This is a genomic window from Spirochaetota bacterium, from assembly GCA_038043445.1.
Taxonomy (GTDB): domain Bacteria; phylum Spirochaetota; class Brachyspiria; order Brachyspirales; family JACRPF01; genus JBBTBY01.
In genome coordinates this window covers 115,343-169,780 of record JBBTBY010000027.1, presented here as the reverse complement: position 1 = coordinate 169,780, position 54,438 = coordinate 115,343, and the positions used below count along the sequence as shown (strand labels likewise).

The window sequence follows — 54,438 nt, the reverse complement described above, 5'->3', positions numbered from 1 at the left end:
TTTTACTGCGGAGCATCTCCTGCTTCAGTATCACATCCTCGCCGGTGATGAGCGGGAGTATGCTCGAGCTTTTCTGTTCAAGACATCCGTAGGGATAATGCACGAGATAGTCGACGCTCCCGGTCAATTCGCTGAACGCCGAAGGCGAGAGCGCAACGGAGAGACGGCTCAATCCCGGGCGTACATTATCGGAAAGCGCTATCGTGTGCTCTGCCTTGTCCCCGGTCTTTTCATAGATGGCCACCGTTTCCGGGATATCCGGCTCGCGGAGCGGTATCTTCTCAAGCAGACCGTCCGTATTGTCGCCTGCCTTGACCTTGATCGTGACCGGCAACTCCTCGCGGCGGCTTTGCGATACCGATGCATCGAACAGCACCTCGGCGGAAGCACCCTGTGCTATTTTCACCGTCTTCGTCTTCGGTCCCGTAATGCCCATTGCTTCGTCCGCTTCGATGACAACGGTCACCGGCGCATCCTTGCCCGTGTAATTATGCACGGTCGCACCGAGGGACATGCGGTCGCCTGCCCGCACGAAACGCGGGAGCGATGAAAGTATCATGAGCGGCTGCCCCACGGTGAACGATGCCTCCCCGTAGCCGAACTCGGAGCGTTTGGTATGCGCCACCGCCATGACGGTGAACGTGGTGAGATTGTCCGGCAGCGTGAACGTTACGCTCCCTTCGCCCTTCTCAAGACGCATCGTGTGCTTATAGAACACGGTCGACTTGAAGTCAGAGCGCGGGGTTATCATGCCGAAGCCCGCGCCGCCGTCACCGCCGATGACCTCGCCTTTTTCCGCGAGATAGCGCTGCCCGAGAATGAGCTTTGCCACTTCACTCGTTGATACCGCGAGCCGCCGCGATGCATAGAAATGTTCGAGCGGATCGGGCATGCGGTAATTGACGAGATTGAGCACGCCTTTATCCACTGCGGCGATGGTTATCTCCGACAGTACGGCCCCCGACCTTGCGCTTACGCGTATCGCAACGCTTACCTCATCGCGCGGGCGGAAATTCTCCCGCGATGGCGTGAGCGTAACGGTGAGCTTCTTCTCGCGCGGCACCACCGGGAGATTGATGTATCCCATGCGATAGCGCGGCTTTTCGGGGTCTACGCCATCCTCCTTGACCATGTTGGTCCCGGTACGTCCGGTGAAGAGCATGGCCGAGACATAGACGTTCGGTATATGCTCAGCGGTGATCGGCACCGTAAGCACGATCATGCTGTCGCGCGATGTGAACTCACGGGCATCGAATATCTTTTCCCGTTCCGTGCTGGTAAGGACAAGCGCCTCTTTGTACGGGTTCTTCACGAGAATGCGCGCCGTATCGCCGACCTGATATTCTTTTTTATCGGATTCGAGATCGATGGAATAGCCGTCCTCGATGCGCCAGCCGTAATCGCCCTTGCCGAGAACATAGAACCATCGCGCGGCGCTGTGTTCATGGCCGCGCACCGAATAGCGCGCACGTACGCGGTAGAAGCCCGGCTCGCGTATGGGAATGGATAGCATTTCATTGCCGACCTTCACATCCTTCTTATATGCGGAGGTGACCACTTCGCGCCATTGCCAGCCGAAGAGGCCGTTCACGCCCGCCTGCTGGAACGATTTCCATTCATGCCGGTCGATGGACAGGTTCACATTCTGCCCCTGCACGATGCGTTCGTCGTCGCCGAGCGCGATAAGGCCTATCTCCGCGTTCTTCCCTGCGTCGATGAAATAGGAAGATGTCTTCAGCCCCACATGCACGGGGTTACGCACAAGTATGCCGCTCTTTGCGCCGTACACCGTGCTCTTGTCCTCGAGCGTCGTCGATGCGCGCAGCGTTATCGATGCATCGCCTTTGAAATCGGACTTCACGATCTCTTTTTTGATACGTATCTTTCCGTCTGCGGGCGGCGTGACCGTTTCGTCAGCGAGCGTGAACGAATAATCGCGCTGTGAGCGGTATCCGCCGTAGTCGTCATCATAGTAGTAGCCCTCGCCGAAGGAATACTCCGGGTACCGTGAACTTTCGTACGGCTCGGACTCGACCTCGATGGAATACTTTATCGGCTTGATGATCGGCGCGCCGAAGAGATACCAGCCGAGCACGTCGGCGCTGAACGTATCCCCCCAGACATAGGAGAATTTCCCGGGGATGATCTTCATCTCCGCGGTAGCGGGTTTGAAATCCTCAACGCGGAATGAGATGCTCGTTATCTTGTAGCCATCCCAGTCATGCCGGGAGAACGTACGGAAGACGGGGTACTGTATCTTGTAGTAACCCGTCGGCGCGTCCGCGGGGATCGGGATCGAGAACGCGAGCGAACCCCAGTCGTCATAGCGGAGGCGGTAATTCGTTATCTCTTCATCGCGGGAATTGAATATCGTGAACCCGACCTCATTCGTCGCTGCACTCGTCTGCCAGGCATCATTGACGCGGTGACGCACGATGCCTTTCACCTCGACCGTATCGCCGGGGCGGTAGAGATAGCGTTCTGTGAAGATGAAAGGGAGTATCTCGGATATTGCGCGGCGGTCGCCGTGATTGACGACGCCGACCTTTGCGCGGCCGTACATATCCTTGCCGTACGAGTACTCGCTGTCGTTATCGTAGTAACCGCCGTAGCTGTCGTCGAACAGCTGACCGAAATTGAGGGCTATATCCTTTTCCGTGGTGACAGAGACCACCGGATCGGCATCGATCGATCCGCGGATGCGGGCGATGCCGTCGGTGCCGGTTCTTCCGCGGTTCACGCCGCCGACAAAGACAGCGGCGCCGGTGATAGGACGATTGTCCTTGAGGCTGCGTGCGAATACGAGGACTTCATCGGTCGAGAATTTCGCCGTAAGCGCTATGTCGGTGACGAACACACGCCCGGTGCTGTATGTCCATGATGAGGTTCCGCGTGCGCGGGCGCGCACCGAGTAGAGGAGGAGTCCCGACGCACCGCCGCTTACGCTCGCGATGTTGAAATTGTATGTGTACGGCTGACCGCGCTTCCACTCGCCGGCGATGGGCTTTGTCTTTTCGTATGCAATATCCTTGTTCGTGAGATTTGCATGGATACCCTCAATGCCCGGAAGAAAGGTGTAGTCTATGGCGAGTTCTTCCATATTACAGACCTTGATCGGCAAGAGCTGCGGGAGCGAGCGCTCCATGATCATGACGCCGCGCGGTGTGGAATGCCAGGGGGCGATGCCGTGTGTCGTAAGCGAGAGCTCATATTTCTCAAGCGTTTGCCCGAATACGTCCTTAAGGCCGCGAAGCGTTACCGTGTAACTCCTGTCACCTTCGAATTCGGCGCGCAGGGAGAGTGCGTGGGGCTCCTGCACAACATCGAGGACCTTCACATTCGGTTCAATGCGTACCGCTGCGCGGAGGTCCTGCGGTGCCAGATCATTATTGAATCTGATGGCGAGTGCGTCATCGGGCGCCATGCTTCTGCGGCCGGCAAAGAATCCGCCGTGATCGTCCGCGACCTTGAGCGGCTGATAGGTAGTGAACTCGTATTTGTAGTCGTTCTTCATCCCGAGATTCCCGTTCACCGGGAGTATGTCCTTCCCCACGGAAAGCGTGTACTTCGTCGCCTTGGAAAGCCCTTTCGGCTGAATGAGATATCCGCTTTCGCTCGTAACGATATTCGTCACTTCTTTCTCGTTCACGATCTCGATATTGGTGACGATGAGCGGCGCGATATCATACTGCACGGTATAAAGCCCGAAGAGCGTTTTAATGGAGAGACGCTCCTTGACCGCTTTCACCGTTACGGGCATAGTGAACTCAACGATGATCGGCGCAGTAAGATGTTCACCGGTAGAACGCACGTTCACTGCGATGCGCGGTGTTTCAAAGAAGAACTCTTTCCCGGGAAGCGCCATCCCGTTCACGGCGGCGGAGATCTTTTCGCCTTTCACCGATCTCATTTCGGCGGCATTCACCGTCACCGTATACGATGTTGAACGCCGCGGCGCTTCCGTGAAGCGGAACGACGCCTGCCGGTTGTCAAGCGCGGTCAATTCACCTGCGAGCGGAGGGGCGAACGATATACGGAGCTTTTTGCGATATGCAGCCGTCATCGCGTCGATGTCGGAGAGCGGTATGACCGCCTTGTCAAAACCGATGGTGATCTCGCCGTAATAGCCCGGGCGCGTCTGCTCGGGGGTATAGGTATACTGAACGGTCGGGCCTTTTGCCCCGAATGTGGGGAAAAAGCCGCCATTGAGCGCCGCCGCGGCCATGGCAATGATGATAATATGCTTCATAGTAAACTCCCTCTGTCTCTTACAGGTATGACTATATACCGCGCGATCGATTATTTCAATGAAACTCTTACCCGGCCGCAACAGCATACCCCCCACATACACCGATGATGTCAGTATATTTGACTTATATTTGTATATATCGAAGTTCTCCTGTACTGTCACCAGAATACAATAGTATATAGCGAACTCAGCATTGTCCTTGTTGGACATATCCTTGGACAAGCTGAACTTAACCTAGTCCTTGCTGGACATATCCTTGGTCAAGTTGAACTTATCCTATGTCCTTGTTGCGCATATCCTCGGACAAGCTGAGCATATCCTGGTCCTTGTTGAGCATATCCTTGGACAAGCTGAACTTAACCTTGTCCTTGTTGAGCATAGCCAAGGACAGGTCTAACTCAGTCCAGTTCTTGCTGGCCGTATCCAAGGACACGCTGAGCATTGCCCTTATCTATCGGTGTTTATCGAGTGAGCGATGCCGCCGACCGTACATAGCGCGGCGATGCGTGCGGTGGAATTCACCACAAAAGGAAGTCGTACACTCCAGCATATATATTTTTGACTTTTCCGTTGATCCGCGTTACTATTCGTTCCATGGATGGCCGGGATGATCATGGATATCGGGATTTCTGCTTATTAATTGTTAGGCATGCAAGGGATATATGAATATAATATTTGATTTGGATGGAACAATATCAGATTCAAGTAGCGGTATAATTAATAGTATAAATTATGCATTAAATAAAATGAAATATAAATGTATTTCATTTAATCAAGGTAGAAGTTATATTGGTCCAAGTCTAAAAGTTATATTCAGTCAAATATTAAATACGAATGATGAATCGTTGATTAATAATGCTATTACATTATATCGTGAAAGATATTTTTCAATTGGATATAAGGAAAATAAACTATATAAAGATGTTGATAAGTTAATAATATATATGCATAAACAAAAGCATCGTTTATATATAGCAACAAATAAGCAAAAAGAAATAGCGGATAAAATATTGATTATGTTTAACATGAAAAAGTATTTTATAAATATATATGGTGCTGATTTGAACAATACAAAGTCCAATATAATAAAGGAATTATTATTCGATTATAAAATAGATAAAAACATTACAATAATGATTGGTGATAGAGAAGAAGATATTATTAGTGCTCATAATAATGAGATAAGAGCAATATTAGTAAAATGGGGTTATGCTACAGAATCAGAAATAATTAATTCAAAATATGATTATATAGTTAATGATCCTGATGGAATATATGAAATCATTAAATAAATTAAAAAGCATGCCTAACAAGCGGGTGGAGCGAATTCGTGAGTACACGAATCGCTCACCCTTCCGTTGGGCCGATATAAAAATGAATAAAATATATCCAATAATAATATTCATTGTATTTTACTCAATTAATACATATCCAAAAGATGAAATATCAAATATATTTTTAATAGAATATAAATCCGAATATAATAATATGCTAGACAATAACATGAAAATATGTAAAATGACATCTGGCAACTATGGGTATGGAGTTGCGATAGGTAACAATATTGTAACGTATAAACATTATAATGATTGGTGGAAAATGCATGAAAATGATAATATCAGTTATTATGGAGGCGTATATTTGCCTTACATGATGACTTGGAGCCCTTTTCGGAATTGTATTTCTATCTACAATGAAGGTAATGCGATTGGAATAGCTGCAACAGCAATATTAAATAATATATATTTAAAGATTGATTTGCCTATAATTTCATCATTTTACTACATATATCAATACTTATTATATTCATTAAATTCCGAAGATACAATAATAAAAAGACTATCATTAAGTATTAGTGATAAACTTAGAAATAATATATTAAGTATTACATATTTTACAGAAGTTAATATTTATTATTTATCCTTTATTAAGAATATATTTTGTGATCTATATTTTGTATGTGATTATACTTATGATTATATATATTTCGGAGTAATAATAAAATCGGCCCAACAAGCGGGTGGAGCGGACAAGTGATCGGCCATTCACCGTTCCCTCGGGGCCGCATGAAAAAACATCCGACGATCGGCTGCTGCGGGATACAGTGCGGTCTCTGCCCCCGATATCACACCAAAGGTCCCTCGCGCTGTCCGGGCTGCTTCGGCAAGAGCTTCCATCTGAAACATCCGTCATGTTCGATCGTAACGTGCTGCGTAAAGAGCAACGGCTATGAGACTTGCGGGGACTGCAGCGACCTCCCCTGTAAGAAGCTCGCGTCCTGGGATACGGCCGACTCATTCGTGACCCATCAGAATACGCTGACGAATTTAAAATCGATCGCAAAGAACGGCGTCAAAAGCCATGTCCATGAACTGCGCAAGCGGATGCGTATCCTCGAAGAGCTCCTGCATCGATATGATGACGGCCGGTCGAAAAGCTTCTATTGCCTGGCGGCGAATCTCCTCCCGCTCGAAGCGCTCCGAAATGTCATGGCCGGATGCGCTGCATATGTGAAGTCGGAAAAGACAAAGAACAAAAAAGATGCCGCGGCCGCGGCACGAAGATTATTTCAAGAACGTGCGCTCGAGGACAATATAGTATTACGATATCGAACAGGCAAGTGACGTACGCCGACCGGCAGTAAGACGAAGGAGTGGCGATGTATCCAGTACGCAATTCAGCGAAGGCTATCATCATTGAGAACAATAGGCTGCTGTGTATCCGGAAGACCGGCGCGGGCGGACACTACTGCATACTTCCCGGCGGCGGTCAGGAAAAGAACGAAACGTTCATCGATGCGGTCAAGCGCGAATGCCGCGAAGAGATCGGCGCAGAAGTCGCCGTACAGGGACTGACTTACATACGGGAATACATCGCGCGTAACCACGAGTTCAAGGAAGCGGATGATCTGCATCAGGTGGAATTCATGTTCGAATGCGAGCTTCTTACACGCCCGAACATGGAGAATGCATCGCATCTTGACGGCGGCCAGGACGGTATTGTCTGGGTCGACATAGCCGCGCCGGAATATGCGGTATATCCGAAGGTGCTGTTGGATCGGATACGCATGCATGACAGGAATATCTACTGGGGAGATGTGAACTGATGATACCGGCGAATGAACGTTTCATGAAACAGCTTGCATTCATTATCGAAATCGACGAGATGTTCGGGAAATAGCGGTTTACATTTTCATCCGCCGCTGATACAATCGTCGCCGTTCTGAAAAACGAGGTAGTTATGCGCGTAAGCAGACTGTTCGCCCCCACATTGAAGGAAGCCCCTGCCGAGGCGCAGATACCGAGCCATGCCCTCATGCTCCGCGCGGCGATAATGCGCATGCTCGCAAGCGGCCTCTATACGTATCTTCCCCTCGGCGTCAAAGCGCTGCGTAAAGTAACGAATATCATACGCGAAGAGATGGACCGCGCGGGCGCCCAGGAATTCGTCTTCCCGATACTGCTCCCCCGGGAGCTCCTTACCCCGAGCGGACGCTGGGATATTTTCCGCCAGGAGCTTTTCCGTCTCAAGGACAGGCACGGCGTGGATACGGCGCTCGGCGCGACGCATGAAGAGGCGTTCACCGATATCGTCAAACGCGAGATACAGTCATACCGCCAGCTCCCGCTCAATCTCTATCAGATACACACGAAATTCCGCGACGAGATACGCCCGCGCTTCGGCGTCATTCGCTCGCGCGAATTCGTCATGAAGGACGCCTACTCCTTCCATACCGACGACGCATCGCTCGATGTCACCTATGCTCAGATGAGCGACACCTACAAGCGCATCTTCTCGCGCATGGGCATCGATGTCGTTTCGGTAAAGGCGGATTCCGGCGCCATGGGCGGCAGCGGCAGCGAGGAGTTCATGGTGCTCTCCGATGTCGGTGAAGAGGAGATAATATTCTGCACCGATTGCGATTATCGCGCCAATGTCGAGAAGGCCGAATGCAAGAACGAATACATCGCCGATTGCGCACAGAAGGAGAAGGCCGTTGTCGATACGCCGAACGTAGCGACGATAAAGGACCTCGAAGCGTTCTTCAAGATCGAGGCATCGCAGTTCATCAAAACGCTCATTTACAAGCGGGAGGATGGCAGCCCCGTCGTCGTTCTCATACGCGGCGATCTCGATGTGAACGAAACAAAACTGGCGAATTATTTCGGGGGTGAAGAGATCGTCCTTGCCGATGATGCGCTCGTGCGTACGGTCACCGGTGCGCGCGTCGGTTTCGCCGGGCCGGTCGGTCTGAAAATGGACGTCCCGGTCATCGCCGATCATTCGATCAAGACCGTCATCAATGGCGTTACCGGCGCGAATGCCGATGACAAGCATATCATCAATGTGAACCACGGCCGCGATTTTACCGTGAAGGAATTTGCCGACTTTCGCCGCGTGAAAGCGGGTGACAACTGCATTCAGTGCGGCGGGAAGCTCCTCTCCAAGCGCGGTCTTGAGCTCGGACATATCTTCAAGCTCGGAAAAAAATACACCGAAGCGTTCAATGTCACCGTGCTCGATGAGACGAACAAGCCGCTCATGCCCACCATGGGCTGCTACGGCATCGGCGTGAACCGCACGCTTGCCGCCGTCATCGAACAGCATCATGACGAGAAGGGGATAATATTCCCGATATCGGTGGCACCGTATGAAATGATCATCTGCGCGCTCGACAAGGACAGATCGATCATGGACGAAGCGGAGCGCGTGTATAATGAACTTTCCCGAGCCGGAGCGGATGTACTTCTCGATGACCGCGATGAACGCCCCGGTGTCAAGTTCAATGACGCGGACCTTATCGGCATACCCATCCGCATCACGATAGGCAAACGCGGAGTGGCCGCCGGCACCGCCGAGTTCAAACTGCGGCGGGACAAGGATAAAGCGGACGTGCCGCTTGCCGCCATCGTAGAGCATGCGCTTACAGCACGCAGCAAGCTCTTCTCGGAATTGAACGGATAATAAAAAAACGGCGACCGGTCAGAAGACCAGCCGCCGCTGTTATTCCTAACGAGAAACTATTTCGCGTTCATCTCTTCAACGATACGCTTCACAAGCGACTTCACGCTCGCCGCGATCGCCTTGTTGTATGAAACGACGCATTTCGCGTCATCGCCGGTAAAATTGACCCTGCCGGACTCGAGCATCGGCACATCCTCCGCCGCATCCTCAATGCTTGCGGGCATCCATACCGCCGCTCTCCCTTCTTTCGTGATGACCGCAATAGCCGTTCCGACCATCGGCGTTCCAAGGGACTTCACGCCCGTGCGGTCGCCCCCGCCCGCAGGCCGAAGGACCGCCGGTCTATAGGCAAGCTCCTGGCGAATGACCATGACCGCATCCATACCGAGACCGTTGCAGAGAACGGTCAGATTGCTCCGTGATATCGCCGCATATCGCTTATCCTTGCGGAACGGGTCGAAATACCTGGTATCGGGAATGACCATGCTCGGATCCTGACCAGGGCCCTCAATAGGCTCGCCCGGCGCGGCCTTGTACGCTGCCATGTCCTTCGCCAGCTCGATGGGCACGAGCCGCCAGTGCGGCAGCGCCTGGAACTCCTCCTTGACAATGGCCGAGAAATTCACGAGAATGATGCCGAGCGATGACCGTGTTGTATCTGCCGGGCTCGGGGAAGCGCTCATCGCCGCCGACCGACCGTCGACGGCTTTCTGCATCGCGCCGTTCACATTGAACGGTTCCGCGTTGATGCTCATGCTGACGATGGCGATCGTACGTATCGCGCACACATCGTCCCTGTTCGAAATGGTCGCACAGCCGACGGACATGAACATCATCAGTATGAATATAGGAACGCGCGCGATCAGGGTACTCATTGCATGCTCCTTGCTGCATGTTGGGCGAAAAAAAAACGACGGCCGTCATCAGACAAGCCGCCGTTGTTTTCAGTGTGTGAGACGATTACTTCGCGTTCATCTCTTCGACGACCGTGCTCATGATGCTCTTGACGCTTGCTTTGACCGCTTTGTTGTACGAGGCCATGACTGCGGGTTCATCCTTGGTGAAATTTACTTTTCCGCTCAGCATCATTTTCACTTCTTCACCGTTGAACTTAAGACCGGTCCTTGCCCAGATGGCGGTATTGGTCTCGCGGGTAATGACATTGATCGACATGCCGACCACCGGCTGACCCATCGACTTTACGAACCCGAAATTGAGACCGAAGCCCATGCCGGTCGGCTTGTACGCAAGTGATGTGTACACGACCATGACCGCATCGACATCGAGCGCCCTTGCAAGATCGGCCATGCGGTGCCAGGAGGGGCGTGCCGTCTCAGAATCCGCATTGAACGCATCGAAGAACTTCGTCCCGGGCAGTGTTGCGCTGGGGATGTAGTATTGTACATTGGTCAGATCGCCGACAGCGGCCTTATAGGCGGCGTTGTCCTTAATGGCTTCAACAGGGATGATCTGCCAGTGAGGTATCGCTTTGAACTCTTCCCTGACCGTATCATAGGCTGCAGCGAGTATCTGGTTAATGCAGTCCGGGGTAGAATCCGTTCCGAAGCCTGATTCTTTTCTCCGCTCCGCGACCCGTGCATCTTCTTTCTCCGGAGCATTGTAGGTGCCTGTTTCTGCGTGGAAAATGAGGGAGTTCGCCCCGACGCTTATCACGGCGACCTTTTTCACCTTTTTCACCTCTTCCCTGTACGCCATGGGGGCCGCACAACTCATGATCATGAGAAGGACGACACTGAGAGATGAGAGAACAGCGATTCGTTTCATTGAACACTCCTTTTACTTTGATCGATACCGGCAACAGTATACGCGAGAACAATGGATTTGTCCATCATACAAAAGTATGATTTTTCTGAATTCAGGCGATATCATACGGAAGTATGAGTAGTATACCGTTCGTGGCAAAGTGTCCTTTTTACGGGAGTTTCTATAGTCACGCCCCGTACGCATCGAGTACGGCATCGATACGTGCGTTCATCTTCTCATTCACCACACACCGTGTTGCATCCGCATCGAACCACGATACCGCCTTTTGTATGCCGTCACAGAACTTGACTTGCGCCCTGTATGAAGGGACAAAACGTTTTATCTTCGCATTATCGAATACGATGCTTACCGCTTTATCACCGTGAAGGCGTGCGCCGAATTCAGCGTCGACGGAAGCGATGAAGTCGGAAGGGATATGGACGGCGGAAAGCGCTGTGCCTGCGGCCTCTGCGATCATCCGGTAGATATCGTTCCACGTGAGCACCTCGCCGGAGGTGATATGGAACGCCTCGCCGACGGCCTTCGCATTGCCGAGCAGCCCCGTGAATCCAGAGGCGAAGTCGGTATTATGCGTCATTTCCCAAAGCGATGTCCCGTCGCCATGAATGATGATGTCCCTGCCCGTTCGAAGACGATCGATGATGGTATAATCGGTGCCGCCGAGCGCTGCTGGTATCCAGCCGTCCCCATAGGTGAGCGACGGGCGGAGTATCGTGACGGGAAAATGTTCGTCCCGGTACGCGCGCATGAGCAGCTCTTCGCAGGCTATCTTCTTCTGCGAATACGTCCAGTAAGGGTTCCTGAGCGGTGTATCCTCGGTGATGATATAATGCCTGGGCGCTCGCTCGTAGCATGATGCTGAGCTTATGAACACGTACTGCCCCGTCCGTCCGCGAAAGAGCCGAATATCACGCTCTATTTCTTCCGGCGTATACGCTATCCAGTCCACGACCACATCGAAGGAATGCTTGGCCAACTCGGCATGTGTCTCCGCCCTGGTAATATCGCCGATGATCGAATGTGCCGCCGACGGAAGCGGGACATCCCTCGTGCCTCTATTGAGGACCCAAACGTCATATCCCGCGGCTGCGGCATGCGCCGTACATGCCCGCGATATGTTTCCCGTACCGCCGATGAACAATATTTTCATATCTTTACCTGCATACAAGTATATCCTATGATCGGGAAAATGACATTCTGCCACGAACGTGCCGTTTTCCTTGACAATTCATGGAACGGCGCTATACTTACATCGATTTGAGCGAATATAACGGCGTAGCGAACGTCTGTTATAGAAAAAATATTGAATAAGGAGGATCGTATGGCACGAAAGATCATCACGATGCTGTGCGCGCTCGCGGTCACGGGAATGCTTTTTCCGGCGGCAACGGACAAGGCGAAAGCGGAGGCTATCGTAAAGAAAGCCGTCGCATTCTATCAGGCGAACGGTGAGGCGAAAGCGGTGGCTGCGTTCCACGACAAGAAGGGACAGTTCGTCGACGGCGATTACTACGTTTTCATGTACAATTTCACCGGTGTATGCCTCGCGCACGGCATGCTCAACGAGAAAGTGGGCAAGAACTGGATCGAGCAGAAGGATATCGACGGGAAGCTCTATATCCTCGACATCGTGAAGACAGCGAAATCGGACAAAGGCGGCGGGCTCTGGACGCCGACCTACAAGAACCGCGTACCGACAACGAAGGCCATACAGACAAAGACTTCGTTCGTCATGAAGGTTCCCGGCAAGGATGTGCTCATCGGTTGCGGTATTTTTCTCGCAGACGCGAAATAGACACGTTCGCATATCCCGGCGTTCCCCATGCGGGGACGCCGGGATTTTCTGTCTTAAGGGCGCGGAGGCTCCATGCATCGATTATCGGTAAAGATCAAGATACTGTTCCTCATCATCGTATCATACGCAACGGTCATGGTGATACTCGGCATCGTATCGTACACGGCTATGAATCGGCTCGCGTTCACGCTTCAGCACGAGGATTTCAGCGGCGATATCGACATCATTATGGACATGCTCAAGCAGAAGCATGACGATCTTGCTGCGACCGGCATGGCCGATGACTACCAAAGCGCCTTCCAAAGTTCGCTTATCGATCAGCTTTCAAAGCTGTACTTCGCCGGCAAAACGAATGCGGCGTATTATCCGTACATCATCGACGAAAGCGGCATTATTGTCATGCACCCGTCGCTCCCACGAGGCAGTACGGATGTGACCAACGAACCATTCATTGCGCAGATGCTGCAACAGCGCTCCGGGTCAATACGCTATACCTATAAGGGTGAAAAGAAATGGTCGCTCTTCCGCAATTTCGATCCGTGGAAGTGGACAGTCGTCGAGGCGGTCAGGGAAAGCGAACTGACCAAGCTTTTCCACGGCACCATTATCCTCATACAGGTCGTGATGATCATGCTCACCGTCGTGACCATCGCCGTCATGTATCTTTTTCTTTCGGCGATCATGCGCCCGATGAACCATGTGAACAGAATGCTCCGCGATATCGCGAGCGGCGAAGCCGATCTCACCAAACGCCTCGATATACGAACGCACGACGAGTTCGGCGTTCTTGCCGCGAGCTTCAACACGTTCGCGGAAAAGATACGCTCGCTGCTTTCCGCGGTCCGGGACAACGTGGACCGTTCGCGCGAGCAAAGCGAGCTCCTCTCTTCCGGCATGACACAGAGCGCGGCGGCGATCAATGAAATGACGGCGAACCTCAAGTCCATCGAGGGTACGGTGAGCGCACAATTCTCCCTCGTTGAGCGCACGGAAACGGCAAGCGCGGGGCTCAGGTCGAACGCGGCGAATATCAGCATGAGCATACAGCAGCTCCTCGGGCGGACCGATGAGCTCACCGGCATCATTCAGAACAATGCGACCTCGGTGGAGCAGATGGCGTCGTCCGTCGAGGAAATGAACGCCACCATCGAGAGCGTGAACAATGTCGCCGACAAGGCGAACGTGACCGCAACAGAGCTCTCCACGGTCTCCGAGAGCAGCAAACATCTCATGGAGAAGACCACACAGAACATGAGCGGCGTACTCACCGCGGTGGGCATCATAAACGAATTCGTCGGCATGATATCCAATGTCGCTGCACAGACGAATCTCCTCGCCATGAACGCGGCGATAGAAGCGGCGCATGCGGGAGAGCAGGGCAAGGGCTTTGCGGTGGTCGCAGAAGAGATACGCAAGCTCTCGGACATATCGAACAAGCAGGCCGATGAGGCGAAGAAATCGCTTAAGGCCATCGAGCAGAACATAAAGACGACCGCACGCGACCTTGAGGAGACCGGCAGGAATTTCAGCATCGTATCCGCCGAATCGCAGAACCTCTCGGGCATCGTCGCACAGGTCAAACATGCCGCGGACGAGCAGTCCTCCGGCGCCTCCGAGATGCTCTCTGCCATCGCATCGATCTCCTCGATCACCGGTACGGTGAAAAAATCGTATGAGGAAATAACCCGCGCGCTCTCCGCCATGAAGAGCGAGTTCGGCTCCTTCGAATCGTTCGCCAAGACCACGACGGACTCGGTGGGTGAACTTAAGCATCTGTCCGGGGAGATCCAGACGAGCATGAACGAGATGGGCTCGGGTGCGGTCGAGGTCAACACCGCCATTCAGGAGATACTGAAGCTCACTTCTAAGACGACAGAATCGATAGCGAAGCTTGAGGACGAGATACGCCGATACACGATCGATGCCGAACCGGTGAAAAAGCTCTCGGGCGTATGAGATCGAAAGCGCTCTGGAAACCGGGAACGCTCCTCTATCCGCTTCCCGCCGTCATGGTGAGCGTCGGCGCGCGGCGTGAAGAGTATAATATCATAACCGTTGCATGGGCGGGGACGATCTGTTCTGACCCGCCGATGTGCTCCATCTCCATCCGTCCCGAACGCCACTCCTACGGCATCATCAGTGCGCATAAGGCGTTCGTCATCAATCTGACAACGCGCGCCCTGGCCTTCGCCGCCGACTGGTGCGGGGTGAAAAGCGGCCGCGACGTCGATAAATTCAAGGAAATGAAACTGACGCCGCGCACAGCCTCCGCCGTGACCGCGCCGATCATCGAAGAATCGCCGGTGAACATCGAATGCACGGTCACCGATATGATGAAGCTCGGAACGCATCATATGTTCATCGCGAAGGTGGCCGCCGTGCAGGTAGACAGCGCATGCATCAATCCAAAGACCGGCGTGTTCCGCTTTCATGACACAGCACCTATCTGCTTTTCGCATGGGCGGTATTACGAGGTGGGAAAATTGATCGGACAATTCGGGTTCTCGGTGCGAAAGAAGGGAAAGACAGAGCGCCGCAGAAAGGGTTAGGACCGCATCCCCATGCGTTCACGATCCCCCTTAATTTTATCCGCATAATTCTTAATTTTTACCTAGAGATTTTTACCGTTTTGACATATCCTTATCAACGGTCCGATGTATCCCCTGCACCCAAGGAGCTGTTTTAATGAGGAAAATCATCCTGTCAGTGTCTCTATTCGCCGCGATATATGCCATCGCTGCCCCGGAGCCGAAATCGGGCGATAGTGTGCTTTCCATGAGCTTCAATAACGATGCCGAGCGGTCAAAATGGAGCGAAGCATCGTTCGCGACATGGGTGCCGGAAGGTCCCGACGGCAGCATGTGCCTCAAGGTGGAAACGCCGGCGGGAGAAGCACCAGGACACCATAAGATCATGATGCCCATCGATCTTACGCCCTATCGCGGTTTGAAAATATTGCTCTATTGCAAGGCAAAAGCGAACAATGTCACCAAGCCCCCCCAGTCGTATAACGGTATAAAATGGATGCTCCACTTCAAGACACCCGGCCGTGAATCCTATCAGAATCAAGGCGATGTATTCGGCACATTCGACTGGAAAGAGCTTTCGTTCACACAGGCCATTGATGAAGATATTGAAAGTGCCGAGGTCTATCTCGGCTTGGAATCGTGCACGGGCGCGGTGTGGTTCGACGATATCAGGATCGTCGTGCTCAAAGGCCGTCCGCCCGTCCGCCCGGCACCGATGGCCGATCCGCCGCCGATGTACAAGGGTCATGACATCCCGCGTCTGCGCGGCGCCATGTCGCCGAACACCGTAAAGGACGAGGATTTCCGCGTCTTCGGCAGCGAATGGAAGGCGAATCTCGTGCGATATCAGATGACAAGGAAATGGGGCGCGGCGAACACCGATCTTGAACTCGCCGAATATGACACCTGGATAGAGGAAGAAATGACCGATCTCGACCGTCTGCTCAATGCGGCGCTCACCTGGGGATTCAAGGTCGTCGTCGATCTCCATTCGCCCCCCGGCGGGAGACTGGATGACAGAAGCATGCGCATGTTCTATGAGCAGCGATATAACGATCATTTCGTGAAAGTGTGGGAGCGTTTCGCGAAACGCTTCAAGGGCCACCCCGCGATATGGGGATATGACCTTGTGAACGAGCCGGTGGAAACGAAACCGGCCCCCGCCGGCATGGATTATCACGCAACACAGACGCGCGCGGCAAAAGCGATACGGGCCATCGATGCGAACATGCCCATCATCGTCGAGGTGCTCGAGTGGGACTCACCGCGCGGCTTTGTCGAAATGATGCCTGTCAATGTACCGAACATCGTCTATCAGGTGCATATGTACGAGCCGGGGGAATTCACACATCAGGGCATATACAACACCACTACCGGGATCGTCTACCCCGGGATGATAAACAAAAAAATGTTCGATAAGGAAGTGCTCCGGGAAATATTGAAGCCGGTGCGCGATTTCCAGCTCGCCTATAATGCGCACATCTATGTGGGCGAATTCAGCGCGGTGCGCTGGGCGCCGGGGGCCGCGCAGTATCTCTCGGACGTTATCGACATTTTCGAAGGGTACGGCTGGGATTGGACATATCACGCCTTCCGCGAGTGGCCCGGCTGGAGCGTGGAGCATGCCGATGCGCCGGTCAATAAAGATGTGCATCACCCCGCAGCGACGACCGCACGGAAGGAAGCACTCCTCTCATGGTTCGCGAAGAACGAGAAGCCGAAGTACCCGGACGCGGCGAAATGGATGAAGAACGTACCGCCGCCTGCAGACGCGAAGACCGAGACAAAAGCGGAGCCGCCGAAGACCGTCGCGCCGAAAACCCTCCCCGCGGGCGTGTTCATCGACGAGGATTTTGATAACGGCGCCCCGAAAGCGTTCGCGCAGAAGATCTATTCGCTTGAACAGGGCGTGTCGGGCATGGCACTCGCCATCGACAACAATGATGCATCAAAAAGCAAAAGCACCGTCGCCCTGCTGCCTGTTGATGCGATGAAAGGGAAAAAGACCGTCTGTACCGCGAAGGTCAAGGCGGAGAATGTGAGCGAGCCCCCGAAATCCCATAACGGCATCAAATACATGCTCGTCGTTTCCAAGTCCGACGGCAAGAAGGATTATCTCCAGCAGAACCTCCCCGGCGGAAGTTTCGGGTGGAAGGACGTCTCGTTCACGGTGGCCGTCCCTGAGAACACAACGAAGCTCGAACTCACGCTCGGGCTTGAGCTTGTGAGCGGTAAAGCGTGGTTCGATAATGTTAAGGTCGCGGTAACAGAATAGACCCCTATCCCCCGTGCGGCTATGCCGCCAGCTGCGCCAAAGGCGCACGTCTGAGAAGGGAAAGGGGAGCGGAGTAAGACAATGCTCAGAAGTATTTTCATTTCAATAATACTCGCAGGTTTCTGTATGGCACAGACAACGCTTTTTACCGAGGATTTCGAGAATGCTGCTTCCGTTGCAGAGCGCTGGAAGGACGGAACGTATACGCTTGAAAAGTCCGACCGCGGCACAGTGATGCGCGTAATGACGCAGGCAGGCGATAATAAGCTGACCTATACGCTCGATGCGGAAAAGTATAAAGGCAGGAAGATCGTCATTACTGCGCAGGTCAAAGCAGAGAACGTGAGCGCAAAGCCGAAATCGTATAACGGCATCAAGGTGCTGCTTTATTGGCAGACCGCGGACAAAAAGGACTGGCCGCAGGCGACTATCGGTACCGAGAGCTTTGACTGGCAGCGCGTACAGTTCATCGTGAACGTACCGCATGAGACGATGAAGGCATCGCTCATGCTGGGGCTCGAATCGGTCACCGGCACGGTATGGTTCGATGACCTCTCCGTACGTGTCGAAGGCAAAGCCCCCGAGAAAAGCTTTATGATAACGCCGAAGCGGGAGGATCTCTCCGGCAGCATTGTGATAGAGGCCGACAAGGCACGCGGTTCGGTTAACCCGTTCATCTTTGGGCATAATCTTGAAGCGGCTGACGGCAAGGATATTTTTTCGACCAAACCGAGTCCGAAATCGGACGCGGACGGCATCTGGAATATTGCGGAAAGAAAACCGACCCCCGAGATCGTGCAATTCTCGAAAGATATCGGCATGAAGATGATGCGCTACCCCGGCGGATGTCTTGTCCATAATTTTGACTGGAAAAAAGCCGTGGGCCCGTACGATGAACGCCCGAATTTCGCATTCGGCATCGATGAGCTCGTGGAATACTGCCGTGCCGTCGGTGCCGAGCCGCTTATGACGGTAGCCGTCTATGTCGGGACGCCCGAGGACAAGGCAGAGCTCGTTGAATACTGCAATGCCCCGGCAACGCCCGAACACCCCTGGGCGATGAAGCGTGCCCAGTGGGGGCATAAGGAACCGTACGGCATCAAATACTTTGAGATAGGCAATGAGGAAGACCACGGCAATCATAATGTGAAACCGTTCCAGAAATTCACGGCTGAGAAGTATGCCGATTATTTTCTCCGCTGCGTCCGATCGATGAAAGCGATCGATCCTTCCATTAAGATGAGCGTGCATGCAGGCACGGGCACACCGCCGTCAGATCCGTGGAACGCAAAAGTGTTCTCCATCGTCAAAGACAAGGCGGACCTCATTGCGATACATACCTATCTGCCGCCCGTGGATATGTTCATGCGGTCGCCCGACATCGGCGCTGAACGGCTCACCGAATACCGCGAGGTCATCAGGAAGAACGCGGGGAAGGACATACCGATGGCGATAACCGAGTACAATGGCGGGAATCACGAACTCCGCTTCTCATACGGAGCCGCCCTCTTCTGTGCCGATTATGTCCGGTACATGCTTGAGCCGAAGAACAACATCTTCATGGCCGAATACTGGCATTTCATCGGCGGTTTTTGGGGTTTTGTCCGCAAGTCCGCTTCCGGATGGACGACGCTCCCTGCATACTACACGTTCCGGCTCTGGGGCGAACATTTCGGGTCCGAGCTTCTTGGCCTTACTGTTGAATCACCGCGCTATTCACCGGCGATCGCGAATGCCATCGACGATCCGGATATCGTTCTTACGGACCAGACCGCTGAAACATGCGCATTCCGTGTCACCGGAAAAGACTCGATCACCATGCAGATAAAGAACGCAAAAAGCGATGATTATCCGTTATTCGCCTCCGCTGCCCTCTCTCCTGCTTCGACGTACGTGCTCACGTTCAAGGCGCGCACCGTCGGAAGCTCGGGCGATTTCATACTCGGCGTGGGGATCATGGACAGCCGGGGATGGGGCGCTACGAAATCCGCCAAAGCCATTGAAGGCATCGAATCGGCGGGCGAATGGAATGCGTTCAGCATCGAATACAATACGCTGCCGGATGCATCCGGCGTTGTATTGACCGGCCGCATACGCGGAAAGTCGGACACAGGCGTTTCTGCGAACGTCGAGATCAAGGACCTGCGCATTGCGCGTAAGCGGGAACAGCCCTACCGCCTCCTCACGGCGAGCGCAAGCCGTTCCGCGGACGGGAAGACGCTCTGCCTCATGGTATTCAACAAAAGCATGGTAAGCGATATAACGACGCGTATCAGCGTGAAGGGTGCGGGGATCTCGCGGGGAAAGATGTGGCAGGTGAACGCGGAGTCGCTTGACAACAAAGATCCCAAAAAGGAAACGACAAAAGAGATCGTGAGCGGCGCTCCGGTGGAAGGCATTGCAGGCGGGGCGTTCACCGTCGTGCTTCCCGCCCATTCGATGACAGCGTTCAATTTCCGGTAAAGCACGAAATGAGAATGCCTCACGACGATATATCCCGAGATCAATGAAGAAGCGAAGGAGACATCATGAATCGGTTCATTTCAGCAGCGCTCGTGCCATGCTTCGCACTGTGTGTGGCCTATGGTGACGATATGCCGCACGGCGTCATAACCGTCGACGCGGGGAAAGTCATCGGCGCGGTCAATCCGCTCGTATTCGGTCATAATGTGGAAGCCGCTGAAGGCCAATTCGTTTTCGGCCCGCATTCGAATTCCCAGGGGCGAACCGGGAGCGGGCTCTGGGATAAAAAGAACAAAGTGCCGGTACCCGATGCAGTACGGTTCTCAAAGGAGATCGGGATGAAGATCATGCGCTATCCCGGCGGCTGTCTCGTGCACAATTTCGACTGGAAAAGAACGGTCGGCCCCCTCGATGAACGCCCCGACTACACCTTCGGCATCGACGAATTCATGACGTACTGCCGCGCCGTCGGATGCGAGCCGCTCATGAACGTCGCCGTGTATGTCGGCACACCGGAGGATAAGGCCGAACTTGTGGAATATCTCAATGCCCCGGCAACGCCCGATCACCCATGGGCCATGAAGCGCGCGCAGTGGGGACACAAGGAACCGTATCGGGTGAGATACTTTGAGATCGGCAACGAAGAAGATCACGGCAATCACGATGTAAAGCCGTTCAAGAAATTTACCGTACAGCAGTATGCCGACTATTATCTCGCGTGCGAGAGCCTTATGAAGAAGGTCGATCCGTCGATAAAAATGGGGCCGCATCTTGGCACCGGCACCGGTCCGTACGACAAATGGAACGCCGAGATATGCCGCCTCGCGGGAAGCAGATCGGATTTCCTCGCACTGCACACGTATCAGGTGGGATATCACAGCGATACGGGCGTCATCTCGTCCGACAAGCTCATGCGCGCATGCATGGCCGGGGTCGACGATCTCAATGATATGCTCTCCGAATATCGACGCATCATTCGGGAGAATGCCGGCCGTGACATACCGTTAGCGATAACCGAATTCAACGGCATGTTCGTTCAGAACAAGCCCATACCCTATCGCTACGCCTACGGCACCGCTCTCTTCTGCGCAGATTATGTGCGATCGCTCCTGCAGCCGGAACAGAACATACTCATGGCGAATTACTGGCAGTTCATCAACGGGTACTGGGGGTTCGTGCGCGGACCCGGTGATGTGTCGACAATACCCGAAGGCAAGGCCGCGGAGTGGAAATTTCTCCCCGCCTATTACCTGTTCCGTCTCTGGGGGCAGCATTTCGGCACAACACTCCTTGCAACCGAGGTGGGATCGCCAAAGATCGATTTTGAAGGAGTACTGCGCGTAAAACCGCGTCGCATACGAACGAATGAGATAATAAAAGAGCCGAAGATAACGCTCGCCGATGGGAGCGAGGGGAATGCCTCGTGGAAGGCGGATGGCACAACGCTTACCCTCAGCCTGAAGGATTATACCGGTGAACGATATCCCACCGTTACGACATTTTCGGTCTCACCATCAGCGACATACCAGATCAGCTTCAAAGCACGCTGCATCGGTTCGACGGAGAAGTACCGCATCGGTATCGGGCTCATGGACGGCCGGGGATGGGATGCGACAAAGTCCGCCATCGGCGTTGAAAAGCTCAATGAGGCGGCCGACTGGACGGATTTCACCGGCTCCATGACGGTACTCCCCGACTGCACAAAGCTCATCCTGCTCTGGCGCATCATCGGCAAGGATACGACACCGGTCAATGCGGCCATCGAGGTCAAGGACATCGCGGTCGTTGCAGATGAGAACGAAAAGCCTCCGTTCGATGCGCTCACGGCAACCGCGAGCTTCTCGGCGAATAAAAAGACCGTGTATGTGATGGTGTTCAATAAACACCATATCCTTGATATACCGTCTCGCATCACGGTCAACGGGGCGAACATCGCATCGGGAAAAATATGGCAGGTGACCGGTCCGCTTGAGTCGGTCAATCAGAAAGGCGAAGTGGCCGAAACGATATCCGCCGCCGCCGTGTCGGTGACGAAGAACACGATCGACGGTGTGTTCCCTGCCCATTCTATGACGGCGTATGAATTTGCGGTGCGGTAGCCCCGCAAATTCATGAGGGGGGAGAACGATGAAAAAACAAAACCGGCGGATTGCTGCCGAAAAGCATCGTCGCGCTCTACACGGTGAAGAATGTCGATAAATAATCCGCTACGGGGGTATTGCATGAGACCACACATCATTGCTCTGGCACTTTCTTTCGTTACGATACTGTGCGCGGCGGAACCGCCCGTGCTTCGTCTCACCTTCGATGAGGGAAGCGGCACACAGGTGAGTGACGCGAACGGCACGTTCACCGGTATAACGGCCAATACGAAATGGGTAGGCGGCGTAGCCGGGAGTGCACTGTCGTTCAATGCCGCGGATAAGCCGTCGGTAACGATAAAGGACTCGCCGCTCCTCACCCCCGCATCGATCAGCGTATCGCTCTGGTTCAAACCGTCGGGGCCGCAGAAGGACGGACAACTGTTAGTGAAAATGTCCGGCTCCGGGAAACAGGGGTATCGCTTCAATATCAACGGCGAGATACTGCAATGGCAGGTCCCCAATGAATCCAAGGCATGGGGCTTCGGCGCCTATGCCTCCGAACCGATCAAGAGCGGCTCATGGAATTATGCCGTCGGCACGTATGACGGGGCAACGGTGCGCGTGTACCTCAACGGAAAGTCGAGCGGAACAATGCAGCGCGGCGGACCGATACTCGCTTCAGGCACCGAGCTGGTCATCGGGGCGTTCACACCAGCGGGCGGCAATGCTTTTAGCGGCGACATCGACGAAGTGCGCATCTATGCGAGAGAGCTTACCGGCGAGGAGATCATGAAAACATACGAGAACGGCATGAAAAAAATATCGGCCGCGAGCATCGTGCCCGCGGCGACAGGAAAGATCGCCGGGGTAAAAAAGCTTCTCGTCATCGGCGACAGCATCACCAAACACGGTCCCGCTGAAAAACTCGGCTGGCTCACCGATTGGGGAATGGCGGCGTCCGCGGAAGAAAAAGACTATGTGCATCTGGTGCACGCGGCAATAGCAGCAGCGCAGGGGGCATCGCCTGAGCTCAGCATCAGCGCTGTCGGCGGCGGAACGATCGCAGGAAAGCTTTCTGCCATCGATTCGATCACCGCTGTCGGAGCGGACCTCGTCATCATTCAGCTCGGGGAGAATGACCGCGAAGCGACGGAAGAGAAATTCGAAAGACCGTATGAATCGCTCGTGAGCGCGATAAAGAAAGCGAAGTCGTCGGTGCGCATATACTGCACCGGCACATGGAGAAGCGGTGCTGCTAAGGATGAGATGATACGCACGGTCTGCAGGCGTCAGGGCGTCGTGTTCGTCGATATTACGAAGGTACACGCAGATCCTGAGGCGTCGGCGGGTGCTGAAAAGCGCTTCACCAATGGCGGCGTCAACTGGCATCCCGGCGACAAGGGTATGCAGGGCTATGCTGACGCGATAATAAAAGCGATGACCGAATCCCCGAATATGCCCGCGCCTCAAGCCGACGCACGAACGGCCGCAAAAGCAGAGAACACCGTGTCGACCGTTCTTCTCGAAGAGAACTTCGACGGTGACACGTCGAAATGGATAGGAGCGCATACGATAGTTCCCTCGGCGAACGGCAAGGCGCTCTCCATCGTGTCCGACGATCCGTCGGCGACGAAAAGCGCTGTGCTCTCGCTCCCGGTAGAGAAGCTCCGCGGAAAGAAGATACGCGTCGAGGCGCAGGTAAAAGCCGTCGGCGTGAGCGAGAAGCCGAAATCATACAACGGCATCAAATGCATGCTCGTCGTGACCGACGCCGAGAGCAGGAAGGATTATCCGCAGGCAGCGGTCGGCATCGGGACGTTCGAGCAGAAAGTCTCCTTCTCATACACGGTGCATGAAATGGCGGTGAAAGTGGAGCTCCTCCTCGGCCTTGAAGTGGTAAGCGGAACGGTCATGTTTGACAATGTGCGTATCGTGACCGAATAAGCTGCCGCATGCGGGCGGTAAGATATGGTAAATACTAGATAAAAATCCATAAATACTTCCCGGGGTTAAGGAAGTACATTCCCTGTATTCATAGACAAAAGGATCATCCATGAATTACCGGGAACGTTTCAGCGCCACGCTCAACCATGCCCCCGTCGACCGGGTACCCTTCGATCTTGGCGGCACATCGCTGTCATCGGCGAATGAACACGTACAGACGCGTCTTCGCGAGGCGCTGGGGGTCGAGGGTGCGAGCCCCGGTGTGTACACCAAATTCGATGAACGCATACTTACGCATCTTGATATCGATATACGCCGCGTCGGTACTGTCATACAGCCTGCGAGCGATCTAACGCGCCGCGTTTCCGATACCGAAACGGTCGATTGCTGGGGCATACGCCGACGATACACCGGTTTGTACGCTGATATCGTCGGTCCGCCGCTTCAGGGAGCATCCATCGACGATCTTGAACGCTATCCATGGCCGAAACCGGAGAATATCGACAAGGCCCTCATAGAACGATCCCGCATCGAAGCAAAGCGGCTCTCCGAGGAAACACCGTATGTCGTGTGCGGAGAGCATCCTGTGTACGGTGTACTCGAACTCGGATGCTGGATGTGCGGCTATGATGATTTCCTCCTCAAGATGGCCATCGACGAGCCCTTCGTGCGGCGTTTCTTCGATATCATCCTTGCCTATCAGAAGCGCGTCATCGAGATCTACTACGGTGCCGTCGGCAGATACATTCACTTCACCACGAGCGGCGACGATTTCGGTACGCAGCAGGGGCCGCTTATCTCGCCGGACATGTTCGAATCGCTCATCAAGCCGTATTTCGCCGAGCGCATACGATACACGAAACAATTCACTGACGCGGCGTACTTTCATCACTCCTGCGGTTCGATATTCCCGATAATACCGCATCTTATCGACGCGGGTGTGGACATTCTCAATCCGATACAGCCGGGCGTACGGGACATGGAGCCGGCAAAGCTCAAGACCGCATACGGTGAAAAGCTCGTCTTTCACGGCGGCATCGATACGCAGCATCTGCTCCGCAATGGAACGCCCGAAAGCGTAAGCCGAGGGGTTGTCGACGTGCTTGGAGCGATGCGTGACTCAGGATACATGCTCGCGCCGGCGCACAATATCCAGGATGATGTCCCTGCGGAGAACATCATCGCAATGTTCACTGCCGCGCAATGCCGCTGCGCCGCGGGGAAGACCGCATGACGCCCCGTGAACGGATGCTGCGGGCATTCGAATTCGACAGCCCCGACCGCATACCGCTCGTCTATCACCCGTCGCCTGCCGGATTGCACGTGCACGGCGAAAAGCTCCTCGATCTTTTCCGTGCGCATCCCGGCGATTCCCCCGATGTTTTCTCAAGCATCCCTGCCCCGCCCCCCGGCAGTATACGCCCTGACGGCTCATATTTCGAATCCCGTGTCGACGCATGGGGCACTACGATGGAATACTCGCTCTTCGGGATACAAGGCCATGCAAAAAAGTATCCGCTTGCCGACTGGTCGGCGCTTGACAGCTATACCTTCCCTCCGCCGCCATCGCTGAATTCCGAGAACGCCGGACTTGAGCGCGAACGCAACGATGCGCTCAAGGCGACGCATCTTCTCTTCCGCGGAGGGCTTTCGCTCTTTGAACGCATGTGCGCATTGCGCCCGATGGACGACGTACTTGTCGACCTCTATACCCGCGACGAACGGTTCTTCATTCTCCTCGACCGCCTCGTTGATTATATGACCGCATTCTGCGATCATCAGATCGCCGTCGGTGCGGATGTCATCATGTTCGGGGACGACTGGGGATTTCAGAACGGGCCTGTCATATCGCCGGAGATATTCCGCGACGTATACCGTCCGCGATATGAAAAGCTTTTCGCCCGTATAAAAGAGGCGAAGCGCCGTGTGTTCTTCCATTCCTGCGGGGCACTCGGCCCCATCATGGATGAGCTCATCGACATGGGCGTCGACGGCGTGTGGCATCAGGTGAATCGTTATGACGAGAACGACTTCGCGGAAAAATGCCGCAAGCACAAAGTAACGGCATACCTGCATCCGGACCGTCAGCATCTGGTGCCGCTCGGGACTCCGGATGAGATACGTGCGCAGGTGAAGCGCTATGCGGACATCTATCACCGCATGGGCGGCGGCGGGATATTCTATATCGAGATAGAGAACGATGCGCCGTTCCAGAACGTGAAGGCGCTCATCGAAGCGGTGGAAGCCCTACGATAGGGAAGGGCTCGATTCGTTTAGCCGCCTGTCGTTCAGCCGCCTTGACGCGGAATTTATTCAAGGCTATAGTGAAATGTACGGACAAGATCGAGGAGAAAAAACAAATGACAAGTTCCTTCAGGAGCAGTATAGTCTATCGATCGATTCCTGTTGCGGTATGCATTTTCCTGGGCATTGCCGCGTCCCCTGCAGCGCCACAGCCGGAGCGGATACCGCTTCAGCGAATGGTCGACGAGGCAATAGCGGCTAAAAAAGCAACGGTCGTTCTGCCGGCAGGCCGTTTTTTCATCGACGGTTCGCGGGTGACTGTTTCCCGGGCGAATAACCTTGTGATCGAAGGGGCCGGATCGAATACGGTACTTCTCAATGCCGCACCGGACGCGGTCTTCGCAGTGATCGACTCGTCGAACGTAACGCTCAGGAATTTCACGATAGACTATGACCCTTTGCCTTTCACTCAAGCGACGGTCGTCTCGATCAGCGACGATCAGCACCGGATCGGTTATGAGATACATGACGGCTATCCATCGGTGGGAAGTAATTTCGCGCCGACGACAGCATGGTTCTTTGATAACAAGACGCGCAGGTGGAAAGAAGGACTGCATGATGCCTATTTCGAGAAAAATGAGATCGCGAGTCCTCGCAGCGGCACATTGATATCCCGAAGTCCCGCTGAGCTCGATCTTGCGGAATTGTCGGTCGGCGATCATCTTGTACTGAGCAAGCGGCGACCAGCTATGGCGGTCTATTTTCGGACATCTGATACTGTCTCCCTGGTGAATGTACATATCCTGTCATCACCTGACCTTGGCGTTTGCTGCCGCTGGCTTACCGGAAGCAATTATTTCAGCTACAAGATATACCCGGGACCGACACCGGCGGGCGCTGTCGACCCTCGCCTTCTCTCCACCTGCGCCGACGGATTCAACTACGCCATCGCGAACCGCGGTCCGGTACTTGAAAATTGCGATTTCTCGTTCATGGGAGATGATTCGGTCAACATCCATGGTATCGCTATGATGGTGATTTCAAACCCCTCGCCGACGCGGCTGTTGCTAACGGATATATCCCCATTTTCCCATCGGAACATGTCGCTGCTTAAGCGCGGAGATACGGTGCGCCTGCTCAAGTTCGGGAATTTTGAGATCGCTGACGAGGTCGCGCTCTCTTCATACGCTACGAATCACCCCGATCTGACGTGGGCCGCCATTTCGTCGGATATCAGAAGGCAGTGGAATTTCCCAAAAAGCGGTCGATTCCAGGTTTGTGAGATCGGCGTAGAGAGACCGATCTCGCGTCCGCTCAGTCCGGGAGACGGGGTGTGTTTCCCTTCGATCGACGCTCCCGGCTATATTATCCGGAGCAATTACTTTCACGATCATCGGGCTATGGGACTGCGGCTCATGGCTTCGCATGGACGTGTGGAGGGGAATACGATAGAGCGGGTGAAATACGCCGCGATACGGCTTGGGCATAGTTATCCTTATTGGTCCGAATCCGGGTGGGTATCCGACGTTACGATAGTCGGTAATGTTATCCGCAGCATCGGCCAGAGCAAGGCGATGCTGTCGCCGACGCTGGGAACTATTCCCGGGGCTATTTCGATCTGTGCCGCCTCTTCGCCCGGTACATGGGAAAATCCCTTCCCCAGGCAAAACACATCGATCGCAATAATCGGAAATGTGATAGAAGGATCGAGCGTCGACGGTGTACATGTATACGGTGCGAAGGACATACTGGTCCAAAGCAATGTTATTCGCGAAGCGAACATGAAGAATAGCGCACGCGCCGGCGAAATGTTTGGTCTTCCATCGGGATACGGCATCACCGTGTGGGAGTCCGATGAGGTTCGAATTGTCGATAATCGCATTGAACATCCGGGGCCGTTCTCAAAAGGGGATGTCAAGATCTTTGCGAAATGATACCGGTGCTGCGGCTGTTTTAAGCCAGTGTAATCCCCTTCGTCGACGCGCTCATCGATCCTATTCGCTCCATGGTCTGCCGCTCGCGAATATGCCCGCACGGTTCGCCGAGCCATGATCACTTAAATTTACATTTCCCCGGGGCTGTTGTATACTCGCCTTTGTGAAGAATTTCTACAAGATACTCCCCCGTGAGAATTTCACTTCGCTCACCCATTTCGGCATGCACGAGAACAGCAGGGACGATACAGTCCCGGTCCATCGCCACAGCGGGTATGAGATATTCTACTTTTTCAACGGGAGTGGAACGCTCACGCTGTCGAAGGATGTACCGGCGCTTGAGATTGAATCCGACGACATCCTTATCACCGCACCGAACTATAACCATGAATTCGTGATGAAAGGCAAGGTATCCTACTATTGGCTCGGATTCCATGTCGATGCCGGTACACCCAAGCCGTATATCAATGGGGGCGATCCGACGGCGAACGGCATGTCGGAGCAGGTCAACGCCGATATGGCGGACATCGTCGCGGAGTTGAAGCTTGCAAGCTACAGCGTGCTGCATCGAGTACCGGGATCGCTCCCGGTATTCCGTCGCATCCATACCGAACTCGATTCATCCAACAAATTCGCCGACAGGATGATCTACTACCATGTCATGGAGCTTTTCACCATCATCACACGTCACCGCACCGGAGCGGCCGCTGTCGAAGAGCCCATCGATCAGCTGCGCGAATACATCGATGCCCACAGTGATTCACCGATAACGCTCGGCATGCTCGCCGACATGTCGGGACTTACCCCCGCTTATGTGAGCAGGCGTTTCAAGGAGATCGTCGGCACATCGCCCATCATGTACGTGAACGATGTACGAATGGAACGAGCGAAGGAGCTCCTTGCGAAAGGGGTACGGGTAACGGAAGTATCGATACAGTGCGGTTTTGATAATATCTATTATTTCAGCGCCTTGTTCAAGAAGAAAACGGGGATGCCGCCGTCGCAATACGCGAAAAAGAACCGATAGCGAGCGTCACGCCTGCTCGTATTGTTAACAGGGGTTTAAAGTCCCCTCATTCCATGCATGTTTCACCTCAACATGAGCAGCGTTTTACCTTACAATTTCATATACACCGCACACCCGAACTATCCCATCATCGGCATGCAAATTGCATTGTATTTGTCGGCGACGCCACACGCCCTGGAGGAACAAATGAAACTGTACGTCTGTCAGAACTGCAATCACATCGAGTTCGAAAAGTCCGCGGACAGCTGCCCGGTATGCCGTTCGCCCAACGCGGTCTTCGAGCAGAACGATTCTGTTTTCACGGATTCTGCCGAGAAGAGCAAGGAAGCGGCGGTCAAGCATATCCCGCAGATAGAGGTGTCAAAGACATGCGGGCTTATCCCCGAGAATTGCGGCGATGCGCATATACGTATCGGCGAGGTGCTTCATCCGATGGAGGAAAAGCACTACATTCAATTCATCGATGTCTATCAGAATGACAAGCACGTAACGCGTGCGCTGCTCACACCCAACGGCGTCTATGCCGCCGCCGGTGTTCATTTCAAGGATTTTTCGGGAACGATCAGCGCGGTGGAATTCTGCAATCTTCACGGCCATTGGATGTCTTCGGTAATGGTCTGAGCCGCCCCGATGCCGCGCCGTCCTCGTTCGCCGACAAGAAGGAAACGCAGAACGAACGGCGTCGCCGGCCTCTTGATCTCCGACAATTCGCTTGTCTCGCATCTCCTCGCTTCGGCCATTCATACGCAGTTCATCAAACGCAATATCGAATTGGCCGCTTTCCACGCCGCCAATGATCCGCAGACAGAAGGACTTTTCATCGATGCGCTTATCGCCCGCAGGGCAGGCGGTGTCATCGTCATTCCGATGCCGGGAAATTATCAGGCGCTTAACCGCATCATTGCCGCACAGATACCGCTTGTGGTCGCCGGAAGTTATGCCGGGATACACGGAGCGGACCATGTTCTTTTCGATGTGCGAAGCGGCATAAACGATGCCGTGTACCACTTAGTGCATCGGCATCAGAAAAAGAACCTTATCCAACTGGCGCTCAAAGACGTATACGAGGGCACCGAGAGGCGCAATGCGTTCGAATTCGCGCTTGGGATAAACGGCATACAGAGCGCCGAGCGGCCGGTATTCCTTGTTGAAGACACCTGCACCAGCGGTTTTCTGGCGATGCAGAAGATATTATCCGAGAACAAGCCGGTGGACGCGGTCATCTGCAGTTCGGATTACACCGCCGTAGGCGCCATCAGGGCTATTGCCGATAAAAAGCTCTCGATCCCCGGCGATATCTCCGTCATCGGTTTTTATGACACAGAGTTCTCGCGTTGTTTTACGCCGCGCATGAGCACCATCGGATTCGACGTGGAACAGTTCGCGGCGGACGCGGCCGAAAAACTTCTCCAAGCGATAGCCGGCACGGATGATGTGAAGATCACGAGCGTTAATACACGCTATATACACCGAGAAACGAGCTGACGCGGACGAATGCAAGCGAATTGATCACCGGGCAGTCTGGCCCGACGTTACCGGCAGTGCGACCGTGAATTCTGTGTGACTTCCGGGCACGCTTTCAACCGAAATCGTTCCGCGCATTCCCTTCACGATGCCGTAGATGATCGACAGTCCCATACCGGTGCCCTCCCCCGTCGGTTTTGTGGTGAAGAACGGGGTAAAAAGGCGGCCTTTCACTTCTTCCGACATGCCGATGCCGTTGTCGCGGATATGCATGACAACAGAAGTGTCTTTCTGTTCGGTAACGATCGATATTTCCCCGTGATAATCCGGTCCGGCGGCCAGGGTTTTCTGGTGTACCGCATACGCCGCATTGGTAAGGAGATTGAGTACCACCTGCTCAAAACGGTTCATGTTACCGTTCACCGCCGGGAGCGATTCGCTGAGCGAGATCACGAGCGCTATCGCATTGACGCGATACTGCTCTTCCACCATTGAGAGAACATTGCGGACGCTCTCATTCGGTGAGAACGATGAACCCGGCGCATCATCCCTCGGTTCACGCGCGAAGGATCGAACACTGTCGATGATCTTTGTAATGCGCTGGATATACGACCTCATCGCGTCGATCTTCGCCATGACATATCCGGCGTCGTGTGCTTTCATGGAAAGATTGTCAAGCGCCATGGAGATAGCCATGAGCGGCTGATTCACTTCATGGGAAATGCCGGCGGCAAGTATGCCGAGCGTGCTCATTTTATCCGCCTGTGCCAATGTCGCTTCCGCATGTTTTCGTTCGGTGATATCGCTGATCACGACGCGGCTCACCGGCGGCGTCCCATCCTTTACAAACCTCATCTCGAGATGCGCGTAGAATACCGAGCGGTCTTTTTTCAGCATGCGCACATCACACGCCTGCGGCATTCCTGTTTCGAACAGCCGCCTTCGATGCGTATCGTAGCTTGCCTTGTCTTCATCATGGATAGCGCGAGCGAGCGCTTGTTTTACCGGAGCCCGCCGTGCGATACCCAGCATATTCATGGCGGTAAGATTGGTCTCCTGGAAATACCCCTTTTCGTCGATGGTGCAGTAGCCGACCGGGGCCATATCGTACAGGTCGAAATACCGCTCGCGGGCGGCATCCAGCTCTGCCTGTGAGCGGCGCAATTCCTCGTTTTGCATTTCGAGCTCGGCCTGATGCACCCGAAGTTCATGGAGCATCATATCGATCTCACGGGCTGATCTTTTTCGGGTCGGAGCCGGTGCATTCTCATCGTTTTTCCGAACGGCGATCTCGGCGCGCCGGCGAAGCGATAGACCGGTCTTTTGTGAAGCCGTGACATGACGGACTATTTTATCGGACGGCTTCCCTTTTTTCCCCACCATTGAACTCCATTGCTGTCACGGATAATGCCTCACACCGCGGTATCCGGCGATATATTCCCGCGATCGGGAATGTCGATGATCGCGCAGGTTATGCCTATGATGCCGCCTTCATCGCGCAGCGGCTCGACCGTCATATCGAACGAGCGATGACCGGCGGCGGCAAGAACGATCTCCTGCCGAGTCCCGATGCCGCTTTCAAGCACATGCCGCTTGATCGCGCTCAGTATCTCTGCATCCTCTGCCGGAAGCATATCGGCATCGGTCTTGCCGAGAACGGCGTTGAACGGCGGGAATGGATTGTATACCCACGTATATCGCAGTTCGTTGTCCTGATTGAAAACCGATATCCGTGAGCCGTTGAGCGCAACACGCATGCGTTCTTCGTTGAGCCGGAGCGCCGACGCCGCTTCCTTCGCCGCGGAGATATTGACGAATGTGATCACGGCGCCTTCGATCACATTCTCTATCGTGCGGTATGGCTGTATGCGCATCAGATACCATGCGCCCGCAGTTGTCCGTACTTCCTTCTCATACGGGACAAGGCTTTCGAGAACGGCGGTAATGTCGGCCACCATGCGGTCATAGCCGGAAATGTTCAGCACGACATGGGCAACCGAACGGCCCACATCGCTTGCAATGAGATTGATCACCTGCACGGCGGCGGGCGTATACCGCATGATGCGCAGCTCGTGATCGACGAACACCGTCCCGATGCTCGTCCCCGCAAGGAGATTATTCATATCATTGTTCGCCCGTGAAAGGTCGGCGACCTTTGTCTGCATCTCGGCATTGACCGTTGCGAGCTCTTCGTTTATCGACTGCAATTCCTCTTTTGACGTCTCGAGCTCTTCGTTCGCGGACTGCAGTTCCTCGTTGACCGACTGCATCTCCTCGTTCGAGGACGTAAGCTCTTCGTTCGATGTCTGCAATTCCTCGTTGGCCGCCTGAAGGTAGTCCTCGTTCTCCTTGAGCTGCCGGGTAAGCTTTTCGACACGTGAACGCACGTTCGAATCGCTCCCGGCGGTGACCCCATGATGTCCGTTGTGCCTCGCCTTTCCCCTGCTCACCAGTCTCGCATCCGGCAGTTCGGGCCGCTCTTCCAGGACTATCAGGAATAACGGTACTTCGTTCCCCGAAGGGCGTGCGACCGGGCGTATCGTAAGGTCGACCAGCGTGTAATCGCCATTGGTCTTCACACGCAGCCCCGTGCGCCGCACAATCGTTCTCCCGGCAACAGCCTTGTGGAGAGCCGTCGTCAGATCGCGCCTCAAACCTTCGCGCGCCATTTTCAGGATATTGTTGATGCCCGCCGCCCCCGAGGATGGTTCCAGGTATTGCCCGGTGCGTCCATGGAGATAGAGAATATCGCCGAAATGGTTGACGAGCACGCCGGGCGCCGTGACCTGCAGGAGCGCATGTTCGGTGAACTCGCGCAGCGTCTGCCGTCCGATATCCGCCGCATCACCGGCAGCGAGGGGGACGATCTTTTCGCTCGTCACCATGGGCGCGAAGCTCATCGCGGAGCGGGCGGGCGAACCGTCCTTACGTTTATAAAGTTTTGATCTGCGCTCAGCGGCGGCGAACAGATCGCCGAACTCGCCCACCGTCTCCGATGTGCCGAGGAATAATATCCCGCCGGGGTTGAGCGCGTAGTGGAAGAGGGGTATGATCTTCTTCTGCAGTTCCGGCCCCAGATAGATGAGCAGATTGCGGCAGCTGATAAGATCGATCCGTGAGAACGGCGGGTCCTTGATCACATCCTGTTCGGAAAAAACCAGCATGTCGCGTATGCTTTTGTGGATACAATATGCGCTCCCGTCAGGCTCGCGGGTAAAAAAGCGCGCGAGACGTTCCGGTGAGATATCGGCGGCTATGCTCGCCGGATAAATGCCGGCGCGTGCCGTGCGTATAGATTGACCATCGATGTCGGTCGCGAATATCTGTACCCTGAAATCCCGCTTAAGCGCTTCGATACGCTCCGCGAGCAGTATCGCGATGGAATACGGCTCTTCTCCGGTGGAACAGCCAGGCGACCACACCCGTATTACCGCATCCGATCTCTTGCCGGAAAAGAGCGCGGGGATGATCTCATTTTCAAGCGCCTTGAACGCTTCCGGATCGCGAAAGAAATTCGTGACACCGATGAGGAGGTCCCGAAAAAGCGCGTCCACCTCTTCCGGGGTCTGCTGAAGGAATTTGACATAGTTGCTTATCGATTCTATCTGATGCACGGCCATGCGCCGTTCGATGCGCCGATTGACGGTGTTCGGTTTGTAGTGTGAAAAGTCATGGCCGGTCTGAGCGCGCAGCAGTATGAATACCTTTTTAAGCACCGCATCAGGGAACACTATCGATGCGCCCGAATGGGATGATGTTCCCCGCATATGTCCTGCATACGCAAGGAGATGTTCGGGCATTTCCGCAGGCGGAAGTACATAGTCCGCGATGCCGCCCGCGATGGCGCTCTTCGGCATGCCGTCATATTCCGCCGACCCGGGACTTTGCACCATGACAAGACCGCCCTCCGCCTTGACCGCGCGCATACCGAGCGTACCGTCGCTGCCGGTGCCGGAAAGGACTATGCATACCGCGCGCTCCCGCTGATCGAGCGCAAGAGAACGGAAAAAATAATCGATGGGCAGGCGCTGCCCGTGCGGTTCGGCGGGTTCAAGCAGATGAAGCGCCCCGTCGAGGAAGGCCATATCGCGGTTGGGCGGGATGATGTACGCGCAATTCGGCTCAACGATCATCCCGTCAGTGACTTCAACGACCCGCATCGGTGTATATCGCTGGATTATCTCGCCGAGAATGCTTTTATGGTCCGGCGCGAGATGCTGCACGAGAACGAATGCCATGCCGCTTTTCGTGTCCGCCATCGCTGAGAAAAAAGCCTCGAACGCCGCGAGACCGCCCGCCGACGCGCCGATACCCACGATGGGAAACCCCGGACGTGCTGTGCCGCCGTCCGAACGCGCTGCCGGCTTATGCACAAGTGCTTCATGCAGCTTGGGCTTTGCTGCTGCTTTCTTACCGAATGATGTTTTTTTCTTTTTCATTGCACCCTGCAAAGTCCTTCTTTACATCAACAGTACAGTCATTCAGGGATTTGTGCAAGCAAAAAATAGATCTCAAGCTGCCGCCTCACTTTCATGTGTTTAAAATATTAACATGGGTTCCCTATGATCAATGTGTTCGCATGGTCATGCGTTTTGATCACGGCGGGAAGGGCTTGACGGCACCCCCCGTATAGCCGTATACTGTAAAGCACAGTCAGTACGGTGGAAGCAAATGTGGGACACTATTCCTTATCGCACTTTTGGCTCGATCGCGTGTCGCAGAACCAATTCCGTACACAAGCACAAAAAACGCAACGGCCCATCCCGAGTACCGTTTCATTCCCGCGAAGAGGACGGACTGCCGGCAGGTTTAAATTTTAAGTCGCGAGGGATCGTTGAGGAACGCACATGAAACTCCTCGCCCGTCCGTATATACGCTTTGGTATAGCGCTGCTGGCTGTCGGTGCGGGGGCGATGCTGCGCTATTTTTGTACGCTCTGGGTCGGACCGGGACTCCCCACCTATGTGACATTCTTCCCGGCCGTAATGCTTGCTGCTATCATGGGCGGATTCTGGCCCGGCGTCGCCGCCACTCTTGTTTCGGCACTGACGGCGGATTTCTGGCTTCTGACGCCGATGGGATTGGGCATTCGCAGCCTCGTCGATGGCGTCGGTATGCTGCTCTTCATCGCCATGGGCGTATTCATCAGCCTGCTCGCCGAACGTTACCGCCGTATCCGCGACTCATTGTTTGTGCTTGTCACCGCCCGCACACAGGAATTGGACGACGCATATGAAGTCCTCAAGCAGCAGATAAAGATCATCGACCCCGTTCGCGCCGAGGTCATCCTTGAGGAGATGCAGCGCGTTCTCAAGGCGAGGCGGGGCGAAGTACATCCACCTCCCTCTCCTGCCATCATCGGGCTTAAGCGAGCGCCCTCGATCATCGGTGTGGCCGTTGCTTTCATGGGAATTCTCGTTCTCATCGGATGGATGTTCGGACTGACGATGATAACGAGCGTTCTACCCGGCCTGAACTCGATGAAAGTAAATACGGCGCTTTGTTTTGTCTCGTGCGGTGCAGCACTCGTCTTCCGCGAAAAACGATATTTTCGCTTCGCGTTCGCCGTACTGCCGCTTGCTGTCGGTGCGATCACCATTCTCGAGTACATGACCGGAATAAATGTCGGCATCGATCAGCTCATGTTCCGCGATCCGGGGAACACATTGACGGAATTCCCCGGGCGTATGGCGCTCTTCACTGCGTGCAGCTTTCTTTTTATTTCCATCTCAATCATCCTTCTCAGGACGCGATTTGCCCCGGCGCGGCTTTCCGGACAGATACTCGCTCTGGGAGCGGGCATCATCGGATTCATATCGTTACTGGGATACATCTATGGCGATAAGGAGCTGTACCGATTGGTCGGCGCTTCGGAAATTGCGCTCTCCACGGCGGCGGCATTCGTTGCGCTCGCTGCCGGGCTCATACTCGCGCGGGATGATGGCATATCCGCCATTGTGACGGGCAGCGGACCGGGTTCTGAACTCGCCCGATGGCTTTTACCGACGGTCATTCTTATACCGGCGATACTCGGCTGGCTGGCGGAACAGGGTGTCACGCACGGATGGTACGGGGAACGGCTTGACACGGGACTGCTCGCCCTCGCCATGATAATATCGCTCGCGGTCGTAGCGGGATGGAGCGCACATCTCATCAGCCGCGCCGACAGATCGCGCCGGGAGAACGAGGCACATCTTCATAACCAGGCAAAGCTCATGGACCAGTCCCACGATGCGCTTATCATCCGTGAGGTGAACGGCGCGATCCGTTTCTGGAATGGCGGTGCCGCATCGCTTTACGGCTGGACGGCTGCCGAGGCGCTCGGCCAGCGCATTCATGTGCTCTTGCATACCGAGGGATTACCGGCGGACAATGATGCGACTCTTGCTCGCGTCGGCCATTGGGAGGGTGAGTTGACGCATCGGAGACGCGGCGGGGACCGCGTTATCGTTGAATCAAGCAAAACGGCAATGCCCATTGACGGCGGCGTACTTGTGCTGGAAAGCAATCGTGACATTACCGGGCGCAAACGCGATGAGGAGGAGCTTCGCACCATCGCCGAAGATCTTAGGCGCTCGAACAAAGACCTTGAACAGTTCGCATATGTCGCATCGCATGACCTGCAGGAGCCGCTGCGCGCCGTTGCGGGATTTCTGGGGCTGTTAAAGAAGCAGTACGGGGAATCGCTCGATGCCGCGGCGCGGGAATATATCGACGTGTCGGTGCAGGGCGCCGAACGGATGCAGAGGCTTGTACTCGACCTTCTTTCGTATTCGAGGATAGGCACTGTGGGAAAGGAATTCGCACCCGTGCCGCTCAGGGATGCCGTCGATGAAGCACAGGCATTGCTTCAGTTCGCGATCAGGGAAAACAATGCCGTTATCACCTGCGGGGAGCTGCCGGAAGTGCATGGCGACAGAACGCAGCTGACGAGACTGCTTGAGAACCTTATCGGCAATGGCGTGAAATTCCATGGCCCGCGCACCCCTGAGATATGCATCAATGCCGCCCATAGGGACGACGGATGGGTGATCAGCGTACACGATAATGGGATAGGCATAGAGAAGCAGTATTTTGACCGAATTTTTCTTATATTCCAAAGGTTGCATTCCCGTTCGGTATATTCCGGGACCGGCATAGGGTTGGCGGTATGCAAGAGGATAGTGGAGCATCACAACGGATCGATATGGCTGGAATCGGTGCCCGGGGAAGGCTCGACATTTTTTTTCTCCATTCCTGACAGAGGAGGCGGCGCATGAACACAGGATCGGCCCGGCCGATACAGATTCTGCTCGTCGAGGACAGCCCCTCCGACGCGAAGCTCACCATGACGGCGCTCAATCTCGCCAAGGTCGCGAACGGCATGCACCACGTCGATGACGGCGTCAAGGCGATGCAGTATCTCAGGCGCGAAGGCGAGTATGCGGATGTACCCCGCCCGGACCTTATTCTCCTCGATCTGAACCTCCCCCGCAAGGACGGCCGCGAAGTGCTTGCCGAGGTGAAGAACGACCCTGCCCTCAGCACCATACCGGTCGTAGTGCTCACGTCTTCCGGCGCGGAACAGGATGTACTCCGATCGTATCAGCTTCACGCGAACTGCTACGTCACCAAGCCGGTGAAGTTCGAGGATTTCATCAATGTCGTTCAGTCGATCAGACATTTCTGGTTCTCAGTCGTTGTGTTCCCGGTGAACGAGTGAGGCAATGGATGCACACATGAGCGATGCGGTCGTACGTATACTCCTTCTCGAGGACAGCCCCTCCGACGCGGCATTCATCCGGCACAGTATTGCCGAGGTACGGGGCGCCTCCTTTGAAGTCACATTGGTGGAATGCGTGAGCGACGCCGTATCGAGGCTCCGCGACGGCACATTCGACGTCGGACTCCTCGACCTCACGCTCCCCGACAGCTCCGGCGCCGAAACGTATGTGCGCATCCAGAAAGCGGCGCCGTATCTGCCCATCGTCGTGTTCACGGGATTATCCGATGAGGCTATCGGCATGGAGGCCATACGCTGCGGCGTTCAGGATTATCTCGTCAAAGGCACGGCTGACGGAATGACCATAGCGCGTGTGATACGCTACGCCATCGAACGCAAACAAATGGAAGAAAAGCTCAAACGCTCGCATGCCGAACTGGACGATCTCGTTCAGAAGCGCACGGCGAAACTTCTCGATATCAACCAGGCACTTGACACGGAAATAATCATCCGAAAAAAAGCGGAAGAAGAGCTGCGCATGCACCGCGATCAGCTTGAAACGCTCGTCGAGGAACGGTCGAAGGACCTCCGGGAAAGCGAAAAACGGCTGCAGCTGCTCTATGATGAGGTCTCGCTCGCGAATGCATCGCTTACCGAATCTCGATCCGCCGCTGTTGCGCTGATGAACAATGCCATAGCGGCAGGGCAGGAACTGGAAACCGTCAATGCAAAATTACGCGAGAGCGAGGAGCGGCTCAATCGCGCGCAGGAAATAGCGCGCCTCGGCAGCTGGGAGCTCGATCTCATAACCAACCGTATACACTGGTCGGACGAAGTGTACCGGATATTCGGGAAAGCCCCTCAGGAAATGACCGTCACCTACGAGATATTCCTCGATATGGTTCACCCGGACGATCGCGTACGGGTGGACGCCGCGTATTCCGGCTCGATACGCGAGGGACGCGATTCCTATCAGGTAGAGCACCGCATTCTGCAGAAAAGCGGTGAGATCAGCACGGTGCTGGAAAAGTGCCGGCATATTCGCGACGAATCGGGACGCATCATCCGATCGGCAGGCATGGTGCAGGATATCACGGGGATAAAGGCCGCCCAGGAGATCATTGCACGCCAGGGCCGCGTACAGAAGGGCATCAATCGGATTTTCAGGGAGGTCATGTGGGTCGATACGGAGGAGGAATTAGGCGCCGCTTGCCTTGCCACCGCATTGTTCGTCACCGACAGCAAGATCGGTTTCATCGGCAGAGTCGGCACGGACGGCCTGTTTCATGACATGGCCATTATCGGAACGGAGATGGACTGCGGCATGATCGACGGCACGGGACATCGAAAACCGCCGGCAAATTTGATCATACGCGGGCTGTACGGACGCGTACTTACCGAAGGTATCGGATTGTTCTTCAATAGTCCTTCGTCGCATCCGGACCGCACCGGCATACCGGAGGGGCACCCGCCTTTGAGCGCGTTTCTCGGCGTGCCGCTCAAACATGAAGACCGCGTCTACGGAATGATAGCCGTGGCGAACCGCGACGGCGGCTACTGCGCCGAGGATAAGGAGAATCTTGAAGCCCTCGCGCCGACCATCATGCAGACGATACTGCACAAGCAGGCAGAACGCGCGCTCAGACAGAGTGTGAGTCATTTTGAGCTTCTGGCGAAAACCGCGGGCGAACTTCTTCATGCGCAGAACTCCCGGGACGCCGTCGAATCGCTCTGCCGGGAGGTGATGCAGAAACTGGACTGCCAGGTCTTCATCAATTTCCTCGTCGATGAGAATACGAACAGACTTCGTCTGAACGCGTACGCCGGCCTCAGCGATGAGGATGCAAAACGCATCGAATGGCTCGATCTCGGTGTCTCCGTCTGCGGATGCGTGGCCCGCGACGGCTGCCGCATCGTGAGTGAACATATCCCGACAATACCCGATGAACGCACCGATCTCGTGCGGTCGTTCGGGCTGATGGCATACGCCTCTCACCCGATGTTCGGCACCGGGGGCAAATCGATCGGCACGCTGGCGTTCGGCGCAAGGAATCGCGAGACGTTCACCGAGGATGAGCTTTCGCTCATGAAAGCCATCACCGATCAGGCCGCAGTGGCCATGCTTCGCCTGAAAGATGAGGATGATCTGCGCCGGGCAAAAGACGAACTGGAATCGCGCGTTTTTGAGCGCACGGCGGAACTCGAGGTCGTCAACGAGCGCCTCGTGTGCGAACTGAACGATCGAAAGATAGCCGAGGAAAAAGCGAGACTGCTTGAGATAAACCTCCAGCATGCGGAAAAGATGAAATCCCTGGGTATACTGGTCGCGGGCATCGCGCATGAGATCAATAACCCCAATCAGTATATCATCACAAGTCTTTCACTGCTTAATGACGCCTGGGCGAGCATAGAACCGATATTGATCGAATACTATCGGAACAACGGCGATTTCCTTATTGCCGGGCTTTCGTTCGGCGAACGCGCCGCCACGATACGCGAGATGTTCGAAAAAACCGTGCAAAGCAGCTGGAAGATAAAATCGATCGTCGAAAGCCTGAAAGGATATTCGAGGAAAGAACCGTCGCTCCTCGCTGAAGCGGTCGATGTGAACCTCGTTATCGACAACGCCCTTTCGCTCATCGAAGGCTCGCTTAAAAAGACCACTGCCGGCATCATCATGGACCGCGACGGACGGCTGCCAGCGGTTCGCGGCAATCGTCTGCAGATCGAGCAGGTGATGGTCAATATCATCACCAACGCGTATCAGGCGCTCATACACCCCGATCAGCATATCTATCTGACGACGAAGCTCGACAATGCGGGTAATGTCCAGATCATAGTGCGCGACGAGGGCAGGGGTTTTACCGACGAGGAGCTCGGCAATGTCATGACACCGTTCTTCACCACGAAACGGGAGAGCGGCGGCATGGGATTGGGCCTGTTCATCAGTTCCGCGATCGTCAAGGAGCATAGAGGCACTATCGCTTTCTCATCAGAGGCAGGGAAAGGCACGATGGTGCAGATATCCCTGCCGGCAGCTCGATAAATTTTCTGAAGGATGGAGTACGCCATGGACACGATACTTTTCCCGCAGGACCCCATACTCATCGTCGACGATGAGACGTATGTAGTCGAAAGTATTTCACTCGCGCTCGCGGCGTCCGGGATAACAAATACGATCATCTGTTCCGATTCGCATGATGTGGCGGGGATACTGGCTTCCCGTCCCGTGGAACTCATGATACTTGACCTTACCATGCCGCGTATCGGCGGCGAGGAAGTGCTTGAAGCCACGGTAAAAGACTTCCCGCAGGTGCCGGTCATCATCGTCACCGGTACGAGCGAGCTCGGTGTCGTTGTCCGCTGTATGAAAGCGGGTGCCGCAGATTATCTTCTGAAGCCCGTCGAAAAAAGCCTCCTTATCGCCACTGTAAAGAGCACAATGCGGATGAACGAACTCGAACGCGAGAACCGCCTGCTCGTGGAAAGCGTCGGCGCCGGTCCGCGTCGACCGGAATATTTCAGCGGTATCATCACCGAAAGCGAGCATATGCGTGCGCTGTTCAAATATATCGAATTGATAGGCCCCTCCGGACAACCGGTGATCATTACCGGGGAAACAGGGGCGGGCAAGGAGCTCGTTGCACGCGCAGTGCACAAGGCAAGCGGGCGTGCCGGGCAGCTCATAGCGGTGAACGTGGCGGGCCTCGATGATATGATGTTCTCCGACACGCTATTCGGACACCGTAAGGGGGCCTTCACCGGCGCGGATACGGTTCGCACCGGTCTTATAAAAGAAGCCGCGGGGGGAACGCTCTTCCTCGATGAGATAGGCGATATAACACAGCAGTCGCAGGTAAAATTGCTGCGTCTCCTTCAGGAGCGCGAATATTATCCATTGGGCTCCGATATGCCGCTTCGATCGGACGCGCGCATCATCGCCGTCACCAATAAGGACATAGCCAAGGCGCAGGAATCGGGCGAGTTCAGGAAGGACCTCTATTACCGCTTCGCAGCGCATCGCATCCATGTGCCGCCGCTCAGGGAACGGCATGAAGATATACCGGCGCTTGTCGACCATTTCATGCAGAAGGCGGCGGACGAGCTCGGAAAAAAGAAGCCGTCGTACCCGCCCGAACTGATACCGCTCCTTAAGGTACACAAATTCCCGGGCAACGTACGGGAACTTGAGATGATGATACACGACGCGGTAAGCCGCCACGAGTCGCATGTGCTCTCGCTCGGTTATTTCAAGGAGCGCATCATGCCCGACGTGTCGGAGAACGACCTCCCGCTCATGCAGGCAGCCACCTCCATAGACCTCTGCGGCGAACACTTCCCGTCGCTGCGCGAAGTGGAAGAGGTGATGATCGCCAAATCGATGGAGCGGTCATCGCACAATCAGGGTGTCGCCGCGAAACTGCTCGGGATAACGAGGACAACATTGAATATCAAGCTGAAAGCCCTCAACGCACGGAAAGGGAAATAACCGTTCTCCGCAAACAACTATTTCCGTGCTGACATGCATCTGTTCCCCGGATTGCTCGCTTACTTAACATGGGTTGCTGAAGCTGTTATCATACTGCACTGAGCGGGCAGCTAAAACACAGCGAATACCCCCGGATTACCGGCATACAATGACGATCCCGCACCACCGCTCCTTCGTGGTATGCTTGTTGCATATACATATGAAGATGTCACATTCGAATGGAGTCGGCGTATGGATGAGCAACAATGTGAATGCTGCGGCAGGATGAATTCACGCCTCTTCGACGCCAGCCGCTACAGCGACGATTGTGTGTTCGTATGCGGCAGCTGTCTCCTGCGTATAATGTTCGTCATCTCAAAAGAGGAAGGAAGCCCCGGTGACATCATCACGAAAACGGTCTGCAGGGATTGTGCAAAGAATACCTATGGGAATAGGATTTTCCACACAGCATCGGGGTCGCATGAGAAATCGTCAGAATGAGGTCAACGTGTCATTATTCATGGAAAAGACCGGCCGGTTGTCGATGAATACCACAGATGACCATATGCCGCATGCGACTGCCGCGCCGATGCCGTTCATCAACGTACGGTCCAATAATATCTGGGCCGATGAGGTGCGGAAGCATCTTGCTTTTGCGGACCTTGCCGGACGCACCCCGTTCGCGACACTCTGTGTCTCCCGCGACGGGACGATACTCTACGCGAACCGCGGGAGCTGGCTCCTGCTCTCGCACTGGAAATGCGAAGCGGGGAAGTCCGTGCCGTTCGAATGGACAGCCCATGTGAACAATGTGTTCATACATTCCGAGACGATAGAGATCGAAGAACAGATAGGGATAAAGACCATACAGATCGTACTTGTCCCTTCCACCGATCTCGGCACCGTCTATCTCTTCTGCATCGATATCACCGAACGCAAAACGGCGGAGCAGAAGCTCATCCTCGGCTCGCAGGTGTTCGACAACGTCGTAGAGGCGGTGATGATCACCGATGCGGACGGGCGTATACTCGATGTCAACAATGCCTTCAGCGCCATCACCTACTATACACGCGAGGATATTCTCGGGGAGAACGTGAACATACTCAGGTCCGGCCGTCATGATGACGGTTTTTATCGATCGATGTGGAATGCCGTGATACGTAACGGCAACTGGCAGGGCGAGCTTTGGGACCGCCGGAAGAACGGGGAGATATACCCGAAATGGATGTCCATCAGCGCAGTGGCAGGGGTCAACGGTCGCTCATCGCGGTATGTCTGCCTTTTTTCCGATATTTCAACGCTCAAGCAGACACAGGAACAGCTCTACAATATGGCGCACTACGACAGTCTGACGGGGCTGCCCAACAGAAGGAATTTCCTTGACCGACTTGAACTTACGCTCGAGCATGCTGCGCGGAGCGGCGAGACGGTGGCCGTTATGTTCATGGACCTCGATGATTTCAAGTTCATCAACGATCACCTCGGCCATGCCGCCGGCGATGCGCTTCTCCGCGAGGCCGCGGTACGCCTGCGCCAAAGCGTCCGCGAGGCCGATACGGTCGCCCGCATGGGCGGTGATGAATTCACCGCGATACTGCCGACGATCGACAATTCGAGGAACGCCCTCTCCATCGCGCAGAAGATTCTGGGGTCCATTGCCGCACCGATGACGGTCGAGCGCCGTGAGATCACGGTCACGGCCAGCATCGGCATCGCCATCTATCCCGACGATGCGAAGGAGGCGGGATCGCTCCTGCAAAATGCGGATACCGCCCTCTATCGGTCGAAAGAGCTCGGCAAGAACAGCCACCAATTCTTCTCGCTTGAGATGAACACGAAGGCCATGGAACGTCTTACGCTGCAGACGCAATTGCGTCACGCGCTCACGGCGAATGAATTCCTGGTATACTATCAGCCGCAGATACATTCCGCGGACGGACGACTCGTCGGTTTGGAAGCGCTTGCCCGGTGGCAGAACCCGGACGGCATAATCATAAGCGCGGAGAAATTCATCGATATTGCCGAGGAGACCGGGCTCATCCAGGAGATCGGGGATCTGGTGCTCCGGGAGGTCTGCCGGCAGGGCACAAGCTGGATCAACGCGGGAATTCCGCCCCTGCGTATCGCCGTCAATATATCCGCGACACAGCTGAAACAAACCGATTTCGTTGAACGTATAGAGACGATACTCGCTGAGACCGGGTTTTCGGCCGAGCATCTGGAGTTCGAGCTCACTGAGAGAGTGCTCATCGAGGCCGCACCGGAAACACTGCGGAAGATCGCGCGGCTTAAGGCCATGAAGTCGACCATTGCCGTCGATGATTTCGGCACGAAATATTCATCCCTCTCCTGTCTGACGAAGCTGCCCATCGACCGCCTGAAAATAGACCGTTCGTTCATCCACGACCCCATGTCCGTGAGCGACCTGGCGATAGCGGCAGCGATCGTGGCCATGGGGCGGAGCCTTAACCTTGGGGTGATCGCCGAGGGCGTGGAAACGGAAGCACAGGCGATAATGCTTCGCGAGCATGGGTGCGAACTCATCCAGGGTTTCTACTGCAGCGCAGCGGTATCACCGTCGGAGCTGTATCCGATGCTCATGAACGGCGGCTGTAAACAAGATAACGGTGTGAGAAGTGATGCCTATGTCAGCTGAATTAGTAATGACAGTCTCCCCCGATTGGAAGGAGCTTGAGCGTGTCAACAGTACCGCTTTTGAGTTCCTGCGAAAGCAGCATCTGACCGATGAGTGCGTGAACCGCTTTACCATGGTCATCTGCGAACTTGTCGAAAACGGCATCAAGTACGGCAGCCGCGAATTGAACGGCGCTACCGTGCAGGTGCAGATCAGGATAACAGAGAATAACTTCACGGTAGAGGTGAGCAACCCGTTCAATGCGAGTTCGCTGCCGTTCCTCCATGAACTTGACCATACGCTCCAGTGGGTGCGCGGATTTCAGGACCCGTTCGAAGCATACCTGGCGCGGATGAAAGCAATATCCCACGAAGCGCCGGAAGCGAATAAAAGCGGGCTCGGCATAGCACGGATAGCGTACGAGGGCAGGGCATCGCTTGATTTCTTTGTCAACGACAACAATACGCTCAATGTATCGGCAGTTGCGATCATCGAGTAAACGGGGGTAGCCTGTGGTCAGTGAACGTTTCGACAATGACATGCTGCATATCGAGCTCACGCAGGACGATGCAACGGTGACGGTGCATTTTCAGGGGAAAAGCATATTGCGCAACCCCGCGGAGTTCCTCATGCCGATCGTGTTCAACACGCTTGTGAAAGCGAAGGGCCAGGGAAAACGGCTCGTGCTGAATTTCTGCGATCTGCTCTATATGAATTCATCCACCCTCACGCCAGTGATCAAGGTGCTTGAACAGGCCCGTATCGGCGACGGCGAAGTGACCATACGATACAAGAAATCGCTCAAATGGCAGGACATATCGTTCTCCGCCCTTTCCATTTTCCAGACGCAGGACCATCGAATACAGATCGAAGGGGTAGACCCATGATGCAGCAGACACCGCCGGTACTCGATGCCGTGCTCACCTCGGGGACACGACATATCGATGTGAAGGCGCGCTTCGCCTCCGCACACTCCATCCTGGTGGAGGTCGAGGACGGGATCGGCGAGGATATCGAGGGGCTATCGCTGCGTATGGACGGCAAGACCATCGATCTCGGACCCTGCCGGCTTATCCGTGAACCGTTGCTTTCCGACCCCCTGCGCCGCGCGATCCCTGCCTGCACTATGTTCGATTTCCGTTCGCTTTTTTTCCGGGCGCATGTCGAGTCGATCACGGCGGAATCGCTCGGGCTTACGCTCATGCTGCGCTACAAGGACGATATCGACCCATCGTTCAAGAACTACGTCACCGACATCACCTACGATATCAATACCTATAAGAATCGCCTTGACAGGCTCGATGCGGAGAACGAGAACGAGCCGGCGAACGTGCGCGAGGTCGTCGAGAACCACATCCTTAACGGCATGGGCGCGAAACTCATGACGTATCTTGACACCCGCTTGGATGATCTCAAGAACATCACGCGTAATTTCAATGCCATCGAGCATGAGCACCACGGATTCTATTTCCGGCGGCAGCTCTGGAACGTACTTCTCAATGTGCCGATCATGGCGCGCACCAATCTGAAGCCGCGGGGGTACGCCGGCGACGCTGAGATGATGCGCATGATCTATCAGAACGGGTATGAGGGAGATTCGATGTTCGGCCGTATCCTCCACAAACATGCCATGGCCCAGCCTGCGGCACAGGCGGTACGCAACAGGCGGGCAAGCCTCGCGAACACGTTCCATGCACATGTGAACGCTCCCGCCCATCAAGGCACGGGGACGATACGCGTGCTTTCCGTTGCATGCGGGCCGGCCTATGAGATCGGAGATATCCTGAGAACACCGGATGATGCCGCGCGGATACATTTCTCGCTGCTCGATCAGGACCAGCAGGCCCTCGTAGAAGCGGACTGCATGGTGAGGACGATAGAAAAAACGATCGGCGTCCCCGTTGCGGCGGATTTCATCCGAGAGTCGGTGCGCACCATGCTCTCAAGCGATAAGCTCATGCAGCAGTGGGGCAGTTTCCATTTCATCTACTCGATGGGCCTCTTCGACTATCTCACCGCCCCCACCGCTGCCGCGGTTCTGAAAAAGCTCTATCATCTGCTGAAACCGGGCGGAAAAGCGGTCATCGGTAACTTCCGAGTTGATAATCCCAGCCGTTATTTCATGGAGTATTGGCTCGACTGGAAAATAATACTCCGATCCGAGGATGAATTGATGCAGCTCGCCGCCGGCATCCCCGGGGCAGAAGTGTCAGCCCACTGTGATGACACCAATATTCAGCTGTTCCTTCATATAAAAAAGCCCGCCGATGCCGGATGACGGTATGGCACACCGCAACACAAATATCGGATCCCATGCCCACGCCAGGGCTCTACCCGAAACCGATATAGCGAAGGCGATAGACACCGGCGATTTCGACCACTACCGCTTCGTGATTCTGCATGACTGGCTGCGCACGTTGTGCCTGCTTGCCGCAGCGATGGTGCCCTTGTTCTTCATGCTCGATGTGTTCATGATGCCGCGCTCACTCTTGCCGCGTTTCGCCGTCTACCGCGCCATTTCGATGGCCCTCGTGCTCGTGCAACTCGTCATGATCCGCCACCAGAAGCCGGGGCGCCGCATGTTCCTGCATGCATATCTCATGTCAACGCAGATCGGTCTTATCATCACGCTCATGACCATTGACCTCGGGGGCTTCAATTCAAGCTATTACGCCGGTCTTAATCTTGTCATTATCGGTGTCAATCTTCTCATGCCGTGGCGGTCGGTGCATTCAGGGGTGAACGCTGCGGTAACAATCGTGCTGTATGCGGCGTGCAATCTCATCGCCGGGCGCACATTCCAGCCTGCGATATTCCTCAACAACCTGTTCTTTCTTACCGCCACATCGATAGTCGTTACCTGCATAAGCTACGTTCGTTTCAGGCTTATCAAGAACGAGTTCGTACTGCTCCTTCAGGTGAAAAAAACACGCGATGCGCTGTGGAGCGAAATGGAGCTCGCTAAACGCATCCAGACCGCGCTCTTACCCAAAGCACGGTCCATACGCGGCTATAAGGTGGCGACGGTCATGCTCCCCGCCAGGGAAGTCGGCGGAGACTACTTCGATATCATCGAAACAACGACGGGAGAACGATGGATAACCATCGGTGATGTGTCCGGACACGGTGTGGACTCGGGGCTGATAATGATGATGGCGCAGACAAGCATCATGACCGAGATAAAAAGCTGCCAGTCATGCCGCCCCGCGGATGTCCTTCGGGCGGCGAATGTCGTGCTCAGGGAGAATATCGCGAGACTCAGTTCGAACCATTACATGACGCTCACGATCATGGAGCTCGATGACGACCATGTCACATTCGCGGGACATCATCAGGACATCATGACATCCCGCTTCGCCGACCACAGCATTTCCGCCATACCCACGAGCGGCACATGGCTCGGTATCGCGGATAATATCGATGAACATCTCCAGATGACCACGATCGATCTTGCGGTAAACGATATGATACTGCTGTTCACCGACGGTGTCACGGAAGGGACGAACAGCACGGGGGAGATGTTCGGCCAGGAGCGGCTTAAGTCGGCGTTCGAGCGTCACGCCAACAATTCTCCGCAGTTGGTACTGGAGCGCATCCTCTCCGAGGTACAGGCGTTCCAGACCGAACAGGAAGACGATATATCGCTCGTACTGATACAAAGATCACCGCAGTGATATGAACGAACAGGAACGGAGGAATGGAAAAGTATGAAGATCAGAAAAAAAAAGCGCGTACACCTTACCCACTACCTCAGGGTGTTCAACGCATCGGGCGGCGCACCGGTCGGCCAGCTCGTTGACATTACACCAGAGGGGCTCATGCTTATCAGCGACACCCCGGTCGATATCGGATTGACCATGACCATGCGCATGTCGCTGCCGGAGAACGCGATGAACAGCAGAATGATCGTTTTTGGCACCCAGAGCAAATGGTGCCGGAAGGACGGCGGCGGCAAATACTACAGCATGGGATTCACCATTACGGATATAACACCGAAGGAGATGCTGATCATGCAGGAACTCACCAGGAATTTCCGCCGGGATCATTTTGATGAGATACCGGATATCGGTCCGCGCATATAGCAACGCGTACGGTAAAGGGAATACACCGGGGGATGAACAATGCCTTCAATTATCCGCGCTCAACTGAAGCGTCATAACCTCTGCTTCGAGACCGAACTTGAAATAGCGTTCTCAGCCGATTATTACGCCAAGTCGCTCAACATCATCCGGGTGGCGTTGGTGCTCGGCATCATCCTCTATGCATCGTTCGGCGTCCTTGACATCTATATCGTCCCCATCTCCATACAGTATATATGGCTGATACGCTTTGCGATTGTCTGTCCCGTTCTTATCATCGTGTTCCTCCTCACGTTCACCGATATCTATCGAAGGTTCATGCAGCTCATCTTAGCCGCCGTCAGCCTTGTTACCGGGCTCGGCATTGTCGCAATGATAACGATCGCAGTGGAAAAAGAAAGCACGCTTTACTATTATGCGGGGCTTCTCCTCGTCATCATGTGGGTCTATACGATGATACGACTCAGGCTGCTCTACGCCATCATCGTTTGCTGGACCGTCGTCATCGCCTACGAGGCATCGGCGATCTTTTCCCAGAAGATGCTCATGTCGCCGGAATTGGTGACCGGGTTCATCAACAATAATTTCTTCTTCATTTCCGCGAATGTCATCGGCATGTTCGTCAATTACCACATGGAGCGCTACACCAGGAGCGACTTCATGCAACGGCGCATGATCGATGACACCCGGCGGGATCTTGAAGCCGAAAAGGACGAACTCAAAAAGCGAGATCTGAAGATACAGAAAGAGCTTACCATGGCACGGACGATACAGCAGGAGCTGATCCCCGACAAAAGCCCGGTGGACTACATCGCTACGTTCTACAAACCGATGGAAGCAGTGGGCGGTGACATTTTCGATTTTCTATCGTTAGGCGAAGGCAAGATGGGCATATTCATCGGCGACGTATCCGGTCACGGCGTACCGGCAGCGCTCATAACCTCAATGGTGAAAAGCATCCTGAAAGAGGGGCAGCGGTATACCGCCAACCCCGCATCCATGCTCATGCATCTCAACGAAGTGCTCTACAATCAGATCGCGGATAATTTCATGACGGCCATCTATGGCGTCTATCAACCATCGAGCAATGAGCTCGTGTTCGCCAACGCGGCGCATAACCCCCCGTTCATCCTTGTCGATAAGCAGATAAAAAAAATGGAACTCAGGGAGTACACCGGCATGCCGATCGCCATCACCGGCAACGATTCGCTTATCGGGTCAAAACAGCATTACCGGAACGTCAGCATAAAACTGCCCAAGAACAGCACGCTGCTCCTGTATACGGATGGTCTGGTCGAGGCAAAGAAAATAGATGATCGGGAAGCCACATTCGAGAACGTGGTCGCGCAGGAATTACAGAACCTGTCGACGTTCCGCAACCATGTGTTCATAGAAAAACTGTACTCACGCCTCGTTGCGTTCCGTGGCATCGACACGTTCGACGACGACATAAGCATCATTGCGCTCGATGTCCAATGATACAATGCACAACTGTTATGCAATCGAACAGGGGTTTTCACCATGTGTGAATCCATAAGAACGCTTCCCTATACTATTTCATCGTTATTAATTGAATATCTGTATGGAACATATCCACCGTATTAATCGTGGTATGCCTTGGTACATTTGTTGCAACTCAATATCTTAGAAGACGACAGAATAATCGCCAGGAGAGCTCACATGGAATCAGCGCTCTGCGAGCATTGCCCGCGTTTCGTAACAAGGTTATATAATGCCGGCCCCGACGACACGGGGCGTTCCATGGTCTGCGGCAGATGTTTTCTGAACATCAAGCGGGGTGCCGATGATGTTGCGCCGATATTCGCTGCATTCTACGACATATCGCTCATCGGGAGGAAGTAATGGCCTCGCCGAAAAAAAAGAAGGCCGCTGCCGTGAGCACTGTATCAACGGCCCAGAATAAGGCTCTTCTCAAAAAACGACCGCCGCACTCTGCGATAGAAAAGGAACAACCGCCGCCCCCGCTCGTGGTCGTTTCCTCCGCGTTCGCCGGAGCGCTCTCCGTATCGCCCATCGTGAGCGATTTTGCCGACCACGCGAGGGAGTTGCCGGACCGATACAACGAGACGTGCCTCACTCTCATGGAACGTGACCCTGAATGGTGTTTTGCCTACTGGGATATTTCCGATGAGGACCGATCGCGGCATGCCACCGATGCGCAGCAGCTGCACATACACATGTATCGGCTTCTCGACAGCGGCAATCAAGATCTGAAATTCATCCATGCGGATATCGAGATCGCCTGCCACTACGGCAGCTGGTATATCATGCTCGGCATGCCGGATAATTATTTTTTCGGGGAGCTCGGATTTCATGCCGCGAACGGCACCTTTATCGTGCTCGCGCGCTCCCGGGTGATACACACCGCCCGCGCGTCCTTCTCAGACAGCCGTGACGACGACTGGATCCCCATCGATGCGTTTTACGAAACGGATACCGCGCATGCAGTGATCGCATCTTCCGGCGACAGCGGCCGGTTCTCACACGTACGTCACGAACGCTTTTCTTCAGATTCGATCTCGTTCGGCAGGGACACGGATATTCCCGGCAGGCCGAAACCCGAGGATGGAAAAACGAATTCTTCCGATGCACAGGTGTAAGGAGGCATGTATGCCCGAGCTGCCTGAAGCCCAGCAGCTCGCCGAGCGTTTTGCCGGCGAGATATTGAACGCCTATATCGAGGATGTTATCGTACACGATCCGCTTATCGGCGAGAATGCCGCTCGTGTGCGGGGACAGAAGATCATCGATATCTCCCGCTACGGGAAAGCGGTCTATCTGCAGCTCTCGCGCGATGCCCTCATTGTACTTCCCTCGGCGCACACACGCATCTATTTCAGTCCTCAACCACTCGCCATCCCCGATGCGCGCATCACGTATAGGACATCACGATCTCTGTTGTACCTGGCGGAAAAAAGCCGCGCGCCGCGCATCCTCTATGTGAACAAAGATGAAACGCCGCTGCCTGACATCGGCGTCGACCCGCTCACCAAGCGATTCAACACCGCAATGTTCCGCCGGCGCCTGAGGACAGCGACATCCACGATACATGACTTTCTCGTCAAGGAGAACATCATCGCCGGCATCGGCTCACGATACGCAAAAGCGATATTGGTACAGACAGAGCTCGATCCAGTCGCCGCAGCGAACAGTCTCCCTCGTGGAAAAACGAAGCAGCTGTTCTGGAACATCAAACGAGTGCTCCGCGAAGCGATGAATGAACAATGCGCATTCACCGAACAGACAGCAGGCATCGGAGAGGAATGATACGAAACCCCGCTGACCCCCGGCGTCAACGGCACGGAGCACGATATGAGATCGAAAGCACGATACACTTCTGACGAAACCGCTCCGATAACGTGCAGTATACAGGTCTCCGCGGACATGAAGGAACGGATAGTGCTCGAGGCGGCGGCGAACAGACGATCGTTCGATTGGGTGGTAAATGAAGCGTTAAAAGATTATATGAACCCGAAGGACAGGCGCAGAAAAAAACGCCACCCCGCGCTGAGATAGATATGTGTTATAGAATGGTTATCTCGCTTGCCCTGACAATAAGCAGGCCCTGCCTGAACCTGATGGAAAGTGCTTTTCTGTACTCCTGCCACCATGCCGTATCAACGGTCTCGGTCATCACCTCATAGATAACTATATCGTCATGTATGGTGGACATCGACGGCGTCTCTTTCCAAAGCCCCGCAGCGGGGGAGCGGCGATAGGTCGTAATTCCGCCGAAGCGCTCTGCAAGATCGTTGGCGACCTGTGCATATTCCCTGTGCGGGAATTTTCTCCTCGCGTTGTCGTACAACGGAAGAAGGATCTGTATCAGATGCATATTGCCCCCATTTTCTTACACATTCGGCAAAGCATAGAGCACCCGTTCCCGACAAGACGGGCAGTTCTTTGCGAGCCCGCAATGAATATCTGTTGCTGTAATCAGCGATCCATGCTGTTCCCCCTGCCAGCCCTCATTCGTTCCGCCGCTTTTCCCGAATAACGCCGTATGATGACCACGATGACGATCGTAACAGCTATGACGAGGACGATGAGTATCCAGGGAGTGCCGTTACCGTGCTTCGGCGCACCATCGGATATCGTCGTCTCCACAGGCACCATATCCGCTGCCTGCCGTGACGGACGCTCAACACCGAGACTAGTGCGCGTAATGCCGTATTTTTTCGCCGCAGCGTCGGCAATGGCTTCGGTCCCATCAGTGATCCCCTCGGTCATCTTCGACGCCTTGAACAGCGGCCGGACGGTATTGTGGAGGATGTTCTTAGCAGCAGCATCGGGCAATGCGTCCTTCAGCCCGTGTCCGGTCTGAATGCGCATGCGCCGTTCCTTTACGGCAATGAGAAAGAGTATGCCGTTGTCCTTGCCCGCACGGCCCACGTTCCACTTCCTGAACAACTCGACATTGTATGACGCGAGGTCCTCCCCTTCGAGCGACGGAATGATCGCAACCGCGATCTGCGCCGTCGTTCGCGTATCGAGCGCCGTGAGAAGTTTCTCGAGATAATCATGATACGCGCCGTCAAGGATGCCTGCCGAGTCGGTCACATAGCCGTCATACACCGGATACGTTGCGGGGAACAACGAGCACGATGATACGACCGCGACGATGAGCGACCGGAGGATCATATTCATAACGATGTCCTTAGGCGAGATAACACATCATAATCTGTGCGACATCGTTTGTCAATAAAATACATCGACCCAAATCCTCACGCAAGTATCCGCCGCAGTGACGGTTCAATGCCGTCCGCCATTCGCAGA

The 54,438-nt window shown here is 54.7% G+C and carries 42 protein-coding genes (1 of these 42 running past the window's edge); 33 read left to right on the top strand and 9 right to left on the bottom strand.

Translation table 11 applies throughout. The annotated features are described in order from the left end of the window. The coding region (locus tag AABZ39_04495) for an alpha-2-macroglobulin family protein (protein ID MEK6794012.1) at positions 1–4,249 on the bottom strand (4,249 nt) is incomplete at its 3' end. A gap of 662 nt (positions 4,250–4,911) precedes the next feature. On the opposite strand from AABZ39_04495, the gene AABZ39_04490 reads away from it, so the two are divergent. The 5 genes from AABZ39_04490 to AABZ39_04470 all read left to right on the top strand — a co-directional run bounded on the left by AABZ39_04490 (position 4,912) and on the right by AABZ39_04470 (position 9,214). Beyond that, positions 4,912–5,541 (top strand): HAD hydrolase-like protein, encoded by a 630-nt coding sequence (locus AABZ39_04490; protein ID MEK6794011.1) that lies wholly within the window; start codon positions 4,912–4,914, stop codon positions 5,539–5,541. Then, the gene (locus tag AABZ39_04485) at positions 5,516–6,286 is read left to right on the top strand and encodes a hypothetical protein (GenBank protein MEK6794010.1); all 771 of its coding nucleotides are present in this window, start codon (positions 5,516–5,518) and stop codon (positions 6,284–6,286) included. Before AABZ39_04490 ends, AABZ39_04485 begins: the two co-directional genes overlap by 26 nt. Positions 6,287–6,315: 29 nt before the next feature. Continuing rightward, complete coding sequence (locus AABZ39_04480) at positions 6,316–6,873, top strand: DUF3795 domain-containing protein (GenBank protein MEK6794009.1); 558 nt, start codon at positions 6,316–6,318, stop codon at positions 6,871–6,873. A 35-nt stretch (positions 6,874–6,908) separates the two neighbouring features. Next, positions 6,909–7,355, top strand: a complete 447-nt coding sequence (locus tag AABZ39_04475; protein ID MEK6794008.1) for an NUDIX domain-containing protein — start codon at positions 6,909–6,911, stop codon at positions 7,353–7,355. Between the two features lie 134 nt (positions 7,356–7,489). Then, entirely contained in the window at positions 7,490–9,214 is a 1,725-nt protein-coding gene (locus AABZ39_04470) for a proline--tRNA ligase (GenBank protein MEK6794007.1), read from the top strand. A 56-nt stretch (positions 9,215–9,270) separates the two neighbouring features. Here AABZ39_04470 and AABZ39_04465 read toward each other — a convergent pair whose 3' ends face one another. From AABZ39_04465 to AABZ39_04455, 3 genes are all read right to left on the bottom strand, one after another. After that, positions 9,271–10,089: a hypothetical protein gene (locus tag AABZ39_04465; GenBank protein MEK6794006.1), complete on the bottom strand. Its 819-nt coding sequence runs from the start codon at positions 10,087–10,089 to the stop codon at positions 9,271–9,273. A gap of 85 nt (positions 10,090–10,174) precedes the next feature. Next, positions 10,175–10,999: a hypothetical protein gene (locus AABZ39_04460; GenBank protein MEK6794005.1), complete on the bottom strand. Its 825-nt coding sequence runs from the start codon at positions 10,997–10,999 to the stop codon at positions 10,175–10,177. Between the two features lie 166 nt (positions 11,000–11,165). Then, the gene (locus AABZ39_04455; GenBank protein ID MEK6794004.1) at positions 11,166–12,149 is read right to left on the bottom strand and encodes an SDR family oxidoreductase; all 984 of its coding nucleotides are present in this window, start codon (positions 12,147–12,149) and stop codon (positions 11,166–11,168) included. A gap of 171 nt (positions 12,150–12,320) precedes the next feature. Between AABZ39_04455 and AABZ39_04450 the strand changes: the two genes are divergently transcribed. From AABZ39_04450 to AABZ39_04390, 13 genes are all read left to right on the top strand, one after another. Beyond that, complete coding sequence (locus AABZ39_04450; protein ID MEK6794003.1) at positions 12,321–12,794, top strand: cache domain-containing protein; 474 nt, start codon at positions 12,321–12,323, stop codon at positions 12,792–12,794. A gap of 72 nt (positions 12,795–12,866) precedes the next feature. After that, positions 12,867–14,750 carry a methyl-accepting chemotaxis protein gene (locus tag AABZ39_04445; protein ID MEK6794002.1) on the top strand — a complete coding sequence of 628 codons (1,884 nt, stop codon included), beginning with the start codon at positions 12,867–12,869 and terminating at the stop codon, positions 14,748–14,750. Next, positions 14,747–15,343, top strand: coding sequence for a flavin reductase family protein (locus AABZ39_04440; GenBank protein ID MEK6794001.1), 597 nt, complete (start codon positions 14,747–14,749; stop codon positions 15,341–15,343). Before AABZ39_04445 ends, AABZ39_04440 begins: the two co-directional genes overlap by 4 nt. 136 nt (positions 15,344–15,479) lie before the next feature. Further along, positions 15,480–17,597, top strand: a complete 2,118-nt coding sequence (locus AABZ39_04435) for a cellulase family glycosylhydrolase (protein ID MEK6794000.1) — start codon at positions 15,480–15,482, stop codon at positions 17,595–17,597. Positions 17,598–17,678: 81 nt separating this feature from the next. Further along, the gene (locus AABZ39_04430) at positions 17,679–20,060 is read left to right on the top strand and encodes a hypothetical protein (protein ID MEK6793999.1); all 2,382 of its coding nucleotides are present in this window, start codon (positions 17,679–17,681) and stop codon (positions 20,058–20,060) included. 65 nt (positions 20,061–20,125) lie between these two features. Beyond that, the gene (locus AABZ39_04425) at positions 20,126–22,159 is read left to right on the top strand and encodes an alpha-L-arabinofuranosidase (protein MEK6793998.1); all 2,034 of its coding nucleotides are present in this window, start codon (positions 20,126–20,128) and stop codon (positions 22,157–22,159) included. A 123-nt stretch (positions 22,160–22,282) separates the two neighbouring features. Next, complete coding sequence (locus AABZ39_04420) at positions 22,283–24,088, top strand: LamG-like jellyroll fold domain-containing protein (protein MEK6793997.1); 1,806 nt, start codon at positions 22,283–22,285, stop codon at positions 24,086–24,088. Between the two features lie 109 nt (positions 24,089–24,197). Next, positions 24,198–25,322 carry a uroporphyrinogen decarboxylase family protein gene (locus AABZ39_04415; protein ID MEK6793996.1) on the top strand — a complete coding sequence of 375 codons (1,125 nt, stop codon included), beginning with the start codon at positions 24,198–24,200 and terminating at the stop codon, positions 25,320–25,322. Next, positions 25,319–26,344, top strand: coding sequence for a uroporphyrinogen decarboxylase family protein (locus tag AABZ39_04410; protein MEK6793995.1), 1,026 nt, complete (start codon positions 25,319–25,321; stop codon positions 26,342–26,344). Before AABZ39_04415 ends, AABZ39_04410 begins: the two co-directional genes overlap by 4 nt. 104 nt (positions 26,345–26,448) lie before the next feature. Further along, positions 26,449–28,266 (top strand): right-handed parallel beta-helix repeat-containing protein, encoded by a 1,818-nt coding sequence (locus AABZ39_04405; GenBank protein MEK6793994.1) that lies wholly within the window; start codon positions 26,449–26,451, stop codon positions 28,264–28,266. A gap of 163 nt (positions 28,267–28,429) precedes the next feature. Further along, the gene (locus AABZ39_04400; GenBank protein ID MEK6793993.1) at positions 28,430–29,293 is read left to right on the top strand and encodes an AraC family transcriptional regulator; all 864 of its coding nucleotides are present in this window, start codon (positions 28,430–28,432) and stop codon (positions 29,291–29,293) included. 186 nt (positions 29,294–29,479) lie between these two features. After that, on the top strand, positions 29,480–29,914 hold the full coding sequence (locus AABZ39_04395; GenBank protein MEK6793992.1) for a desulfoferrodoxin family protein: 435 nt from the start codon (positions 29,480–29,482) through the stop codon (positions 29,912–29,914). A 9-nt stretch (positions 29,915–29,923) separates the two neighbouring features. Further along, positions 29,924–30,778, top strand: coding sequence for a substrate-binding domain-containing protein (locus AABZ39_04390; protein ID MEK6793991.1), 855 nt, complete (start codon positions 29,924–29,926; stop codon positions 30,776–30,778). A 24-nt stretch (positions 30,779–30,802) separates the two neighbouring features. Here the strand turns inward: AABZ39_04390 and AABZ39_04385 are convergent, their stop codons facing one another. Together AABZ39_04385 and AABZ39_04380 are read right to left on the bottom strand one after the other, a co-directional pair. After that, a complete protein-coding gene (locus tag AABZ39_04385; GenBank protein MEK6793990.1) occupies positions 30,803–32,140 on the bottom strand; it encodes an ATP-binding protein in 1,338 nt (445 codons plus the stop codon). 29 nt (positions 32,141–32,169) lie between these two features. Further along, complete coding sequence (locus AABZ39_04380; protein ID MEK6793989.1) at positions 32,170–35,196, bottom strand: chemotaxis protein CheB; 3,027 nt, start codon at positions 35,194–35,196, stop codon at positions 32,170–32,172. Positions 35,197–35,604: 408 nt separating this feature from the next. Here AABZ39_04380 and AABZ39_04375 point away from each other — a divergent pair, with 408 nt between their 5' ends. From AABZ39_04375 to AABZ39_04305, 15 genes are all read left to right on the top strand, one after another. Then, on the top strand, positions 35,605–38,016 hold the full coding sequence (locus AABZ39_04375) for an ATP-binding protein (protein ID MEK6793988.1): 2,412 nt from the start codon (positions 35,605–35,607) through the stop codon (positions 38,014–38,016). Beyond that, the gene (locus AABZ39_04370; protein ID MEK6793987.1) at positions 38,013–38,459 is read left to right on the top strand and encodes a response regulator; all 447 of its coding nucleotides are present in this window, start codon (positions 38,013–38,015) and stop codon (positions 38,457–38,459) included. The genes AABZ39_04375 and AABZ39_04370 overlap by 4 nt, the downstream gene beginning before the upstream one ends. A gap of 4 nt (positions 38,460–38,463) precedes the next feature. Continuing rightward, on the top strand, positions 38,464–41,505 hold the full coding sequence (locus tag AABZ39_04365; protein ID MEK6793986.1) for a GAF domain-containing protein: 3,042 nt from the start codon (positions 38,464–38,466) through the stop codon (positions 41,503–41,505). 24 nt (positions 41,506–41,529) lie between these two features. Next, the gene (locus tag AABZ39_04360; protein ID MEK6793985.1) at positions 41,530–42,948 is read left to right on the top strand and encodes a sigma-54 dependent transcriptional regulator; all 1,419 of its coding nucleotides are present in this window, start codon (positions 41,530–41,532) and stop codon (positions 42,946–42,948) included. Between the two features lie 487 nt (positions 42,949–43,435). Next, positions 43,436–45,583: an EAL domain-containing protein gene (locus AABZ39_04355; protein MEK6793984.1), complete on the top strand. Its 2,148-nt coding sequence runs from the start codon at positions 43,436–43,438 to the stop codon at positions 45,581–45,583. Positions 45,584–45,590: 7 nt separating this feature from the next. After that, positions 45,591–46,061, top strand: a complete 471-nt coding sequence (locus AABZ39_04350) for an ATP-binding protein (GenBank protein ID MEK6793983.1) — start codon at positions 45,591–45,593, stop codon at positions 46,059–46,061. A 13-nt stretch (positions 46,062–46,074) separates the two neighbouring features. Then, positions 46,075–46,449 (top strand): hypothetical protein, encoded by a 375-nt coding sequence (locus tag AABZ39_04345; protein MEK6793982.1) that lies wholly within the window; start codon positions 46,075–46,077, stop codon positions 46,447–46,449. Then, a complete protein-coding gene (locus AABZ39_04340) occupies positions 46,446–47,840 on the top strand; it encodes a class I SAM-dependent methyltransferase (GenBank protein ID MEK6793981.1) in 1,395 nt (464 codons plus the stop codon). Before AABZ39_04345 ends, AABZ39_04340 begins: the two co-directional genes overlap by 4 nt. A gap of 4 nt (positions 47,841–47,844) precedes the next feature. Further along, entirely contained in the window at positions 47,845–49,236 is a 1,392-nt protein-coding gene (locus AABZ39_04335) for a SpoIIE family protein phosphatase (protein ID MEK6793980.1), read from the top strand. 33 nt (positions 49,237–49,269) lie between these two features. Then, on the top strand, positions 49,270–49,644 hold the full coding sequence (locus AABZ39_04330) for a PilZ domain-containing protein (protein ID MEK6793979.1): 375 nt from the start codon (positions 49,270–49,272) through the stop codon (positions 49,642–49,644). Between the two features lie 39 nt (positions 49,645–49,683). Next, entirely contained in the window at positions 49,684–51,120 is a 1,437-nt protein-coding gene (locus AABZ39_04325; protein ID MEK6793978.1) for a PP2C family protein-serine/threonine phosphatase, read from the top strand. Positions 51,121–51,321: 201 nt separating this feature from the next. Further along, positions 51,322–51,504, top strand: coding sequence for a hypothetical protein (locus AABZ39_04320; GenBank protein MEK6793977.1), 183 nt, complete (start codon positions 51,322–51,324; stop codon positions 51,502–51,504). Beyond that, complete coding sequence (locus AABZ39_04315; GenBank protein MEK6793976.1) at positions 51,504–52,262, top strand: DUF4912 domain-containing protein; 759 nt, start codon at positions 51,504–51,506, stop codon at positions 52,260–52,262. Before AABZ39_04320 ends, AABZ39_04315 begins: the two co-directional genes overlap by 1 nt. A 10-nt stretch (positions 52,263–52,272) precedes the next feature. Continuing rightward, complete coding sequence (locus AABZ39_04310) at positions 52,273–52,929, top strand: DNA-formamidopyrimidine glycosylase family protein (GenBank protein MEK6793975.1); 657 nt, start codon at positions 52,273–52,275, stop codon at positions 52,927–52,929. Between the two features lie 45 nt (positions 52,930–52,974). Continuing rightward, a complete protein-coding gene (locus AABZ39_04305) occupies positions 52,975–53,178 on the top strand; it encodes a hypothetical protein (protein MEK6793974.1) in 204 nt (67 codons plus the stop codon). A 7-nt stretch (positions 53,179–53,185) separates the two neighbouring features. Here AABZ39_04305 and AABZ39_04300 read toward each other — a convergent pair whose 3' ends face one another. From AABZ39_04300 to AABZ39_04290, 3 genes are all read right to left on the bottom strand, one after another. Continuing rightward, a complete protein-coding gene (locus AABZ39_04300) occupies positions 53,186–53,497 on the bottom strand; it encodes a hypothetical protein (protein ID MEK6793973.1) in 312 nt (103 codons plus the stop codon). A 101-nt stretch (positions 53,498–53,598) separates the two neighbouring features. Then, entirely contained in the window at positions 53,599–54,309 is a 711-nt protein-coding gene (locus tag AABZ39_04295) for a TPM domain-containing protein (GenBank protein MEK6793972.1), read from the bottom strand. A 77-nt stretch (positions 54,310–54,386) separates the two neighbouring features. Further along, positions 54,387–54,438: the 3' portion of an SGNH/GDSL hydrolase family protein gene (locus AABZ39_04290; protein MEK6793971.1), read on the bottom strand. It continues 1,028 nt past the right edge of the window; 52 of the gene's 1,080 nt are visible here — the last part of the coding sequence; its start codon lies beyond the right edge, outside the window; it ends in the stop codon at positions 54,387–54,389.

Excerpts from the sequence above, each read along its gene's own strand:
- AABZ39_04490 (MEK6794011.1), top strand. The coding sequence starts at position 4,912 with ATGAATATAATATTTGATTTGGATGGAACAATATCAGATTCAAGTAGC.
- AABZ39_04485 (MEK6794010.1), top strand. The coding sequence starts at position 5,516 with ATGGAATATATGAAATCATTAAATAAATTAAAAAGCATGCCTAACAAG.
- AABZ39_04480 (MEK6794009.1), top strand. The coding sequence starts at position 6,316 with ATGAAAAAACATCCGACGATCGGCTGCTGCGGGATACAGTGCGGTCTC.
- AABZ39_04475 (MEK6794008.1), top strand. The coding sequence starts at position 6,909 with ATGTATCCAGTACGCAATTCAGCGAAGGCTATCATCATTGAGAACAAT.
- AABZ39_04470 (MEK6794007.1), top strand. The coding sequence starts at position 7,490 with ATGCGCGTAAGCAGACTGTTCGCCCCCACATTGAAGGAAGCCCCTGCC.
- AABZ39_04465 (MEK6794006.1), bottom strand. The coding sequence starts at position 10,089 with ATGAGTACCCTGATCGCGCGCGTTCCTATATTCATACTGATGATGTTC.
- AABZ39_04460 (MEK6794005.1), bottom strand. The coding sequence starts at position 10,999 with ATGAAACGAATCGCTGTTCTCTCATCTCTCAGTGTCGTCCTTCTCATG.
- AABZ39_04455 (MEK6794004.1), bottom strand. The coding sequence starts at position 12,149 with ATGAAAATATTGTTCATCGGCGGTACGGGAAACATATCGCGGGCATGT.
- AABZ39_04450 (MEK6794003.1), top strand. The coding sequence starts at position 12,321 with ATGGCACGAAAGATCATCACGATGCTGTGCGCGCTCGCGGTCACGGGA.
- AABZ39_04445 (MEK6794002.1), top strand. The coding sequence starts at position 12,867 with ATGCATCGATTATCGGTAAAGATCAAGATACTGTTCCTCATCATCGTA.
- AABZ39_04440 (MEK6794001.1), top strand. The coding sequence starts at position 14,747 with ATGAGATCGAAAGCGCTCTGGAAACCGGGAACGCTCCTCTATCCGCTT.
- AABZ39_04435 (MEK6794000.1), top strand. The coding sequence starts at position 15,480 with ATGAGGAAAATCATCCTGTCAGTGTCTCTATTCGCCGCGATATATGCC.
- AABZ39_04430 (MEK6793999.1), top strand. The coding sequence starts at position 17,679 with ATGCTCAGAAGTATTTTCATTTCAATAATACTCGCAGGTTTCTGTATG.
- AABZ39_04425 (MEK6793998.1), top strand. The coding sequence starts at position 20,126 with ATGAATCGGTTCATTTCAGCAGCGCTCGTGCCATGCTTCGCACTGTGT.
- AABZ39_04420 (MEK6793997.1), top strand. The coding sequence starts at position 22,283 with ATGAGACCACACATCATTGCTCTGGCACTTTCTTTCGTTACGATACTG.
- AABZ39_04415 (MEK6793996.1), top strand. The coding sequence starts at position 24,198 with ATGAATTACCGGGAACGTTTCAGCGCCACGCTCAACCATGCCCCCGTC.
- AABZ39_04410 (MEK6793995.1), top strand. The coding sequence starts at position 25,319 with ATGACGCCCCGTGAACGGATGCTGCGGGCATTCGAATTCGACAGCCCC.
- AABZ39_04405 (MEK6793994.1), top strand. The coding sequence starts at position 26,449 with ATGACAAGTTCCTTCAGGAGCAGTATAGTCTATCGATCGATTCCTGTT.
- AABZ39_04395 (MEK6793992.1), top strand. The coding sequence starts at position 29,480 with ATGAAACTGTACGTCTGTCAGAACTGCAATCACATCGAGTTCGAAAAG.
- AABZ39_04390 (MEK6793991.1), top strand. The coding sequence starts at position 29,924 with ATGCCGCGCCGTCCTCGTTCGCCGACAAGAAGGAAACGCAGAACGAAC.
- AABZ39_04385 (MEK6793990.1), bottom strand. The coding sequence starts at position 32,140 with ATGGTGGGGAAAAAAGGGAAGCCGTCCGATAAAATAGTCCGTCATGTC.
- AABZ39_04380 (MEK6793989.1), bottom strand. The coding sequence starts at position 35,196 with ATGAAAAAGAAAAAAACATCATTCGGTAAGAAAGCAGCAGCAAAGCCC.
- AABZ39_04375 (MEK6793988.1), top strand. The coding sequence starts at position 35,605 with ATGAAACTCCTCGCCCGTCCGTATATACGCTTTGGTATAGCGCTGCTG.
- AABZ39_04370 (MEK6793987.1), top strand. The coding sequence starts at position 38,013 with ATGAACACAGGATCGGCCCGGCCGATACAGATTCTGCTCGTCGAGGAC.
- AABZ39_04365 (MEK6793986.1), top strand. The coding sequence starts at position 38,464 with ATGGATGCACACATGAGCGATGCGGTCGTACGTATACTCCTTCTCGAG.
- AABZ39_04360 (MEK6793985.1), top strand. The coding sequence starts at position 41,530 with ATGGACACGATACTTTTCCCGCAGGACCCCATACTCATCGTCGACGAT.
- AABZ39_04350 (MEK6793983.1), top strand. The coding sequence starts at position 45,591 with ATGACAGTCTCCCCCGATTGGAAGGAGCTTGAGCGTGTCAACAGTACC.
- AABZ39_04340 (MEK6793981.1), top strand. The coding sequence starts at position 46,446 with ATGATGCAGCAGACACCGCCGGTACTCGATGCCGTGCTCACCTCGGGG.
- AABZ39_04335 (MEK6793980.1), top strand. The coding sequence starts at position 47,845 with ATGGCACACCGCAACACAAATATCGGATCCCATGCCCACGCCAGGGCT.
- AABZ39_04330 (MEK6793979.1), top strand. The coding sequence starts at position 49,270 with ATGAAGATCAGAAAAAAAAAGCGCGTACACCTTACCCACTACCTCAGG.
- AABZ39_04325 (MEK6793978.1), top strand. The coding sequence starts at position 49,684 with ATGCCTTCAATTATCCGCGCTCAACTGAAGCGTCATAACCTCTGCTTC.
- AABZ39_04320 (MEK6793977.1), top strand. The coding sequence starts at position 51,322 with ATGGAATCAGCGCTCTGCGAGCATTGCCCGCGTTTCGTAACAAGGTTA.
- AABZ39_04315 (MEK6793976.1), top strand. The coding sequence starts at position 51,504 with ATGGCCTCGCCGAAAAAAAAGAAGGCCGCTGCCGTGAGCACTGTATCA.
- AABZ39_04310 (MEK6793975.1), top strand. The coding sequence starts at position 52,273 with ATGCCCGAGCTGCCTGAAGCCCAGCAGCTCGCCGAGCGTTTTGCCGGC.
- AABZ39_04305 (MEK6793974.1), top strand. The coding sequence starts at position 52,975 with ATGAGATCGAAAGCACGATACACTTCTGACGAAACCGCTCCGATAACG.
- AABZ39_04300 (MEK6793973.1), bottom strand. The coding sequence starts at position 53,497 with ATGCATCTGATACAGATCCTTCTTCCGTTGTACGACAACGCGAGGAGA.
- AABZ39_04295 (MEK6793972.1), bottom strand. The coding sequence starts at position 54,309 with ATGAATATGATCCTCCGGTCGCTCATCGTCGCGGTCGTATCATCGTGC.